Genomic DNA, 57,671 nt, shown 5'->3' with positions numbered 1-57,671 from the left:
GGCAATCCTTTGCAATAGGTAGTAGTAGACATTGATTCGACCTTTCAATGTGGTTATTTCTCTGTTAATTCTAGGTAAATCTATATATTCTAGCAACAGTTGTCAACCCTAAATCCTGAGTCAACCTCTTTGGGGAATTCAAAATCCAAGATCAACTAAGTTTAGTAATTCGCTACTCATAAATTTAGAACGGGACTGACGGGGCTCGAACCCGCAACTTCCGCCGTGACAGGGCGGTGCTCTAACCAATTGAACTACAGTCCCTTGTTTGGCAACTTTGCTATTATCACTATTTTTTTTCTAATTGTCAAGTGTTTTGGAGTTGGGAATTAGGAATTATTTTTATTCCGTCTCTTTGAGGTGCGAATTGTTCGTTAAACAGACCGTGATAATACGACCTGTGGCTCTGATTCCAGATGTTGCAGTATTCTGGCTTGCATTTGTTTATACTGCTGCTTCAATAGCTGTTTGCTCAATTGAGGTTGACAAGCGGGTGGTAGACTATGACTCTGTTGCACCCAGGTTTTCAACATTTGTCGCTGAGTTGGCTCAATGCGGCTGCTGAGAACCTTGATACAGGAATGTGGTGCTTCCAGGGTAAAGAAAATCAAAGGATATTGTTCATTTTCAGCTAGGAGACTTACCATACTAAGATTTTGGGGATTTTGCATATCTAAGTAGCACGGTAGCCACTTAGGAACGAATTGCCGATTGTAGAGTACAGTTACCCACAACAGCATTGGGTGAGGGGATGTCACAAAGACAAACTGGTTGTAACGGGTAGAAACTGCATAGTTTTTGATTTCTTGTTTAGACAACATTAACCATATCGCTGTTATCGCTCCTTGTGGGGTGTCTAGAAGCTGGGGAAAAACAATTTCTTGAATTGGTTTATTTTCGGGCCACAAAAGTTGTCGATAGCTTTGTTCGAGTGTGATTGGTGATGCAGAATTTAAGGGACGGCTAAGAATGGAGTTTGAGGCTAAGTTTGTAGGTAAATCAGGCTGTTCTACACTGTCTAAAACTTGTAAAATTTCAGCGATATTTTGGGGGCGATCGCTTGCTTTTTTAGCCAGACAAGCCATAATTAAACTATTTAGCTTTTGAGGTATTTTCAGACTGGGTTTAACATCTGCGATCGTTTTTGGTGCTTCAAAATGATGTGCTTTATACCAAGCGCCAAAGTAATCAGTTTCTGTTTCCCAAGGTTTTTTGCCTGTCAGCATTTCAAACATCATCACACCCAGGCTATAAATATCAGAGCGACTATCTAGTTTTTCCCCATCTAACTGTTCTGGAGAACAGTAGGGTAAAGTGCCATTAAATCCGCTACTTGTACTAGCTGTTGATGCATAATTCAAAAATCTAGCAATACCAAAATCGAGAATTTTAACTAACTGACCCAATATTGGATCGGGAATAACTAATATATTGGCAGGTTTGATATCTCGATGAACCAAAGGACAAATTTTACCATCAATGTTAATACCTTGATGGGCACACTGTAAGCCCAAACAAATTTGGCGAGAGAGAGTCAAAAACATCGGCAAAGGTAACGGAATTAAATCCTTTAAACTCTTGCCACTTAGATATTCCATGACGTAGTATGGTTTTCCTTTCTCATTCACACCATAATCATACGCCCGCACTATATGTACGCTCTTTTGACTCAAGGCTGCACTCATTAAAGCTTCACGAGCAAAGTCTTGTTGCATCTTGGCATTAACAACACTTTGAGTCAAAAACTTAATCGCAACTGGTATACCTCCTAACAAAACATCATTTGCTAAAAAAACTTCACCCATGCCACCGCTACCAATTAATTGTTTGAGTTGATAACGATTGGCAAGGAAGCCCGTACTACTTGAAGATGTAAATAAGCTCTGATTCACTTTGTTCACTTGTAATACTGAGTCCATTTAAAGTTAGCAATAAATACATAAAAATATTATTCGGGAATGGTGGCAAGCCTTTTGATTTTGATAGCGGACTTTCAAGGATGTATTAGGATTTTCAAAAACATCTCCAAGAATTTATTCATCCAATTTTTTAAACCTTCTTTATCAGCTTTTTGATGTATAGCTAAGTTTCGTAAGATGTCTAACTTCAGCTTTTCGTACTCTGTTTTGAGAATATTTTTAGCTTGATTAGGTAAAATTAGTTCATTTGACTGCTGACTCATATCTAACCAATCTACAAGTTGTTGGCGCTGTTGAGCTGTGAGGTTTAAAGTTGTGACATGAGAGCAATGAGTTGGATCTTCTAGGGGGAAAAATAGCAGATGATAGTAGCCTACTTCTGCTAAACTACGTGCTACATTTTTCCCTTTATTATCTTTTAGATCCAGAAAATAAGGTAGCCATTTAGTCGTAGAAGGTTGGGCATCATATAGTACTGTTACCCATAGCAGCATCGGGTATACACTCATTTTGCTAATAAATTCAGTACCATGTATTTTATCCAAAAATTTTGCAATCTCTTGTTTGGGTAACATTGCCCAAAAAGTTGGTATAGGTCTTTGAGGAGTTTGTAGTAAATGGGGAAATCCAATGGACGCAATTGGTTTATTTTTAGGCCAATTTTTCTGTAAACACTCTTTTTCTGATAATAAAGTTGCGGGTACTAATTGAACTGGAAACGAAATTTTAATAACGTCAGTGCTACTGCTAGGAATAGCATCATTAAGTTGAGCATTAACTTTTTCTAAACCTTCTAATATTTGGCTGATATTTTGAGGGCGATCGCTTACTTCTTTAGCTAAACAACTCATCAATATTTTTTCTAATATTTCCGGGATTTTAACTTCTGGATTTACTTCTTCAACTGTCGGTGGCATTTGAAAGCGATGGGCTTGATACCAAGTACCAAAGGAGTTACTTTTTGTTTTAAATGGATGTTTCCCTGTCAGCATCTCAAACATTAGTACTCCCAAACTGTAAATATCAGAGCGGACATCTAGTAGTTTGCGCCCTTCCATGTGTTCTGGAGAACAGTAAGGTAAACTGCCAATAAAAGAGTCTGTTAAGGTCATCCCACTTCGCTCTGTTAAAAACTTGGCAATACCAAAATCTAGGATTTTAACAATTTCTCCTTTTTTACTATCTTCAGTAAGAAATATATTTTCTGGTTTAATATCTCTATGAACAATCGGATAAATCTCTCCTTTAAGGCTGATACCTTGATGAGCACATTGTAAGCCTAAACAAATTTGATAACAAATCTCTAAAAACTTCGATATTGTTAAGGGCTGAATTTTTAGAATTTGTTTGAGATTTTTTCCTTGCAGGTATTCCATTACATAAAATGGAGTTTTATCTTCAGTAACGCCATAACTTAAAATGCGAACAATATGTTTACTTTTCCGACCCAATTGAGCGCCAATAAAAATCTCTCTGGCAAAGCGTTGGGACATTTGTTGGTTTGCCAAACTAAGTGATAGGATTTTCACTGCGATCGGCATACCACCTTTAGCAGTATCTTCCGCTAGATAAACTCTACCCATACCCCCTTTGCCAATCAAATCTCTGATTAAATAGCGATTGTTTAAAAATTGTCCGATGTAATCGTCTAATTCTGCTTTTTGCCCTACCATACTCTCAATTTTATTTTCTGGCATAAAAATCATTTATAAAAAATGTTATTGGCAAAATACTTTAATAAGTCTAGCTAATTATTAAATTTAAATCTAAAAAATATCCAAATTTTGAGAAATTTAATTATATGCTATAAATATACTTAAGCTGTCTGCAAAAACTACTAAACATTGTGTAACATATTTATTAAGGATTACGGTTGAGAAATTACACGTAAACTATAAATAAGCTAGATAAAGTTACCTAGTATATTCAGTGAATACACAGGAATAATCCGAAATAACTATATAGAGGTCAAGCCGCATCGTACTTTGACCTCTATATAGTTAAAGATTAAGATTTGGGAGTAAACGACGTAATAATCTAATTAGCGGAGTTTCAATTTTAATTTTAAAGGCTAGTATCTGGGTGCGTTGTAGTGAGTTAAAATTGTTATCACTGACGAGAATTAATGATTGCTGACCATCGGGTAGTTTTGGGCCAAGAGTTAAGCCTTCGATGTTGTCTAGGAGTACATCTAGTTTTCTCAAATCTAACAGCAGTTTTTTCTTAACTGGTTTAATATTTTTGAGATTAACTGCTAAAAGGCTATCAATATTATGAATATCATCGGCTTCTTCTAAAGAAACCTGAAACAGAGAAATAGCAAATCCTAAACCAGTAAAAGACCGTTCTAAACTTAAGAAGTGTCCTTGATTATCGAGAGCAAGTAAATCAGGTAATCCACTAGCGAATTTGCCAATCAGATTCAAAAATGGTGTAACTGGTTCAGTTTGGTAAAGAAATTCCTTTTCTGGCTGGTTGTTGAGCAAGTTGTATTGCAAAATTCGGCAAGGACTACTGATATTAGGTTTAGCTGCGACACCATCTTGAATTAGAGCATTTTCGGTGGCTGTGAATAGATGCTTTTTATCAGGTGTAATTGTGAGGCTTTCAAAAGCCAAATTGTTACGGATACCTTGTTGACTAGTTTTATCTGGCAAAAATTTGTTTGGGATGGGGAGTGTAACAATTTCTTTGCCAGAAGATAGCGAGAATTCTTTAATAAAAGGATTAATTAATTTTGCAGCGTCGCCTTCAGAAGAAATAAATACACTTGCTTTATTGGTTAATGCAATACCTTCTGTATCAGTTTCACCAGGGCGAAATGTTTGACCATTTTCATTTAATAATGTGGTAACGCTGACTGGCATAATTCCACCTTTTTGTAATGAACCTTTACTCAAGTCGATTTTTAAGGTGTAGAAACGAGCAGCAGCTTTTTGTCCGCGATCGTCGGAGATAGCGTAATAAAGGTTATTTTTGGCATTATATGTAATTCCCGATAAACCTCCAACTTCGGTTTTTTGAAAGATTAGACCGTTTGGTAAGGTAGCTTCTCCAATAAATTCTATGTTACTAACTTCAACGCCATTTGACGGTAAGTTTGTGAATATGAAGCTAATAATTAAAATCGGGATTAAAAAGTAAAGAATTCGTGGGAATACGAAGATTTTTTTAATTAGCTGCATAGATTCTTTTTTGTTAAATAAATATGCGTTATAAACCAATATGGTTCAGTTAAGGGTTGTTGGTGTAGATAATTGGTCTTTGAAGACGCGATAAATCGCCGTCTCTACATGATGGTTTGCATTGCGTTACAAATGCCCAATTGTGCGTCCCTATAAATAATACCAATGAAAAAACAATGTTAGATGACAGATATCAGCCTGATAACTTTTATAAAATCAGGCTTTAATTAATTTTTAATTTGAAAAGCTTTAGAACATAGGAAATTACTTAAGCTAGTCGTAAATCATATTCATTTTGGAAAAAGTTGACAAGCCAATCTTTGACTTTGAGGGTGGCGCGGCAGTCATCTTCATTGTAACGTTGGATTATTTCTAGTAAGGTGCGATCGCCTGTTTCTAACCATTGATCGTACCAGTAAATACACTTAGCACCACTAGCGTCTTTATCACGCCATTCAAATCCCATCCAACGAGCGATCGCTTTCAAGGCATAACTTTCTACGGGCAATGCTACACTTTGGGTTAATTGTTCATACACATCCACAAATCGATTCAGTACGGGACGCACTAAGGAGTTTGGAGTGCCATAAAGTTTTGCCAACCGTTTGACTGTATCAAACTCGTAAACACAAAAATGATAAATTGGCGCTTCGGGATATTGCCAAACCAAATCTAAAAATTGCTGCCAAACTAATTCTTCGTCTTCTGGTTTGTCTGCTAAAAAGGAATAAAACTGTTCTGTATTAGCTTGTCTATCAACGACTAAAACCCCTAAAAGATAATCTAAATCTAAGTCTGGCTGGGCCTCAATATCAAAATAAAGCTCTATAGGCGCTGTGAATGTAATATCTTTTGTCGGTAGCGGGTAAGGTAAGATTAACGGTCGTTTTTCTAATGCGGATTGAGCTTGTACTACCAATTTGGGCGCTACTTCGCTGTCAAAACCAAGTAGGTTTTCTAAGTTGCCGGGACTAGTGTTAGCGAGAGATTCTAGTGTGATAATGTCTAAGGCTTGAAGTTGAGTGTAGCGAATGGGTGTTACACCTGGTAATAATGAAAGATGTTTTTCAGATTGTGCGATCGCATAACATTCACTATACCAATGGCAAAAATTACACTTTTGCCGAGAAATAAACACCTCTGGCGGATTCGGTAACTCTAAAACTTGAATAAATTCCTCCAGAATCTGCTGCATTCGTGGCATCCATTTAAACAGATCCACTGCATAACTTGTATTTTTGCTTCGCAATATGAGTGAAGCTGTTTCAGGTGGAACTCCCTGCACTATTGCCAACACTTGAGCATGAAATGCAGCGACAACCTGATATTCTTGCTTTGGGCGCTTACCCAGTTCAATACTAGCCGGGACGTAGATCCAATCTCCAAAATTTGATTGTCCCGGTTGTTTCACGAGTAAATCTGGACGACTTAGGAGGGTGTCGGCTTCCGAATAAGTTGTTAACAGCACTCCTTTATAGATGTACTCAACCCCACGCTGCATCAATTCTAAAGTTGCTTTCTCTCCCTTTTCCCAGTTTCCATAAGAATAATCTGGTTGGTGATAAGTCCTGTGTGCTAAAGCACTCAACTGATGAGCGATTTTATCCTGTTGCAGTTTCCGTAGCAACTCATTAGGAGCATCGCGCTGCCTTTTGTCACCGTGGATATCTAGAAAAGGTCGGCGTTTACAACGTTGGTATTGCAGTAGGAGTTCAGCATTAATTAGCATCCTTTTAAGTTAACAAGAATTAGCACACTCTGGGAGTAACTCTGACAATTAAAGTCTGGAAGTGGCATCGCGTCCACGCTTAATTTGCTGTTTATTTTATACTGTCAACAGCTAGCTATTAGCGTAAACAGCATAAACGTTTGCTTTTCTCCCAAATTACAACTGAGAGAGAGTGCTCAACCACAGTTTGTCCATTATTACAAGGGTACATGATAAAACAACATGAGCCGTGTCTCATCTGTGAGCGTGTCACACTCTGGAGAAACGGTCAGAATCCCTACTTTATCCACGAATTCGAGCATTCAATCTTTGTGATTGGCGATCATCAATTTCATCGCGGATACTCCCTCATCCTTCTGAAAAAACATATTAGAGAGTTGCATGAACTTCCCCTACCCATCCAATCCGCCCTATTTCAAGAGGTGATGCTGGCAGGAAAAGCTATTGTTAACGCTTTTAATCCGTGGAAAATGAATTATGCCTGTTATGGAAATAGCGATCCACATATTCATTGGCATCTCTTCCCCCGTTACGAGTCCGATCCAGATGGCAAGGTTAATCCGTGGCATCATGTATCAGAGTTCAAACACCATTTGATTACTTCTCAAACAGCCCAGAATTTAGCACATAAAGTCAAAAAGCATTTATCGTTACTGATTTGAGATGAAATTTAGCAGCGAGGGCTTAAATTAATTTCCTTACTCTCACCACAAAGTACAAATACTTCTGAATATCAATATCCCTTGTGAATTATGACTAGTATTTCTGCATCACCAATCAAGCTGCATCGAGAGCAATTTCCCGCTTTAGCAAACAAGACTTATTTTAATTATGGGGGACAAGGGCCGATGCCCCAAAGGGCAATGGATGCGATCGCTCAAACTCAAGCTTATGTTCAGGAAATAGGCCCCTTTGGCAATGAGGCGTATAGCTGGATAGCGCCTCAGACTCAAGCTGCTAGAGTTGCGATCGCTTCTGAGTTTCATGCACCATTTGAAACAATTACTCTCACCCAAAATGTCACTGTTGGCTGTAATATCGCCATGTGGGGCATCGAATGGCGGGCTGGCGACCATCTGCTGCTATCAGACTGCGAACATCCCGGCGTAATTGCTACATCTCAAGAAATCTCGCGCAGGTTCGCAGTGGAAGTTACCACTTGTCCCCTAAAAGCGACTTTAAATGAGGGCGATCCTGTAAAAATTATTGCCCAGCACTTACGCCCCAATACCCGTCTTGTGATATTGAGTCATGTTTTCTGGAATACTGGTCAAGTTTTACCTCTTGATAAAATTGCCGAAGTATGCAGAAATAATCATTCTTTTTTACTGATAGATGCTGCCCAATCTGCTGGTTTATTGCCTTTAAATTTAACTGAATTGGGAGTAGATTTTTATGCTTTTACTGGTCACAAATGGTTATGTGGCCCTGCCGGTGCTGGTGGCTTGTATGTCCGCCCAGAAGCACGAGAAAGCCTGAAACCTACGTTTATTGGCTTGAATGGCATTGTTGTAGATAGTCAATCTCAGCCTGTGGATTGGCTTCCAGATGGGCGACGATACGAAGTGTCTACATTAGCTTATCCGTTGTATCTTGGGTTAAAGGAAGCGATCGCAATTCATCAGCAATGGGGAACATCACAGGAACGTTACGAACAAATTTGCCATAACAGTGAGTACCTCTGGCGACAATTAACAGCATTATCCAATATTAAATGTTTGCGAACTTCCCCACCTGAAAGCGGTATAGTCTCCTTCCAACTTACAAATAGTCAGCCCCAAGCTAATCTCAAATTAGTGCAATTTTTAGAATCACAAAGAATATTAACTCGGACAATTGCCGATCCTAGCTGTATACGCGCCACCGTTCATTACTTTACTTTAGAATCGGAAATCGACTTATTAGTTGAGGCGATTCAAAGCTTTTGCAAAAATAGTTAAAAATTAGGAGTTATAATAAGTTGTCTCTCTGGGAATTATTATTTTAATTCCCTATATTAAATATGTCAAATGAAGAGTTACATTATCGATGACTTCGCTTTACTCGGTTTAGGAAATTCTACTTCTTTGATTACGAACGTGCAAGTCGTGTTGTGGGGTAAAGAAGTATATATTGATTGTGTATACGAACCTGATGAGCGTTTGCCCTATCGTTTTGTTTTTTACGATTGTCGGGAAATAAAATGGAATTTGCTCTTTCCCGAAGATGCCTGTGACGCAGAAGCAGATATATTTGATTTTTTATTAGGTAAAGAAAATTACTCTCATCCTGCACTCTTTCATACAGATATTTTTGATATTACTATTTTGTATGGAAGCTTTAAGCTGGAAAAAAATTGGTGAGCATATCTAAATCTCTAGAAAATCCTAAAATACTTAATTGCGCTGCTTTGCATAACTTAAAGCAGTGATTAGATAACTACTAACTCCTAACTTAAAAAATGGAACGCCCAATTTTATACTTAGCCATAACTAACCACGGCTTTGGTCATGCTACCCGCACCGCATCTGTAGCCGCAACAATTCAAAAATTATGTCCAGAAGTTCTGCTAATTGTGGTGAGTACTGCCCCACGCTGGCTGCTAGAGTGCTATATAGAAGGCGATTTTATCTATCGTCCCCGTGCATTTGATTTGGGTGTAGTGCAAACAGATAGTTTGACGATGGATAAAGTAGCGACTTTAGAAAAGTTGCTCGATATTAAAAAGCATCAAAATTCGCTGATTACCTCAGAAGTGAATTTTATCCGCCAAAATCGCGTTAATCTTATCTTGGCAGATATTCCCTTCCTTGCTCCTGGGTTTGCCAAAGCTGCAAATATTCCTTGCTGGATGATGAGTAACTTTGGCTGGGACTTTATCTACCGGAATTGGGGAGGCGAATTTACCCCAGTTGCAGATTGGATTAGTGATTGGTATTCAAAGTGCGATCGCTTGTTTCGTCTCCCTTTCCACGAACCAATGCCAGCTTTTAATCATATCACAGATGTGGGCTTAACAGGCGGTTCCCCCCGTTACTCTGCTGATGATTTATGCTCTCTTTGGGGAATAACTGTACCAGTCGAAAAAACTATTTTGTTGACCTTTGGCGGCTTGGGTTTACAGCAAATTCCTTATGATAACCTGGCGCGATTTCCAGATTGGCAATTTATCGTATTCGATCAATCTGCCCCTGATTTACCTAATTTAGTGAAAATTAATGACCGCAAATACCGCCCTGTAGATTTTATGCCTATTTGTGGGCGAGTCGTCTCTAAACCTGGTTACGGCACTTTTTCTGAAGCCACAATATTAGGATTACCAATTGTCACTATACCGCGTCAAGACTTTGCCGAAGCAACTTTTATAGTAGAAGGCATAACTAATTATAATCAGCATCAAATTATCACCCCATTTGAGTTTTTTCAAGGAACTTGGAATTTTCTGCATGAGTTACCCCAACCACCAAAGCAATCTCAACCAATTGCTAAGGATGGTAATGAAGCGATCGCTAAAGCTGTGATCAATTATTTACAGACAAAATAAAGTTATTCAAAGTAACATCAATTAATAATGGAATCTTCAAGCATAGATAAAGAAACTTTAGAATTAGCCTGACTGCTGGAATCGCCTTTGTTGCATTTTTACATCAAGTAACAGTTTATTTCATTCCTGAGCTACAAAAACTATGAATACCAACCAAAACGATACAACATCCGCTAAAAAGAGTTTACATCTGCCAGAGCCAGATCCAGTAAATATTACAGCTTTATCTCACAATCTGCCTAATACACCTATCATCCCCAATTTTGTCAAAGAGTCTGTAAATGCGGTGTTAAGCCTCTTTACGAGAAAACATACTCAATCTAACGATCAACCATCAGCAGAACAACAAGCAAAACAAGCAGATTGAACTCCTAATTAGCTTTTACTCTCATCAATAATTACTGTTTTAAATGACTCACTACCAAAAGTTACTAAAAATTTCCACCACTGGCAAATCTTTTTACAACATCACTACACAAATTGCAGCCGCAGTTGCCGAATCGGGAGTTGAAACTGGTCTTTGTACTTTATTTTTGCGCCATACTTCAGCCAGTTTAGTTATCCAAGAAAATGCCGATCCTGATGTTCTTGTGGATCTAGCTAATTTTATGGCGAAACTCGTGCCAGAATCAGGCAAATACATTCATGATGCAGAAGGTTCAGATGATATGCCAGCACATATCCGTACTGCACTCACTCACACTTCTGAACATATCCCCATTAATCGCGGCCACTTAGTACTGGGAACTTGGCAGGGAATTTATATTTGGGAACACCGCCAACGCAGTCATTCTAGAGAATTGGTTATTCACATCTCTGGATAGCCGATTCTCAAGTTTTATTTAGGGTATAGTTTTGTGGAGTTTAAAAACTCTCGTTATATCGCCTACCTTTTGGGTATAATCTCCCAGACTTGCGGTGATATGCAGTCAATAAATTTCGCCGTGATACCTTTCTCATCAAAAGTCTTAATGCCAAATTAACCAGATATACATTAAATAATTCATGAAAATTTGTAAACTCAAAAGTTAAGTTTATTTGTGATTATTTAATAATCTATTTATGTCGATGTACACTAATGTTTAGTGTAAGCTGTCTGGGCCATTTCTATTACTATGAAGCAAGAACTAACACCAACTAATACTTTTCAAGTTATTGATGAAATCCTTGCCCAGCAGTCTGCTAAATTATTGTCACTTAGTCCTCAAAAAACATTAATTACCAGTTTTGCAGAATTGGGAAATTTGATTAGGGAAGAAACCACTGACATTGAAATTATCACAACCCTTCAACAAACTCTCGAAAGCATAGTCAGTACTCAATTGCAAAACTTCCCGGAAAACATCTTCTGGGATTTTGATTTTCTGGTAAGTAGTATGCTTAGACAGGCTTTAACCGCAGATGAGGGCGCTATTCCTTTCTTAAAAGTTTTTGGAGAAAAGATGGTTTGTTTGACAGAGATGTTCGGAAGTAAAACGGAAATACGCTTCCGTTATGTGCATGATTTTATATATGGATTTGACTGGGCAAGATGGGTACAAAAAGAGCCACAAAATCGCGCGCACGTAGAACCTTTTAGTCTCGTTTTTTTTGATTATTTACTAGCTAAAGGCAAGGAACTTTTACAACGTATTAAGCATGGTCAGGTCGTATCTTATAAACTGTGTGAGACGGGCTACCGCAACCCCTTCACCTTTTCTCGTGAACCAGAAGATGAATACCGTTTGCTAACTTATCTGGCCGAGGAACAACTTATTCCAGTAGCGGCATGGGACTGGAATGCTAGCCCTGTATGGAACAAACCTTACCAAGAAATGCGCCAGCAATTAGCATTAAAATTAAATATTCAACCACAGAGACGCTGATTAGCAATTAAAATTGCTGAAGAAAATAATTATGAAAATTGCTGATTTAATTACTTGGTTTGAAGCATGGGCGAATCCTGCTTGGTGTGAAAGCTGGGATAATTGTGGCTGGCAGATTGAACCAGGAATTTTGCAGGAAAAAACACGGGTTTTGGTGTGTTTGACACCAACTTTGGCGGTAATGCAGGAAGCGATCGCAGAAAATGCTAATCTAATATTTGCCCATCACCCCTTGATTTTTAATCCTCTCAAATCTTTACGCACTGGTGAAGCGATCGCCGAAATGGTACGGTTAGCCTTTACCCACAATATTGGTGTTTACACTGCTCATACGAATTTTGACCAAGTGCAAGATGGGACTGCTGACGTTTTAGCTCAAATTTTAGAACTCAAAGAAGTTACTCCCATAGTACCTACACAAGCCGGATTAGGATATGGTCGTGTTGGTTCGCTAGAGCCATTTCTAACCTTACAAGAATTACTCGCAACCATTCAAACCCGACTTACTCCCCCTAATTTGATTTTTTCCCCAACTGCGGATTTACAGCAAACAATATCACGAGTTGCTGTTTTGGGTGGTTCGGGGGCTAGTTACATTTCAGCCGTCGCTAAAACTGCTGCCCAAGCTTACCTAACTTCTGACTGTAAATTTCATCAGTTTCAAGAAAGCCGCGATCGCAACCTTATTTTAATCGATGCCGGACATTACGCTACCGAACGTCCAGCTTGCGATCGCTTGGTGCAAAAATTCCAGTCATTAAACTTAGACTGGGTACAATTAAGTCAAAAAGATGAAGATTTCCGGCAGTTTTTTGCTTGATTGTTGATGCTTGTTGAAAAAAATTGTTGTATTCTAATTTTGTTAAAACATTTAGTTTTTCAACCTTGATGCTGAAAATTCCGATGCTCTTTTATCTCTGTATATTACAAAACGGAGTATCGAAAACTCATATTGTGATATAAATCACTGGTTAAACGTAATAGTAATCACATAGTATTAATGTTTCATATCAATTAGCAACAGAAGAAAATGTTCCACACTATAGCTAATAATTTGCTCACTCTGCCCTAATTAAGATGATTCGCACAATTATCGCATCTGCTTTCCAAACTGGATATCTTAGTGTTGAATCTGAGGGTTTACTCCAGCAGGTGCTAGCCACTAAATGCTATCAGTTAGACGATTTGCCAGAACTCGCAGCCCTATATGATGCAGTTCGCGCCGGAAAAATTAAACGAGAAGCATCCTCCTCGAACGTGCTTATAGAATTTCCTTTACCAAATAAATCCTCCTGATACTTCTAGAGTAGAATTTTCTCATGGTCTTTCCCTCTACCTCTTCCCTTTTTTCAGAAAAAAACCTGAAAAACTCAAAACTATTTGGGTGTTGTGGTTGAAAAACATCAAGGTCAGCAAGAGAATGAGTTAAGATCAGATACAAGTGGGTAAAAGTAAAGCCAAGTCCCCGGACTTCCCAGTAATGCCAATGATTAAAAGTAGGCAAGTTAAACAACCGCAATCAACGATTGTTTTGGAGTATTCTTTATTACATAATGGTAAGAATGACTCACCAACAAATATGAACCTGGTAAGGACAGGTACTGAATTGTTTGACTTCTATAGAAGCAGACATTCCCTAGAATGAGCCGGAGAGAGATTGAGTTCATTGCTAGAGTAGGTGGTTTATAACCCAACACTATCCTGATATTTTGACAAATAGAAGCAAATCTTGGGATTGGGTTATGAAGCGTACTTATTTTGAACAGTGAAATTAACCTCTTAAAGGTGTAATGTAATGGGGTAGAACCCAGATTTTGACAGGTTTAACTACGTTGTTTAAAAAGGCAGAAACAGTACATGCTACACCGCAAGATTTATCAACTGTGTTGCGATGGGCGCGAGGTATGTGTTTTCTTGCGGGACCAGCAACGCTGGATTGAACGCGCCCGCATCATAGACATAGAGGGAGATTTAGTGACCCTACGCTATGAAACAGAAGAAGAGGACGAAGTTTGTTCTTGGGAAGAAATGGTTCGCCTCGAGAGCATTGGTGCTGTAACGCAAAAATTGGCTTCAGTACCACGCGGTAATGTCGAACCTCTGATGACTGAAGATTGTCCCGAAGCAGAGCGTATCCACAACCGTTACACTGACTCGAATCCAGAATAAATAATTAGTGCTGAGTGCTGAGTGCCGAGTGCTGAGTCACAAATCCTAACTCAGGACTGATGACTCAGGACTCAGGACTAGATAGACGTTCAAAGGCAGGACAGTAACCTTCGAGAGTTACCTTGAAGTTATATAACGGCGAAGCTGGGTTCCAACACCTCTGCCCCCTTTGGTGTCGGCAATTACCACAACAGTCTACATCTGTCCATGTATAGCGATCGCTATTTTGATTGAGCAATTCTCGTTGAGACAATCCCCTTAACACTAGTTCTTCCCCTTGCCAACGAGCCTCAATTAAACCAGTATCGGCAAATTGCCGCCAACGCGTATCAGCAGTAATCACATTGGGTAGGGTAATTGTGATTACTGTTCCTAACTCTGTCAGTTCGCCTTCGTAGTTAGTCTCTGGTGCTGCCGGTTGTAAAAATGTATCACCGATGGGCAGTTCTACCAAGGTATCAGCCGCCGGCGAATGTACATGATAGCGGTTTTGCAACTCTTCTAAGCTCGTCAAGTCTGCCAAGTAAGCAGGAGAACCGTGCACAAAAATGACGTGCTGCGGTCGTAAATTATGAATTAGCTGGGTAGTACCAGGGCCATCACTGTGTTGAGCTAAGAGATAGGTTTCCACAGTAGTGGGCGCTAAATATTCTTTGTTAAGTTTTATATCAATTTTTTCTGGTAGCAGAATCAGCCAAGGGCCGGTATCTAGTTGGCAATGTTCACCTAAATCAGATGTCGAGTCAGTGAGGACAATACAAGGTGATTTGCCGACACTGGAACGATGTTCTGGTTGTAAACGACGCACGCGGGGACGTACCCGTTCGTCCCAAAATAAAGGTTGATGGCGGGCGAAGTTTTGCACCGATGGGGGGAGATGTGGTAGCAGTTCGAGGTATGCATCACATCCAGTGGCGACAGCACCATCTACCCAGATATCTAAATCTCGTCCGGTGAAGTGGTGATGCGATCGCAAGAGCATTAATAATTCTTGACCCAATCCTAACGCCGGGGTGGGAAGGATTACAGAACAATGGTCAGCGATCGCTCGATTAATTCGCTCGGCTAGTTGATTTTCTTGGTTGCGGCGGTGCGGATGACGGGATGTGCCATAACTACCTTCAATGATTAGTACATCCAAGTTCAAGCCCCGCAGTTCCTCTAAACGCAAACCTTCTACCAACCGGGAATTCGATAAGAAAAAGTCACCTGTATACAGTAGCTTGTAAATACGCTGCTGGGTGGTGTATGTCAGCAGAATTGCGACTGCCCCTGGTAGATGCCCGGCGGGAAATAATTCTGCCACCAAACCATCTTGGAATTCCACAGGCGATCGCAACGGCAAGGCATGAAAAAATTGGGAGATTTTCTCAGGATCTTCGTCCAGCCAATTTAGCGGCAATAATTTACTAGTCACCTCGCTACCATAGATCGGTAACTTGGGAAAAGCTTTATGCAGTTCTAGTAAGCCTTTAGCATGATCTGGGTGGGCGTGACTAATCAAAACTAAATCTGCTGGTAAGGGCGAACTAGTTCCACGTCCTGACTTAGTAAGCCCCTTACCCAGCAAGGAAATATCCTCCAAACCACAGTCTAAGAGGATGCGGTGTGGCCCCATTTTCACCAATAAACACACGCCCTCATTGTCATGCTGGACACTATAGGGCAAACATTCTAATTCACTACCCGTTTCCGCACCATCTACGCGAGAGGATGCCGACAGATTATCCCTCATGCTTTCCTCCCCTCAAACCTCATCATCATGGACATATCCCAAAATCCAAAAATTAGACAAATTTTGGTTTTGTGATTTAGGGGTAAGTTTTATCGTGCGCCCCTACACCCTGAAAATACAGATTTTTGATTGGGGAGGAGGCCTTCACCGAACCCGCACTTGTTCGGAAAGGTGGACTAACAAGAAACCATTAAACTTGTAGCTCAAGGATGTTTCTTGTTTATTTTCCCTTTGCAAGTTCTAAGCGCTCTTAGCCAACTTATCCTACGGGAAGTCGCCCAAGCGTCTACAAACTTATCTCAATGTGCGGAGCCATTGCCATGATAGTTATCTGAATCATAGAATCCATTTTTCGTGCCAAAAAATAAGCACGAAAGCGTAAATATAACTGTTAATCCAGCTAGAATCAGCTTTACATCCATTTGTCTGCTGCCCTTTAATCAAATACTTTCCTATATTAATTTAGTGCTTCCGCAATCAAACGGAATCACTAGAAAATCTTTACTATGCTTATATGGATTGGGCAATAGGTAAATTTACCACAATCAGTAAGATTGTAGAACCTTTCGGTCAAGCTGTCTATCTATCTAGATGTAAAGCAATGATTATTTTTTCAATTTTCGGTAGCTTCAGTTTCAAACTGCACTTGGCGGTACAAATTGGCGACGGCTATTTCTACATCCACCGATTCTAGTCGTAATATCTCATCCAAATTATACTCCGACAGCACCCATTTCCCCTTTTCGCTGCGCCGAAACACTTCCACACCCGGTTGAGCTACTTGTACTAAGACATATTAGACCTCTTGCAAAAAAGTTTTGTGGTATAGTTGTGGGTTAAACACATTTTCTAAAACTTAACTTGCATTTAGAAGCTCATAGTTATAAATTCCAGCAATTAAGTGACAGCGCAATACAAAACGTTGTCTGCGATTACGGTAGCGTTGACTGAAAATCCGAAATACCTTAAATCGTCGGTTGACGTGTTCAACAACAACTCGACGGCGAGCTAAATCACGGTTAAACCGTTTATCTTCTTTGGTTAACTTGCCTCCTCTCGGCTTCTTTCTGGGTAAAAGGCTATTGGAATGAAATTTAGCAATTCCTTGGTAGCCACTATCTTCTAGACTCTGTGTATCAGGATGAAAACGTACTTTGCTTTCCACAAATAGTTTGAAGTCGTGTCTACGACCTGAATCATTGACAACACAACGTACTTGTGAGGTCTCAAGATCAATTACAAATTGAGATTTGAGAGTATGCTGTCCCTTTTTGCCACTATGGAAACGTTTCTGACCGCATTTCGGACGTTCAATGGGACTCTCGGTTACATCCATCACAACCGTTTTTGGTTTCTGTGACGGTATCAACAAGGACTTTTTTCCTTCTAAACGGAATCTCCCAGAACTAACCAGCACGCTTTCAATGCGATGTACTGTACGGCAAACAGTTGATTCCGATACTTGCCAATCTTGAGCTATATGGAAGTAAGTTCGGTATTCTCGCCAATACTGCAAGCAAATTAAAACCTGGTCTTCCAAATCTAGTTTCTTTGGACAACCTCGAGTTCGCTTAGGACTGACACTATCTTGCATAATTTTCACCATCTCATCAAACGTGCGTCTTTGCACTCCAACTAGACGTTTGAATTCGCGGTTAGATAACTTTTTTGTTTGCTCGTACTGCATTGCACCATTGATTCAAGCGACAAAATACCCCATCTTACCATAAAATAATTTTGCAAGAGGTCTAATCAGCTATTTCAGACTTGTGTGTACACCTTAGCCTTTCCAAGGGGAGGGTTAGGGAGGGGTATTTTTGTAATTCATTAACTTGCAATCTGCTGTAATGAATTGCCTCTACAATAATTCAGTAATGCCGAGATTGGTACGTTTAACCTACTTCTACAAAAATTATTTCTTAGCAATTATCCACACTGCATGAATAATCCCCGGAATGTAACCAAACAGCGTCAAAAGTATATTAATCCAAAAGTCTATACCAAAACCTACTTGTAAAAAAACTCCCAAAGGCGGCAGGAAAATGGCACACAAAATCCGAACTAAATCCATTTAAACCTCCTATTTATCTCAGAAAAGACAGCTTGTTGGCGAACCGATTCACCACTGTTCAAGCATATTTATACCTTTCAAACATAACATTCCCTCTCTTCATCTAGATCCCGGTTTAGATACGGTAAACCACACTCAAGATTAGCCACCGCTAATTTTGGCTTTGTAACCTAGCTTCGTCAAAATCTCGACAATTTTTTGTTTGTGTTCGCCCTGAATTTCAATTTCGTTGTCTTTAAGTGTCCCACCTGTCCCACACTGGGTTTTCAACTGCTTCACTAAATCTGCTAATGTTTCGGGTTTGGCTTGAAATCCGCTAATCACTGTGACAGTTTTGCCTTTGCGTCCTTTCCGGGAAGCTTGTACTTTCAGATTTTGTTGTTGTGGGGGCAGTTCTGGAATTGGCCTTTCTGTGGCGGCGGAGTTATCGTTGCCAAATTCGCGGTAGACAAAACTTTTATCAGAAGATTGAGAATTTGAAGAAGGCATAAAATGAATGTTTAAGAAAATTTCAAAGGCAGTGGAAACTTCTATGCAACCATTCTGCTATAATATCAATTTATAGGCTAGCATTAGACATCCATACATCATAACCAAACTGACGTAATCCTTGAACTAATCTTTCCTTCTGGGAAAAATAGATTCAAATGGTTGAACTGATTTAGATAAATGGCTCTTTCTATATCTATAATTTAACCCAATCTTACCTAAACCATTTCAAACTCTAATTGATGACTCTCAAGAAAATCATGGGTAAAATGATCCACCACATTTGTATCAGCTAGTTCCAAATTATAAAAATCCACAGCTTCATGGTCAAAATGCGGCCCAGCGTGCCAAGTACCCTGATGTAGCTTGATAAAACAATTCCCCGGAATGTGGAAAGCAGCAATCTCTTCTAATGCTGGTTTATTCACATCATTATCAGGAGGACAAACTGCAATTAACCAATCCTTTCCTTCCAAAGAACCCAGACATTGAGTGCATTGGATATGGCGAGTAATTTTATGGAACTTTCGCCCTATTTTCTCCAACCGCATAATATAAAATCGTGGAATCCCGTTTTGCAGGTTTAGTTGGGCATCTTCCCCATCGTAAGTTTTGCCATCAAGACTTGCAAAAATCACCTGTCCATAACGCCGAAAGTTTTCAGAAGTCACACATTGCACTTGCAATTGCTGTACTGTCTTTGATGTACTCATATCAAATCATTAAGAGAGATTATTTAGGCTTATTTTCGCGCAAAATGACTGAATTTTACACAGTCATGATGGTGATTTTCTAAGTTTAAATGCCCTAAATTATGAAGAATAACCTCAACTAGCGAGATAACTACGTACTTGTTCCTTTTGGCGGCGGAGGAGACTGAGAGCTTTTTGTTCTATTTGGCGCACCCGTTCTCGACTAATACCCATGCGATCGCCAATCTGTGCTAAAGAAAGTTCATACCCATCAGTTAGACCAAAGCGCAAGGTTAATATTTCTCGCTGCTGGGGAGACAACTTTGCCAATAAGTCTTGTAAGTCTTGGTGGAGAGATTCTTCAACGGCATAATCTTCGGGAGAAGGGCCATCATCTTCCAGTATGTCCTGTAATTCTGTATCTTGTTGTTCACCAACTCGTGCTTCTAAAGAGAAAGGTTGACGGGCCAAGTACAAACACTCTCGAACTTGGCTAGCTGTCAAAGATAAAGCAGTGGCAATTTCAGCAGTAGTAGGGACGCGACCCAACTGTTGAGATAACTCTCGCTGCACTCGTTTAATTTTGTTCAGTTTCTCAAAGACGTGGATAGGTAAACGAATTGTACGTCCTTGTTGAGCGATCGCTCGTGTGATTCCTTGACGAATCCACCAGTAAGCATAAGTAGAAAACTTGTAACCAAGGGCGGGATCAAATTTATCCACTCCTCGCTCTAAACCTAAAGTACCTTCTTGAATCAAATCCATAAATTCCAGGTTGCGGTGCTGGTATTTCTTCGCTACAGCTACCACCAATCGGAGATTAGCCTGAATCATTTTCTGCTTGGCTTGGTGCCCTAAATTTAGTTGTTGCTCTAGCACTTCCACACTTAACTCCATCCGATCTGCCAATTCTTGCGGCGTGGGTTCGTGGTTTAATTTCACAGCCAATTCTTCCTTAGCAGCCAGTAAATTCATCATCTGCTGCACTTGTTGAGCAAAAATAACCTCTTGTTCACGAGTCAACAAATCTACACGCCCGATCTCTTGCAGATAACTACGCACAATATCATCTGTAGCTCGAGGCTTTTTATCTGCGGCTAAACTTTTTTTCTTCGTTTTTTGAACTTCGGTATGTGGAGATGTTAAGTTGCTCATGGTTATTTGCTCCTCTGTAACCTCATCAATTTATTGGTATCAAGTCTAGATATTCAGACCTACAGCCATTTCACACTGCTAATCAATAGATATCTTGCAACAGTGTCTAATACCCCATCCCTTAATTCCCTCCCCGCAACCGGGTAGGGGAGACAAAGCGTAACTTTGGCGGGGTGGGGTTCTTATTTGTAATTTATGCAAGAGGTCTAATCAGTTTACAACACTGATGAATTCTGGTCTATGATACATTACAAGTTAATTGTTGGAGATAATAAACCCAAAATCAACCCACCCCTTAATAATAACATCATCATCAGTCACAAATCAATTACCTAAAGTATAATTAGCATACCCTTTGAAGTAATTAGACTCTTTTATCCTTAATTTTCGGATATTTTAAAACACAATTACATTTAGTCTAATTATCAAAATGCAGTTACTTTAAAAAGTAAAATATACTGAGTAAAGATTTGATTATCTAACAAATAACTTATTAATATAACTATCAAAATATCACAAAAAGTTCATTTAATAAATAAACTATTGCAGAGATTTAGCACTGCTTCATTTTGGCTCATATCTCTATTAGATATCTAGGATAACAAAGACGTAGGTAGATATCTGTGACAATTGCACTTGTGTCATACTGCACGCAGACATATCCATTAGATGCGGTATTGTCAATCTAAATTACTCCGACAGACATTTTGTAGACTAAAAGTACTATAGAGTGGTAACATTAGCACCAATCATAATACTTGGCAAGACGGCGACACCTGCGATCGCCACTAAATATCTTAAATTAGCGCAAAAAACTAGACTACTTTTTTTTGGCTAAGGTATTGATATCAAAACTTAGTAACTGTCACACTAATACCAGAATCCAGCTTAGGAACCTTGAGATACTCAATTGGCTCAGTACTTTGAGTCTTTGCTGGTTCGTGACATTGCTTAAAAAAAGCACCTGGGTCATTGATAAACTCAAGCGGGTTAATTTTTTGGCATCCTTGCTCCTGCATTAGCGAAATTGATCCAGCCGTTTGTTTTGGATTATTAGTCTGTCCGACAAAATTACTCCATGTAGTGTTAATCGTAGCTGGTTCCGTCAATAAAACTCCAGCCTGATTGCGATCGCCTATTGTCATCGGAACATTCTCTTGGTTAGCATAGGCACTCTGGCTGAAAGTGAGTGCGCTAATCACAATGACTAAGATAATAGAAGAGGATTTCATAATTTAATCTCTCAACATTTAATGTCAGTTTAATAATTACAATTGCCTAGACACAGAAACCAAGAGATAGCAGCCTAGCCTAAGTACTTCAGGTTAACACAGGTAGTAATAAATATAGCTAAACTTCATTAAAAATACAGTTAAATCTAGTAAAATACGGCGCAAGTTTGCCCGTCTTGAACAAGTTGCTTGAACTACTTGTCTGGTTAATTGAGATAGTAGCTGTATTTCTGCTGTACTATACTAGACGTTTATCTTTAATGCATGTTAGCATATAGATACATACGTAAGACAATGTGTAATATGCTTAAATATAAATATTAAAAGGCGTATTTTGCCTCTATTGCAGAGTACAAACAAGGCGATCGCAAATTTACGGGTAAATTTAAAATACTGAGATATAAACCCAAGGACAAGCACGTTGTAGTTTTCACATCTTAAACCACATAAAAAAGTCTTTCACCAGTCTGGGCAAATTAAACTGATTACGAGTCCTTACAGGTGCAATACTCAAATCATACAATTTTATGATTCCCAGTTCCGTATTCTTTCCGGAATTGATCGTTATTCAGAGTAATAATTAATTGTTACTAAAAATTTTGAAGCAGTTTACGTAAAGATCCATCCATTCTTTGTAGTTATCTCTTTTCACTGTACAAAGCTTATCTCTAAAGTGCTTTCATTGCTTATAGATAGGCTGGCACAATTGTTCTATTCCTTACCTGAAGGAATTAACTCCTCTTGTCTTTTCCAAATCAGCAAACCGACACGAACATATTAGTATTTTGTATGAATTTTTTGTAAAGTTATCAAATTCAGTGTTCTTACACAATATGATAGTAATTGTTAGTCAACTAATCAATACTTGCATTGGTAGTAACATAAAACTAAGTTAACCAAAACCAAGCTCCAAAATGGAAAGCCACTAAATCAGGTAAAAATTGTGAGTTATCCTGTTTTTGCTCTCATGAGAATATTAATCTAAGCTAAAATTGCAACTTGTAAAACTATTAGTCAACTTCAGATATTAAACAACCTCAGCAAAAAGGCATTAGCTGAAAATCAACACAAATATTACTATCGCAAAGTAGACTACAGCGCTACTGTGGGCAAAATACCCAGAAAAAACTGCTGTAAGTAAATAGTCTTTTTATAAAACTTTGTATATATTATGACAATGGAATCTTTACCAAACTTTGAAGAAGTAAATATTCAGAAATACTTAGAAGTTCTTCAACGGCGCTGGCTGCCTCTAGTTGGAATTTTCGCCATATCTGTTAGCCTTGGATGCTTGTATGCATTTTCACTAAAACCTTCATACAAGGCAGAAGGAAGTTTGATGATTAAAACAAATCGCTCTTCCTCACTCACAGGCTTATCGGATGACATAGGACGACTAGAAGCTTTAAATGTGAATGACAATCCCCTGGAAACTCAGGTGAGAGTTATTGGATCAAATCCAGTAATTGAGAAAACAATTAATTCCCTGAACCTCAAAGATAGTCGAGGCAAATTGCTCTCGATTCCCGACTTAGCAAAACAACTAAAAATAGAAGGAATCAAAGGTACTGATGTTGTACAACTTTCTTATAAAGGCGGCAATCCAGAACTAGCGGCCAAAATCGTCAATGAAGTTATTGATAGTTACATCGATCTAAATATCAAGGCTAATCAGAATGAAGCGCGGACAGCTAAACAGGTTCTCGTAACGGAAGTACCAAAAGCTGAGGAAGTTGTCAGAAGAGCCGAATCAAAACTGCGGTTATTTAAAGAAACGAATAAAGTTGTTGTCCTGGAACAAGAAGCAGCCGCAGCAGTCGATACAATTTCTAAGTTAGGAAATCAAATTTCTCAAGCTTTAGCTCAACTAGATGATGTCAAGGGTCGTCTACAACAGTTAAGCAGTGAAGCTCAGGTAGATTCACGTCAAGGTGTAATCGAATCTGAATTGAGTCAAGCGCCTGGAGTACAGAAAGTGCTTGCCCAACTCCAAGAAACAGAAAGCCAACTGGCGCTAGAGCGTACCCGTTTTTCACCTGAACACCCTACAATTACTAACTTAGAAGAAAAAGTCGCAGCTCTTAACAACTTGTTAAAAGAGCGGACAGGACAAGTAGCGGGTAAAGCGCAGATTACACAGGGAAGTTTACAGGTTGGACAACTACGGCAAAGCCTAATTGCAGATATTACTCGCGCTCAGGCAGAACGTGTTGGTCTGGAGAGGCAAATTGCCACACTCAAACAACAGCAAGATGCCTACATCAGACGAGCAAATAATTTGCCCAGGTTAGAACAGAGTCAACGAGAGCTAGAACGGAAACTGCAAGCAGCTCAAACGACTTACGAAACACTTTTAAAGAAACGCCAAGAGATTGATATTGCACAGAACCAAAAGATTCCTAATGCTCGTGTCATTTCCTATGCTTTAACCCCTGATAAAGCAGAAGGACCCCGCAAAATGCTGTTTATTGTTGGTGGAGCAGGAATTGGTTTCTTCTTAGGTATCATTGTTGCCTTTACTTTAGACTTGATAGACCGCTCAGTGAAGACCGTCAAAGAAGCCAAAGAAGTCTTGAGATACAGTGTTTTGGGAGTAATTCCTACACAAGGTAGAAATGGTAAAGATCATTCTTCTATAGCAGGACTTGATAGACCTATTCCCAAAATCATTGGTAGAGATATTCCTTACTTCCCTGTTGGTAATGCATATCAAATACTACAAGTGAACTTGAAGTTCCTTTGTTCGGATAAACCACTCAAAAGCATTGTAATTACAAGTTCCGTTGCCAAAGAAGGAAAGTCTGACGTATCTGCAAATTTAGCTGTGACTATGGCTCAGTCCGGGCGTAGGGTGTTGTTGGTGGATGCAGATATGCGTCATCCCATACAGCATCATATCTGGGGACTAACAAATACACTTGGACTAAGTAATGTCATTATTGGTCAAGCTTCTTTAGATACGGTTGTGCAAGAAGTGATGCCTAATTTGGAAGTTCTTACTTCTGGAGTTTTACCTCCCAATCCAGTAGCAATGCTAGATTCTCAACGCATGGCGACATTAATTAGTAACTTTGGGAGAGATTACGATCTTGTAATTTTTGATACTCCTCCGTTGTCAGGAATAGCAGATGCTGCTGTTTTAAGTACCTTGACTGACGGTATCTTATTAGTCGTGCGTCCTGGAGTGGTTGACTTAAACAGTGCGTATTCAGCTAAAGAGTTCTTAACTCAGTCAGGTCAGAAGGTATTAGGGATAGTCATCAATGGTGTGAATACTAAAAATGAATCTAATAATTATTTTTATGACACCAAAAAACGACAAATTGAACAAGATTTGGTATCTAGCAGCTTAACTAAATTTCGCCAAGAGCGTTAAGTTCTCTTAGAAATTGTGAAAGCAACCATCACTACAACCATCTAAATTAACATTTTTGACTGTAGGAATAATGGATAAAAATACAATAAAAACATCTTGTTTAATTAATAATTACAACTATGCCAAATTTCTCTCTGAGGCAATTGATAGCGCTTTAAATCAGACAGTGAAATTTGATGAGATTATTATTGTTGATGACGCATCCACAGATAACTCTGTGGAAGTCATCAATAAATTTACTCAATTAGCTAATGTTAAATCTATCTTGAAAGAAAAAAATCAAGGACAATTATCATCCTTTAATGAAGGTTTTTTAGCTGCTACTGGTGACATTATATTTTTTTTAGATGCCGATGATAGTTATGAACCTGAGTATTTAGAAACTGCCCTAAAATTTTATAATAGACGTAGTGAATGTGATTTTCTCTTTTGTGCGTATAAAAAAATTGGAGCATTAGAAGGAATATTTCAAGACGATTCAGTAGATTTAGATTTGGGTTATTCAGTAATTAGAACTTTATATAATGGTGAATGGATTGGTTCTATAACTTCAACATTATCAATACGTAGAGAGATAGTCAGAAAAATTTTACCTATTCCAAATATAGAAGATTGGCGTGTCAGGGCTGATGACTGTCTGGTATGGGGAGCTTCTTTGGTGGGAGCTAAAAAATTTTATATGTCTAAACCTTTAGTGATGTATAGAATACATGATAATAATCAGTATCATAATAAGAATTTTTTAGACATAGATAAAAACTATGAATACAAGAGATTCTGGAAACGCAATTCCCTATTTAATTCCATTCTACAAAAAAACAATTTTAGCTCACCTTTATTCTTAGCTTTTACATCTCTCAATGAGTTAAAAACAATACCCTGTCCCAAATATCAAGATTTTCTTACGTATTTGAAAATAATATTTTTGTTTGAACATAGTTTGTTTTGGAAAATCAAGGGCATCGTTTTATTATTTAGCTATTTTTTGAAAACTTTGATGACTGGCAAATTAAAAATCTTAAAAGAATCTAAATTACTGGATAAATAAATTTTATTTTGTATTTGCAAAGATTAAAAACTGCACGATATTTATAGAGAAAGTTATATTATTAATTCATCAAAATAATGTTAAATAAATTAAAATTTAAAAATTTATCACAATTTAAATCTCGTTCTGGGTTGCGTGCAATTATTGCCAATACAGGTTGGTTATTTGCTGACCGCATTCTACGTATGGGCGCAAGCTTGGTTGTAGGAGTATGGGTAGCACGTTATTTAGGAGTACAACAGTATGGTCTATTTAACTATGCTTTAGCTTTTGTTGCCTTATTTAGCCCAATTTTTACTCTCGGACTAGACGACGTAGTAGTTCGTCATCTTGTTCGTCAATCATCAGACAAAGAGGAAATTTTAGGAACTACTTTTTGGCTAAAATTTCTGGGTGGAATTGCTTCTGTTTCATTGGCAGTTAGCACCATGTTTTTCTTAGGTGAGCGTGAAACACTAAAGATATGGCTAGTTGCAATTTTAGGAATAGCAGGAATTTTTAGGGCATCTGATACTATTGAACTGTGGTTTCAGTCACAGGTACAGTCAAAATACACTGTAATCGCCAAAAACACGGCATTTTTGCTAAATACTGTCATCAAAATCGCGCTAATTTTAACAAAAGCACCATTGCTAGCTTTTGCTTTGGTAACATTAGCAGAATTTGCGATGAGTGCAATTGGCTTGCTGATTGTTTACCAAATAAAAGGTTCTTCATTGTGGTTATGGCGTTGGAGTTTTGCGGCTGCCAAAACTCTTATGAAAGAGAGTTTACCTCTAATTTTTTCGGGGTTCGCCATCATGATTTTTATGAGAATAGATCAGGTGATGTTAGGTCAAATGATTGGAGATAGTGAGGTTGGAGTTTATTCTGCTGCTGTGCGTATTTCTGAAATTTGGTATTTTATTCCAGGGGCTATTGTTTCTTCTGTTGCTCCGGCAATTTATGCAGCAAAGGAAAAATCAGAAAGTCTTTATTATCAGCGAATAGGACAATTACTCAGTCTAATGACATGTATATCTTTAGCAATTGCTCTTCCAATGTCTTTCCTGTCTGACAAGATAATTATGGTGATGTTTGGAAGTGGATATGCAGAAGCAGGAGCAATATTAGCAGTTCATATTTGGACTTCTTTGTTTGTATTTATGGGTCTTGCAACATCACCTTGGTTTATTGCTGAAGGTTTGAACCACGTTTCTTTAGGTAAGACTTTATTTGGGGCGATACTAAACATTATTCTCAATTTAGTACTTATTCCTAAATATGCGGGACTTGGGGCTGCGATCGCAACAATAATTTCTCAAGCTGCTGCTGCGTTTATATGCAATGCGTTTGATTCAAGGACACAAAAACTTTTTAAAATTCAAGTGCGATCGCTTACTCATTTTTACAAATACTGATCGTTTATTATTTAACCTTTATATGATGCAAACACCAGTAACTTTTATTATTTTTAAACGCCCTCAAACAACAGAGAAAGTTTTTGAGTCTATTCGCCAAGCCAAGCCAACAAAACTTTTTGTAATTGCAGATGGCCCCCGCACTGACCGCGAAAGTGAGGCAGAAAAGTGTGAAGCAACTAGGGCAATCATTGAGAGAGTTGATTGGGACTGTGAAGTAATCAAGAATTATTCCGATCTCAACTTAGGTTGTGCAAAACGGGTATCAAGCGGTTTAGATTGGGTATTTAATAATGTTGAAGAGACAATTATTTTGGAAGATGATTGTATCCCTCACCCAACTTTTTTCAGGTTTAGTGAAGAACTGCTGGAAAAATATAGAAATGATACCAGAATTGCCACAATCTCTGCTCAAAATCTTCAACTTGGACGAAAACGTACAAATTACAGTTACTATTTTTCTCGCTACAACCACTGCTGGGGTTGGGCAAGTTGGAGACGTGCTTGGCAACATTATGATTTGACCATCAAACTCTGGAAAGAGGTGCAAGCAGAAAACCTTTTACGTGACATTCTTATAGACCCAAAAGCAGTAAATTATTGGCAACGAATATTTCAATCTGTTTATAACAATCCTACAGGTATAACCTGGGATTATCAATGGACATTTGCTTGTTGGATGCAGGGAAGTTTAAGCATTATTCCGAATGTCAATTTAATATCTAATGTTGGTGTTGGTGCAGATGCAACTCATTTCACTTCTAATCAAGAATTTTCGTTCATCAATATGTCGATGCAAGCAATGGAATTTCCCTTAAAGCATCCACCATTTATTGTCAGGAATGTAGAAGCAGACAATTTTACACAGAAAACAGTCTATAAAGCAACTGCATTAGATATTTTTAAAGAGGAATTGAAGAAAAAATTGAATTATTCAACGATAAAAAAATAGATAAATTAAATTTCATAAATGAAAATAAAATTAACAGAAAAAATCCTAACTATCTTGCTATTACTCATTGCTGTAGGGGCATTAACAATACATCCTGCACAAGAAGTTTCCATGTCTACCCTTGGAGGTGATAAGCTAGATATTTTGTTCAATATAGTTTCATATTTAATCCTATTTTATTTCTTAATCTTATACTGGAAAGGTTTTCTTTATGTAATTACTAAAAGTCCATTACAGTTTTTTTTACTAGCAATAGTTATATTTTCTCTTTTATGGTCAGAAGACTTAAGTTCTAGTCTTACTTACTTAAGAGGTCTAATCCGAATATATTTTCTTGCTATCTATTTAGCAATGCGTTATTCCATTAAGGAACAAATGAGGCTGATAGCTTGGGCGCTTGGCGTAGCTGCATCATTATCTATACTATTTTCTGCATTTGTACCAGGTTATATTCACGAATCATCTGAATTAGTAGGTATGTGGAGTGGAATTTATGGTCATAAAAATGAATTAGGTTACATGATGGCTTGGAGTGCAGGAGTTTTTTTACACCTTGCTCTTAGTGGTCATCGATATCGCTGGTTGATGTGGGCATTATGTGGGATATCTGTATGTCTAATTATCCTCTCACGTTCAACAACATCTTTAACGATTCTATTGACTATGATATTGCTTTTACCTTTTTACAGATCGTTGAAAAAAACTAATTATAAATTACAAGTTATTATGATTACTTCAACTTTAATGGTACTCATGGTTTCTTCAATATTACTTCTCAATAATGCCGAAACTGTAGTTGGTACCTCTGGTAAAGACCTCACCTTCAATGGACGTTCTGACCTCTGGGAACTAGTGATTTCCAAGATTTTGGAAAGACCTTGGCTAGGTTATGGATTTTCGGGATTTTGGACTAGTAATGCTGCATCTAAACTAAGAGCTACTTATGATTGGGCAAGTAATGCCCACAATGGTTTTTTAGAACTATTGTTAGAATTGGGATTTTTAGGTTTTTTAACTTTTGCAGCAGGGTTCGTCAGGTTTTTTGTAATGGCACTGACTCGAGTTATTTCTGTTGCTAAAAAACCGGAAGATTATTGGCCAATGCAGATGCTACTTATTATTGTCATAGTTAATTTTTCAGAAGCAAGATTATTAACTCCTAGCTGGAATTGGTTAATGTATGTCACTACGTCCTTATCTTTAACTGTTGAATATCAACGAAATCATAAAAATATTTTAGCCAATTAGTTTTTATGGCAGTCAGAAATAGTTTTAGTCATCAAGAAGTTAATAACAATGAAAATTTTACATATTAGTACCCATGATATTAGTGGAGGTGCAGCGAGGGCTGCATATCGTTTACACACAGGTTTACAGGATATAGGGCTACAGTCACAAATGTTAGTCCAGGAAAAATATAGTAATGATAAAACAGTAATTGCACCTAACATTAGACTATTTCAAGGCATTGCTAAGGCAAAGTTAACAGTTGAAAGCTTACCATTAAAGCTTTATCGTCAAAAGAAAAATACTCCATTTTTTACTCAATGGTTGCCAGATAGAGTTGTTTCTAAAGTTGCTCAGATTAATCCAGACATAATCAATTTGCATTGGATTAGCGCCGGTTTTATGCAAATAGAAACTTTCCCTAAACTGAAGCGTCCTCTAGTTTGGACTCTTCATGATATGTGGGGGTTCACTGGAGGATGTCACGTTACAGGAGAATGCGATCGCTACAAAGTATCCTGCGGAGCTTGCCCTCAACTCAACAGTGCTAATGAATGGGATCTATCCCGTTGGGTATGGCAGCGCAAAATAAAAGCTTGGAAAAATTTAAATTTAACTTTGGTTTCACCAAGTTCTTGGTTAGCAGAGTGCGCTCGTTCCAGTTCTTTGTTCCAGAATTTGCGAATCGAGGTAATTCCCCACGGACTGGATACTCAAAGATATCGACCGATTAATCAGTATTTTGCACGAGAAGCACTCAATCTACCGCAAGATAAAAAGCTGATACTCTTTGGAGCTATAGAAGCAACTAGCGATAAAAATAAAGGATTTCATTTGTTGCAACCAGCTTTAAAAGAATTGAGTAAATCTGGCTGGAAGGATGACTTGGAAGTTGTGATTTTTGGAGCATCTCAACCCGAAAATCCACCTGATTTAGGCTTCAAAACCCACTATTTGGGACACTTACACGATGCCATATCTTTAGCAACTGTTTACTCAGCTGCTGATGTGATGCTTGTACCATCTCTTCAAGAATCTTTTGGACAAACAGCTTCAGAATCATTCGCTTGTGGTACTCCAGTTGTGGCTTTTAATTCTACTGGCTTAAAAGATATTGTCGATCATCAGCAGAACGGCTATTTGGCTAAACCTTATGAAGTTGAGGATTTTGCCAAAGGAATTATCTGGATACTTGAAAATGAACAGAGGTTGCAAAAACTCTCATTTTATGCGCGCGATAAAGCCGAGCAAAAATTCACTCTGGAACTTCAAGCACGTCGTTATTCAGCCTTGTTTCAAGAAATATTGATCGCGGCAAAGAAATCTTCATTGAGTAATTAACCTAGTAAATCAATACTTCATAATATGTCTATACCTATAGCTTTTATAATTTGTACAGAGCCTGGTCGTTTAGAAGGTCAATCTTTGATGCTTGCAGAAAGTATTCGTAAGTTCTGCGGCGAATTGAAAAATACACCTATATATAGTTTTCATCCTAGAGTAGGTGAACCGATTTTAAAGCAAACCCAACAATCCTTTGAAGCATTGCAGGTGATTCATCAACAAATCCCGATAAATCAAGAATTTCATGAATATTATTTAGCTAATAAACCCTTAGTTTGTGCCTATGCAGAACAAAATATTGATGCAGAAATATTAGTTTTTTTAGACAGTGACAAATGCTTTTTTTCTGAGCCAACAGAGTTTTTACTGCCAGTAGATTGTAATGTACGGGTACGTCCTGAGTATGGTCAAGGAATTGGCTCTACAGGTCTGCAGGACCCTCAAGAATGGTATTGGCAAAAACTATATGAAGTATTAGGAGTAAAGCGTGAGGTATTTGTTGACACGCCAATTGGTAATAAAAGGATCAGAGCCTACTGGAATTCTGGTTTAGTGGCTGTAAGAAGGAGTGCGGGTATATTTACAACTTGGAAAGAGAACTTTGAAAAAGTAATGCGTTTGGATATTACACCTCCCCAGGGTATTTATTTTGTTGAACAGTCTGTTTTGTCTGTAACTTTATGTGCGTTGGAAGAAAACGTCGAACATTTTCCTGCTAATTATAGTTATCCATTACCTTTACATAATCGTTTATCAAAAGAACTACAAATTAAAAATTGGGATGATATTATATCTATTCATTATTTCAATTTGTTTTTTTATCACGATTGGAATGCACAAATAAAAAGATTGCAAAAGCTCAATATAAATTCAGAAAAATATCGATGGTTATGTCAAGAGGTTGTCAGACTTAATATGCCTCGTGTATCAGTTTGGCATCGATATACGTTAGCAATTAGAAAAATGGAACAAAAACTAAAAAGTTTTAATTTAGATATTAACTTCAGTGGTTGGATAGAAAAAAGGCTGAAGTTTTAAATTGATATAACAATACACGAAGGTACAAATTTGATGTTTTAAATTATGAATGACATATCAATTTATTGTCTGTATTAATTTTTTGTAGATTTTTTATGAGGAAAATAAGATGAAACAAGCAAATTTAGCCGTAATTATGACCTGCTTTAACAGGCGGAATACAACTCTCGCCTGTCTGAATGCTTTATATCAGCAAAAAAATCATTGTGATGTTTATTTAACTGATGATGGGAGTTCTGATGGAACTACAGAGGCTGTTAAAGCAGAATATCCAGAAGTAAAAATTCTTCAGGGTAATGGCAATTTATTTTGGGTGGGAGGAATGCATCTCGCCTTTGGTGAAGCTATAAAACATCAATATGATTATTATCTGTGGTTGAATGATGACACATTTTTAGAAGCCAATGCTGTGAGTAAATTATTACAGACTCATCAAAGTTTGGCTGAACAAGGTTATCCAGAATCAATTGTAGTTGGTTCAACGAAAGATTCAATTACAGGAAAAGCAACCTATGGAGGAGCAGTAAAATCCAAAAAGTGGTATTCTAACAAGTTTGAATTTTTAGAACCAAGTTCCGCTATCCAAAAATGCGATGCTATGTATGGTAACTGCGTGCTAATTCCTAAAAGTGTTGTTGCAAAGGTTGGGAATATTGATACAGCTTTTGTTCATAGTTTAGGAGATTTAGATTATGCCCTGAGAGCGGGTAAATTGGGTTGTAAAGTATGGGTAGCTCCTGGCTATATTGGGACTTGTACTAAAAATTCTATCCGTAATAGTTGGGCAGATACCAATTTAAATATATTAGAACGTTTGAAAAAGGTATTACACATTAAAGGATTTCCATTAAAATCATGGACTGTATTTTGTAGCAGACACTCTGGGTCATTTTGGATATTTTACTGGTTCTTACCCTATGTCAGAGCAGTTGTTGGTTACAAGGATTTGGCAACTTCTCCTACATTTTCTGAGGATATTAGTCAAACTAACTCAGAAGTTTAATACTTGCAAGATACTCATTCGTGAATGATAGTTGGATAAGTTAAAACTATCTTAATAGTTTGACAAATATAGTTTCAATTTATAAACTAATTAGCAATTATTTTATGGGTAAACGCTTACTAATTGTTTCAACCCTCGATTCAAGTCAACCATTTGGTGCATTTACTAGACCTTTTTATCTAGGACAATATCTTACTAAATACTTTGATGTTTTTCAGCTAGGTTTAGATTGTTCCTCTGTCAATTATGCACCTTCTTTTTCTGTTGGCTCAAGAAGCTTGAAATCATATATTCAAGCTATAGAAAAGTGCATCGACGAATTTTCTCCAGATATCGTGTATGCTCAAGAAACACTACCTGGATTGGCTGCTTTAGTTTCACTAAAGCTTAGGAAACGCAGTAGTTCCTCTCTTGTACTAGATTTTCATACATTTTCGCCTTATGAATACTGGATGCGCTTGTTTTCAGTTGCCAATCCTTTCAAAGAGCTTGCACAATGTATTAAGACATATATTGCTCAGGGAATTTTAATATTCTCTGGCAGTCCAATTATTGCAGCAGGTGAGTCAATTCCTAAGCTAATTTCCCAATGGTATGGTAAAACTCCACAGCAAATTTATTCTATCGGCAATGGAGTGACTGAAGACTTACTCAATACTGAAGTTTTTCCAGATAAAAACCCCTATAAAGAATTTAAACCTGCTAAAATAGTGGTTATTATTGCTCCCAAAACATTTCAGTTTCCAACTAATGATATGTCTGTCTCAATGGCTATTGAGGTCGCTAAATCCCTTGAAAGTCATCAAGAAAAAGTACATTTTGTTGTCATTGGTAGGGATAGTAGTAATATTTCAGAACCAATACCTTCTAACATTTCTTTTTTAGGGTTTTTACCTACAAGAGAAGATTTTGTCGCCCATCTGAAATATGCAGATATTGCTTTGCTGCCATTCTCAAAACAAGCAGTAGCAGGTGGCGCTCGGAATAAAGCATTAGATTATTTCGCTAGCAGAAAATTGGTTGTCTCAACACCAGAAGGCTTGCGAGGTTTAGAAGAATTTCGCAACTTAGAACATCTGTTAGTAACAGGATACTCTAGCGAAGAAGTAGCTAACACAGTACTGGATGCTGCTTCAAATATTGATAAATACCAATCACTTGTAGATACGGCATATACCTTAATTACAGAAAAGTATTCCTGGAATGCAAGAGCGCATAATATCGCGGAAATCCTCATGAAAACAAGTGCTTTTTAGTTAGATTAAGATAATCCTTTTTAACTAAAAAAACTTAGCTGTTTCAATATTTCAGTACTTCAATATTGAAATATTGCTAATTAATTTTACAATACTCACCTTTTACCTGAGATAACATCTCATATTTATCAAAAGAAAAACAAGATATGAAGAAGCGATTTTCTTATAAACTTATTGGTGCTCAAGTAGATGCACTCTCGATTCTCGACTTAAATTTATTGATTGAAGAATCTATCGATCGGGATGAGAAATGGATTATTGCTAATCATAATTTACATAGTCTTTATCTCTTCCATAACGATCCAAAAATGCAAGCTTTTTATTCTAAGGCAGAATATACCCATATTGATAGTATGCCTCTAGTGTTTATTGGAAAGCTGTTGGGTTTTCCAATTAAACGGGAACAAAGAGTAACCTATGCTGACTGGGTATGGCCTCTGATGGCAGAAGCTGCTAGTAAAGGCTGGCGTGTATTCTATTTAGGTTCAAAGCCAGGAGTTGCTGAAGATGCAGCAAGTATTTTATGCGAGAAATTTCCTGGTTTAGAGATTGCTTGCTCTCATGGCTATATTGATATAGATAAAAATAGTCAAGAAAATCTCGCCACTGTAGCTGCAATTAATGCTTACAAACCCCATATATTAATGGTGGGGATGGGTATGCCACGCCAAGAGTATTGGATTTACGAAAATCTTGAACATATTCATACCAACACTATTTTGACTAGTGGAGCCTGTATGGACTATATAGCAGGAGCAATACCTACTCCTCCTCGCTGGATGGGAAAGGTAGGGTTGGAATGGTTGTATCGTTTGTTTTCTGAACCAAAAAGACTTTGGAGACGTTACTTAGTTGAGCCTTGGTTTGTTGGTACATTATTTTTACAAGAAATTTGGAGTATCTCAAGTAAACGGAAGAAAAATAACCTGCTGGTATTTCTAAGTACGAAATTTCAAAAGTTCGTAGCTTGAAGAGTCTCTCAAGGTTTTAGCAGTAGGTCGTTCAATTGGTGACTTTGTTGGGTTTCGCTTACGCTCAACCCAACCTACTATTCTCTTAACCCAAGCGTATTGATTCTTATTCAACTTTCATAATCGTTAATAGCGAAAAATATCTCCACCTATTTTGCTTAGGTGGAGTATTAACTTGCTTCCTGGAAAGCCTGGGCTATAGCATTGCGGGCTGGTTTAGGTTGCAGGTTTTCATCGAAGGGAAGCGGACGTAGAAATTTCCAGAGACTTGGATTGTTTCTAAAGGTTTTTCTTGGCATCCACTCGGGAAGACGTATCCAGGTATGACGGTCGGTAAGCCCCCATGTAATTACAGTATCGACTTTAGCCGCAAAGCATAGATCAAGATATCGCTTGTAACTGTCGGCTACCATTTGGTCTAGGCTTTTGATGCTGTTGGGTAGTGGGGTATCAATGATAATATCTAATTCTGTGATTATTGGTTTAACTTCAAGATCGTTCAGCCGTTTTAAGACGGAATTAAATCCTTTTTCGTCAAAAGAATATGCAGTAGAAAACCATAGATGTGATTGGATACCTGCACCGTCAATTTTAACGCCACTATTCTTCAGATATTCGACCATTTTTAAGAAACGCTCTGATTTCCATGTGGTACTTTCGATGCCAAAATCGTTGAGGTAAAATTTCTTGCTGCTATCAACTGAAGCGGCAATTAAAAACAAGTCTCGAATTAATTCTGGTTTTACCCCTTTACGCAAACCGTAGGTAGCATCATCAGTTTCGTTTTCACTATCAGCAATAATTTCATTGGCAATATCCCAAGACTTTAAAACCTTGCTGTTGCGATAGTGCCCCATGACTCCTTTAACATGGCGTTCGATCATCTTAAGTGTAGGGGGATAAGGAAGCCAGTCTGGTTTTCCCATGTGCCAGAAAAGGGTGTGCCCGTGCAATTCTATATTATGCTTTTGGCAGAAATCTGCGATCGCATCTGCTGATTCAAAGGTAAATTTCCCTGGCTGTGGTTCAGTGGCGTTCCATTTTAATTCCCCATTCGGTGTCACAATCGAACATTCACGAGCCATCAGGTTAGCGTAATCTTTATCTGTTTGCAAAAATTCATTAGAAATTGCTGCGCCATAACGCTTTCCTTTAGCGGCAGCTAATTCCCGAAGTGGAGAATTTAAATTGTTACTTGTATAGTTTTTTGCAATACTATCTGTGACCCAATCTTCTTTTTCGTTATCCTTTTGTAAAAACCCCATAGTTAATAAAGCAGAAAGGGTTGTGTATCCTGCTCTTTTTAAAAATTTTCTCCGATAATGCATAAATGCTATTTAATAAAAACACATAACATTATTATATTACAGAATAAATTTTGATACTTTTTGAGGTGTAGTGATGATTCTCACAGTCATTACAGTCGAAAATCCAAAATAAAGTATATTCTATTTACATCAATTAAATGTGTTTTTATATACCAGCAGTAAACATGATTATCTAATATATAACGCTCGTTTAGATATAAATACAAAAGCTGTCAAAAAAGCTTCCAATAACGGGTTAGTTGCATTAGTAATTGCAGCTATTGCTATTACAGATGGAATTATTGTTTATGGGATTTCTCAATTTGGGTTAGTTGGTTAAACAGAGAAATCTAAGCTAGTAGAAACCAGGCTCAAAAGTCAAATAGTGTCTGCATTAGGACAACTAGAACCGGAAGCAGAGGTATTAACTTGTTTGCGCCCTTGGTATTGGATGGCGATCGCCACACTTAAACACGTACATTAAAGTATCAATGGCGGGACAGATCATAAAAATTTATACGCGAGTGGCAGAAAAAATTAGTACTTCTGGCATTGCAGACTTAGCGCAAACAGACCAGATGATGGCAGTAGCAGAAGTTTATCAAACCAATATCGGTAAAGTTAAATTAACGTGTGCCTCGGTTGGAGACTCACGTTAAAAGTATTGATCGCCTCTACATAACTTTGGTAAGGCGATGCAATGGCATTGTTAGGCTACACAATGGTTTTGCTGAAGGTTGAGTTAAAATTGCACGTCAATACAAACGCTAAACTGCAAGAACGTACTTTTGCGAAGAAGCAACTGTCACAATGTTTAAACAAGCCTATTAATTTCAAAAATGTCTGCTAAACACAAAGATAGTAGAAGTCCTATCCAATCTCGTGATTGGCCAATTGAGCAATTACCTGGACTGAGCCACGAGGAACAATCTCAACTGCAAAATTGTGGGATTAACAGCACAGTAGCGCTAGTCAAACAAGGGAAAACTCTGGAGGAAAGACTAGCGTTAGCAAATAAACTACAGATTCATCTTCAGTATGTAAATAAATGGATGGCTTTAGCTGACTTGGCACGTATTCCCAGTGTCGGGACACAATATTGTGGTTTATTACTCCATGCAGGTATTGGTTCTGTAGTGCAGCTAGCTCAAACTCCCACTCACAGATTGCACCAACAAATTATGCGCTTTCAGGTAGCAACAATGCAGCGCCGAGATTTGTGTCCAGCAATTGAGCTAGTACAACAATGGAGTCAGCAAGCGAAAACAGTGCTGAGTGCTGAGTGAGGGAGATGAGGGAGATGAGGAGATAAACAAAACTCCTAACTCTTAACTCAGCACGGGCTAAACCTTAGCTATCCGCTAACAGCACTCCTAACGCCCAATTCCCAATTCCCTACTCTTTAGCTAAAACACCATTAAGAAAGATATCAGCGAGTCCTTCGGCCATTTCCTGCATTTGTTGGGGAGAGGCATCAGGTTCGATGAGGGTGTTGTTGGAAAAACCTGCGATCGCAAACATTCCTAAGAAAACTTTAGCAACTAGCTTTGCGTCCCCTTGGCGATAAATACCTCTATCCATTGCTGTTTGAAAGAATGCTTCGCCCACATCAGTCATTTTGGTAATGACTTCTAATTGAATGCGATCGCGTAAATCGGGGTGAAACTGCACCTCCATAAAACAAACACGCATTAAGTCGGCATTTTTTTGGAAATTCCACATCCGACGGCGCATCACCTGAGCGACGGCTTTATAGCTGCCCATTTCACTTAATTCTGTGAGCAAATCTGTAAGAATCTCTACCCAGCCACTCGTGGCTACTTCCACTAAAATTGCTTTTTTATTGGGAAAATGACGAAATAGAGTACCTTCAGCGATACCAGCCGCTTGTGCTAAGTCGCGGGTGGTAGTACCATCAAATCCCTGAGAGGCAAACAACCGTTGCGCTGCCTGTAAAATCCGGGTGCGCGTCTGAATCTCTGAAGGCGGGGAAGAATTAAAAACTCGCATAACAGTTATGGTTAGATATCCGTAACAGGACTTGTAGCATTATTGTCTAATGTCAAGTACAAAGAGCCACTGAAAGCTTAATACAAGATTAACGCTCTTTTGCTATGTATCCTGTTATTTAGGTAATGTTACTTTATCTTAATTTTCGCTTATGAACCAGAGCAGTCGGTCAATTTTAGATTTTATACTTCCTCGTGAGCGCGGCTCGACTGAGCGATCGCAAAATATCTTAGTCGAACGATTGGGGATTTTGGATTACTCAGATCGAATATCTGTCAGATTACGGCGGTTGTTTGTCACTTTGTTGACTTTAATCATCTTCTCGTGGGGATTGTTGCCAGAAGTCGCTCTAGCTCAAACTCAGACAGCACCTCCTCCTCAAGAAACTAAAACTCAAACCCAGCCCATTAAAACCTCAATCCAACCTTATCTCGATCGAGTTATCAAGCAGTTAACGGAGTTTCGCCTCGACAATGGTTTAAAATTCATTGTCTTGGAACGGCATCAAGCACCCGTGGTTTCTTTTCTTACTTATGCGAATGTCGGTGGCGTGGATGAGACAGATGGTAAAACTGGTGTAGCTCACTTTCTGGAACATTTGGCGTTTAAAGGCACAACGCGCATTGGTACACAAGATTACAAAAAAGAAAAACCGCTATTAGATAGCTTAGAGCAGTTGAATGCCCAAATTAAAACTGCGAAAGCCGATGGCAAAAAAGCTGAAGTTACTCGGTTACAAACTGAGTTTGAGCAAGTAGAATCGCAAGCAGCCAAGCTAGTCAAGCAAAACGAATTGGGGCAAATTGTCGAACAAGCGGGAGGTGTGGGTTTAAATGCCAATACTTCAACCGAAGCCACTCGTTATTTTTACAGCTTTCCTGCCAATAAGCTAGAACTTTGGATGTCGTTGGAGTCGGAGCGATTTCTCGATCCGGTAATTCGTCGTGAGTTTTATAAAGAGAAAGATGTAATTTTAGAGGAACGACGGATGCGGGTGGAGAATTCACCCATTGGACTGATGGTGGAAAAGTTTGTCGATACTGCTTACAAAACCCATCCCTACAAACGTCCGGTGATTGGTTATGACGAAGATATCCGCAATCTGACACCAGAAGATGTCCAAAAGTTTTTTGATACTCACTACGTACCAAGTAATTTGACCATTGCTATTGTTGGAGATATCAATCCGGTTGAGGTGAAAAAACTCGCGCAAACTTATTTTGGCCGCTTTCAAGCCAAAACCAAAGCTGTTGAACAAATTCCGGTGGAACCGCCACAACAACAAACACGGGAAGTTACTTTACAGTTACCTTCTCAACCTTGGTATTTAGAAGGTTATCATCGTCCGGCGATTACTCATCCAGATAATGCAGTCTATGAAATCATTGGCAGTTTATTAAGTGATGGGCGCACGTCGCGGTTATATAAGTCTTTGGTAGAAAAGCAGCGTTTGGCGCTAAATGCTCAAGGTTACAGTGGATTTCCTGGAGATAAGTACCCAAACTTGATGTTTTTCTATGCTCTCACGGCTCCGGGTCATACAGTTGATGAGTTGGCGGTGGCTTTACGTCAAGAAATTGACAAGTTAAAAACTGAGCCTGTAGCAATGGCTGATTTGGAACGGGTGAAAACCCAAGCACGGGCGAGTTTGTTACGTACTCTCGATTCCAATATGGGGATGGCTCAACAGTTGTTGGAATATGAGGTGAAAACTGGCTCTTGGCGGAATTTGTTTAAGCAGTTGGATGATATTTCGGCGGTGACGACGGCTGATATTGAGCGGGTGGCAAAGGAAACTTTTACGCCACAAAATCGCACGATTGGGAAGTTGTTGTCGAAAGAAGCATGAGAAACGAACCGCAAAGGACGCAAAGGGCGCAAAGGAAGAGAGATATGCAGAGGTTTAAGGTGAAGGGGAAAAGGCAAAGTTGGAAGGGGTTTGTTTATGCTTTGGTTGCTGTTTTTACGTGTTTACTTTTAACTTGTAATTTTTCTCTGGCAGCGACGGCTGAGGCGAAGCATTATACGGAGTTGCAGTTACCACCGCTACCTGAGATTAAGTTACCTAAGTATGAGCGGTTTGTGCTGCAAAATGGTCTGGTTGTGTATTTGATGGAGGATCACGAGTTACCGTTGGTGAATGGGACGGCGTTTGTACGGACAGGGAATCGCTTGGAACCAATGGAGAAAGTTGGGTTGGCTGGTTTTACAGGCGCGGTGATGCGAACTGGAGGAACTAAGCAACATTCGCCTGATGAACTCAATGAGATATTGGAACAACGGGCGGCATCTGTGGAAGTTGGTATTGGTGAAGCTTCTGGTAGTGCTAGCTTTGATGCCCTCAGTGAAGATTTAGAAACGGTGTTTGGGCTGTTTACTGAGGTGGTGCGATCGCCTGTATTTGCTCAAGAAAAGCTAGACTTAGCGAAAACTCAAGCCAAAGGTGGCATTGCCCGTCGTAATGACAGTCCAGATGGGATTGCTAGTCGAGAATTTAAAAAATTGATCTATGGCAAAGATAGCCCATACTCTCGCACCATAGAGTATGCAACGGTAGATAAGGTTGAGCGTGAGGATTTGCTCAAGTTTTATCAGCAATATTTCCACCCCAATAATATAATTTTGGGGATTGTGGGGGATTTTGATAGTAAGAAAATGCGATCGCTCATTCAAGCTAAGTTTGGCGATTGGCAGCGTAACCCAGGTATTGCTAAACCCACATTACCAAAGGTTTTGGCAGCTAATGCAGGTGGAGTGTTTTTTGTCAATCAGCCACAACTGACCCAAAGTAGTGTACTTCTAGGACATTTGGGCGGACGGTTCGATAGTCCTGATTATGCGGCGCTGGATGTATTAAATGGAGTGTTAAATGGATTTGGTGGACGCTTATTTAATGAATTGCGATCGCGTCAAGGTTTAGCTTACTCTGTCTATGGGCAGTGGAGTCCCCGCTACGATTATCCTGGAATGTTTATCGCTGGTGGACAAACGCGATCGGATGCTACCGTCCAGTTTGTCAAAGCCTTACAAGCTGAAATCAAGCGCACCCAAACTCAAAGAGTGACTGCAAAAGAACTCGCTTATGCCAAAGAGTCTACACTCAACTCCTTTGTGTTCAACTTTCAAGACCCCAGCCAAACCTTATCGCGGTTGATGCGATACGAATATTACGGCTATCCTGCTGATTTTCTCTTTCGCTATCAAAAAGCTGTCGCCGCTACCACAGCAGCCGATGTCCAACGGGTAGCACGAGAATACCTCAAGCCTGAAAAGATTGTGACTCTAGTAGTGGGGAATCAAACCGCCATTCAACCACCATTGACACAGCTAGCTAAACAGGTGACACCAATAGATGTAACGATTCCTGGTTCGCGGCCACAGGCGAAGAATTAATAGCGTAGATAGGTAGACACTCAATAGCCAAATAAAATCGTCAGGCTTATACCCCCGACTTCTTAGACAGTCGGGGATCTTGTTGTTAAAATAATTTTCTTCATTATCGGGAAATGAGCGAGGACAAATTGGAGTAACAAATAGAAACTAAATCAGGAACCAAAACCTCTGGGAACTCCAGAGGTTTTTTCTTTACTTTTTCAGCGCGATCGCTCCAGTATACACTTCTCTAAAGGGCTTCTTCAAGCAAGCGATGTCGGATCTGAGAATCTAGCGATGAAGCAGCAAAAATTGTCGCAGCGGATTAGTTAACTAGAGTAAGCTAAATTTAGGTTTCAACTACTGGGAGTGGAGATGATGTTGTTGGAATTAAAGCGCATCCATGTTCCACCAGGACAAAGAGTGCTACTGCGAGATGTAACCTGGCAAGAATTGGAAACAATTCTAGAAGATTTAGGGGAACACCGGGCAGCACGAATTGCTTATGACAGGGGAATACTGGAGATTATGGCACCACTGCCAGAACATGAATATGATAAAGAAATTATTAGTGATTTAGTCAAAGCACTTCTAGAAGAATTAGACATTGAGTTTAGATGCCTTGGTTCTACCACTTTCAAAAACCAAGCAATCGCTCAAGGTATAGAACCAGATCAATGTTTCTATATAAAAAATGAATCTAAGATTCGCGGTAAGAAGCGGCTAGATTTAGCAGTAGATCCTCCTCCAGATTTAGCTCTAGAAGTTGATATTACTTCTCGGACTCATCCTAATATTTATGAAGCCCTAAAAGTGCCTGAGCTTTGGCGTTGTGTTCGAGGAAAGCTCAAAATTAATGTTTTGCAAGACGGACATTATGTAGAATCTCAACAAAGCCTAAATTTTCCTCTATTCTCACTAATTGAAGCAATTCCCCAATATCTGGAGCAAAGTGCAACAGCAGGTAGAAATGCAACGCTCAAAGCTTTTCGCCTTTGGATAAAAAGACAAATGCAACAGCAATAACTTATGCTGTCACCAGAATTCACAACATACAGCAGATTTCAAGTTAGTGAAGCACACAAGCTAATTTTCCAACTAGTGGTCTGTCCCATTAAATATGATATGTGAACTCATTCTTAACTTTTCTTTCTTTGCGCTCTTTGCGTCCTTTGCGGTTCGTTTCTCAAGCCCCTCAAAATAAATTGGACAGACCACTAGGTATAAAGAAATATAGTTAATATAAACCCAAAATCAAGAGGTAGAGACGTGATTTATCGCGTATTGAAAGACCAATAATCACACTTCTGACTCCTGAATTCTGACTCCTGAATTATGCTGTATAACTATTGCCAACCTTAGCATTAGCGGATACATTGTACTTCTTTTAAATCATTACTATCGCATTTTAATCTATGTTTGTTAAACCCAAAATATTTTTATCATGGCTGGCATTATTACTCAGTTTTGCAAGTCTATTTCTTAGTGCTTGGATTATTCTTCCTGCTCCAAATATGTTTTTGCTGACGCTAGCAGTAGGAGCGCCAGAAGTCAGTCCTTGGTTATTCTTATTAAATTTTAGCTTTTTTTTGCTGTCTTTATTCTATATCCGTCGCCGTAATTTACAGGGTTTAGTTTACATTTTCAGTTTAATCGGATTGTTAATTTGTGGATGGGTACTAGTGAATATCCCACTAACTCAAATGCAGATGGATAGAGCAATGAAACAAGGGTTGGGAGCGAATTATCTAGAGCAAATTCCAATCCAAGTAAGTGCTAAAATGCAAAGCCATCCTTTTAACTTAGTTAATTTCTTTCGGGGTATTGCATTAGGTAAAACACGTCATCAAAAAGATATTCTCTTTGCGTCTCCTGGGGGAGTGCCTTTAAAAATGGAAGTTTACCAACCCCCAGAGATCGGGAAATATCCAGCAGTGGTAGTAATTTATGGTGGAGCTTGGCAATATGGCAATACTCATGCCAATTCTGAGTTTAATCAATATATTGCCAATCATGGATATACGGTATTTGCGATCGCCTATCGACACGCACCCCAATATCAGTTTCCATCTCAGTTAGATGATGTGCGTACAGCCCTGAATTTTATTCGCAAACATGCAGCTGAATATGAAGCGGATTCAGAACGTATGGTACTTTTAGGACGTTCTGCGGGAGCGCATCTAGCAATGTTAGCGGCTTATCAACCCGATGCACCACCGATTCGTGCCGTGGTGAACTATTACGGGCCTGTTAATTTAACTCAAGGATACAAAACACCACCAAATCCCGATCCGATAAATTCTCGCGCTGTTTTAAAAGCATTTCTTGGTGGTTCTTTAGAAGAATTGCCTAATCGGTATGAAATTGCTTCACCGATAAATTACCTAACGCACCCTTTACCGCCAACTTTATTAATTTACGGTAGTCGTGACCATTTAGTGGAAGCGAAATATGGTAGACAGATGTATGAGCGTTTACATAACTCTGGTAACACTGCGGTTTTTCTAGAAATTCCTTGGGCAGAACACGCTTTTGATGCTGTTTTCAATGGTGTGAGCAATCAATTAGCGTTGTATCACACTGAGAGGTTTTTGGCTTGGGTGTTGTTCAAGCAATGATTTTATTAACATACAGCAGCAGTCAGAGCATAAATATTCATTAATAGAGTTCAAAGCCTCATTAACGGAGTTGAAAGACTCAACGAGGTTTACTCAGCATTCCTCACTCAGCACTCCTGACTCAGCACTACTTCTGAGGCCAGCGCCAGTTATAGCGATTCCATTCATACATTCCTTGAATTTCATACTCAGCGCCGTTGAAGAAGCGGACGACGCAATTAGTAGAGGAATCATTGCTGCATCTACGCCCGTCGTAGACATCGCTAATTTCCTCGACCTTAATCACCATACAAGGAAACCATTCTCGCTTACAAGGCCCATCCTGTTGCACCCATTCCCATAGTGCATTGGAAACTTCAATGCGATCGCCTACTCTTAACTTTAGTGCGTCTTCAAAATAAGAGTACTTATCAAAATGATATGACTCAACCCGATTTAGCCACTGTAAACCATACCGTTGGCGAATAAATTGTACTGTTCCAGAGTCGTTTTCTAGCAACCAGTCGTTGAGTAATTGTACTTTCCAAATGCGAGCGCGTTGTTCTTCATCCTTAACAAACTGTAAAAATACTTCTAACTCCTCTGGAGTAAGTTCGTCTAAGGGATTAGCAATATTTGACATCCCAGAGGTAGAATTTCCCTGAATTTGCTCGACCATTTGCAGTAATATCTGTTTCTGCGTGTCAGTGAGAGGACAGCTTGCGGCATCACAACTATTAAAGGCTGCAAGCATAGCTGTTTCGATCTCATCTGGAGTCATAAGTTCATAGCAATTGAGGGGTTATTCTCCTAATTATTACAAATGTTAAATTAAAGTCTCCAATCACGCTGTAGTTAAATCTGGAGATAATTAAACTTAAGACGCTTAATATTCAGGGAAGTCAGAAGTCAGGAGAAAAACTTGATTTTGTCTCTTGTCTTCTGAGTTCTTGGTATCAATTTGATATTTTCTAATGTTGACTTACTTATCACTTAGTTAGGAAAATTGCCATGACTCAAACTCAGCATCCCACAAAACTCCTGACTTTTGAGGAATTTCTGGCCTATGACGATCGCACTGATACCCGATATGAATTAGTTGATGGAGAACTAGTAGAGATCCCAACCGAAAGCCAGGAAAATTGTGATATTGCCAAATTTCTGCTGTTCGAGTTGGCAAAGCGTTTTCCTATTACGTTGCTGGCTTACAAGGACATTGAAGTTGAAGTCAGTGGGCGACGAGCAACCTGTCGTCTACCCGATCTGGTGGTGGACAGTATGAAGATACAGTCTTGAAGGGTACGGCGACTATTGCATCAGATATAGTACCCAATTGGGAATTGATCGTGGAGCAGGTATTTGCAGTGGCGAATCAATCAGGGAAGTAGAGAAAAGCGAGTAAGGGTATGTTGTAAGCTGAAGTTATAAGTTAAATAATTATTGAATTAAGTCACGGGGTCTTTTATGCGGTTGCGCTCACTCACGGTCGTTTTTATTTCTTGTCTCGTCACCTTTCTATCGTGGGTGATTATTCCCCCAGCTGTAGCCCTGACACAGATTAAACTATTTGATGTCTCTTATAAAGATTGTCCAGCAGAACTAGCACAAGGGGCTGTTATCAGTAGTGGTAGCGCGGCTGCTAATTGTTTTATTGTCATTGGCAAAGCAGAAAATGGCACTAATAAAACAGTCTATGACGCAGATATTTTTGGACGTATCTATGATGCCAATAATGACTCGGTGATGCAAAACCGCACTCGCTTAGGTTCTATTACCGAGGTGCCACCAGGAATTAGCGATTTTGAATTGAGAATTTCTGTACCTGCTAATCAGCCGACTCCGTTGCAGCTGAAGCAGTTTAAGGCTGCCGGGTTTAGCGGCCAAGTGCGTAGGTAATAAATTTTAACTTTTCCTGCTATAAATCCCGCACTTTATCCAAAGATTATGTGTCGGGATCTATAGCAAGCTATGTGTATCAGATGGATTGCAGTCCACCACCGACTATTTGAAGCAGTATAATAGCTAACATTGCAGAAAAATCGATACCGCCCAAAGGCGGAATGATGGAGCGGAACAGATTTAGATAAGGATCGGTGATCTGGCTCAAAGTCGTAAATGGTTGGTTGTACCAGTTGATTGTTGGGAACCAGGTCAATACAACCCGAATAATTAGCAAAACAGTATAAATCTGGATGAAAGAAGCCAGGGTGTTGATCAGAAGGTACATGGATTTTTTGGTTTCCTAATAAGTGTCAAACGCGGTCTTATCTTTTAATTTTAATTTAGTCCATGTCATGGTGTTTGCAGATTACACATTTATCACACTTGACACTTTCACCACGCCTGAACAAACTCAGGAGTCTTTAGTGAGAGAGCGGTCATTACTTGGTTGGGGTGAACCGCTATTAACATTCCCTAGTTGCTTCTGCACTTCATCAATTGTGGCATTTAGCTGGGCAATTTTATCTTCTAGCGATCGCCTGGCCGTTTCTATGGCAATGCTTTCACTTTCTGAGGCTTTCATCTGACGACGCTTTGCTGCTATTTTTTTCGCTTCAGCTTGGCTATCTGTCAGCTCTGTTTCCTCTTCTACTAGCAATTGAGGATCGCGTCGAGAAGCAATTAGGGCCCCGATAACACCGCCAAATACGCCACCAACAAATGCCCCTGCTATAAAACCACTGCCAAAACCATCTCGCTGACTCATATCTTTACCGCCTTCAACAAACCTTGCAACTTTTACAGTAGTTATGCTATTTTCCTGCCCTAGCTGCATACTAGCTTAAGTCCCAAAGATGCGATCGCCCGCATCTCCCAATCCCGGTACAATATATCCCTTGTTGTTCAATTTTTCATCAATAGTAGCGGTGTAAATTATTAAACCTGGATAAGCTTCACTCAATTTTTGTAAAGCTGGTGGAGCTGCTACTACACAAACAATCCGCGTCAGGGCTGGGTCAGCACCCCGTTGTGTCAATTCTGCCATTGCTGCCATGATTGACCCTCCGGTTGCCAACATTGGATCGGTAACTAATACTCGTGTTTGGGGGTCAAATTTTTCTGGTAACTTGTTCAGATAACAATGAGGTTGCAGTGTCTCTTCGTCTCGTGCCAAGCCCAGGTGGTAAATCGATGCTAAAGGTAATAAAGTCTGCGCTCCCTCTAGTAATCCTAGCCCAGCCCGCAGAATCGGCACTACTGCCATAGGCACTTGCGGATCAATTACCGTTGCTGGACAGGTATCTAAGGGACTCTGTACTGCTATTTCTTGAGTCGGCAACCAGTCTCGTGCAGCTTCATAAGTCAGCCATCTTCCCAACTCAGTCATGGCACTGCGGAACAATACTGAAGGCGTGCTTGCATCACGGGCAACTGCTAGCCAGTGCTTTATTAGAGGATGGGGTGGAACGTAAACGCGCAATTGTAGCGTCATAGCCAGAAATAGGCGCCTTTTTATTGTATAAGAACTGAAACACCATAATACTCTTTCCTGCATCCGGCTGACAGCTTAAAATTAGCAATCTCAATCTTATTGATAAAGTTTTTTATTAGTAGTTGACATTAATTCTTAATTAAGGCTATATTCTTATACAGTGTTCTCCTCTCTTTTAAGGATCGGCAGACGGGATTAACCAGCAGTAGCAGGTTCGTCCCTCTTTTTTTTGATTGGTCATTGGGGATTGGCATGGGGGAGAATAACTAATGACTAATACTTCGGCTTCGCTCAGTACAAGTGACTAATGACTAAAATGCAAGATATTGACGCAATCGTAATTGGGTCTGGGATTGGCGGATTAGTAACAGCGACTCAGTTAGCGGCGAAGGGAGCGAAAGTGTTGGTACTGGAACGTTATTTGATTCCAGGTGGTAGCGCTGGTTATTTTGAACGCCAAGGTTATCGATTTGATGTTGGCGCGTCAATGATTTTTGGGCTGGGACAGAACGGTACTACAAACTTACTCACCCGTGCATTATCAAGTGTAAATGTCAGCCAAGAAGCGATCGCAGATCCAGTGCAAATTCACTATCACCTACCCCAAGGTTTAGACCTAAAGGTTGACCGGATTTATGAAAAATTTTTGCAAAATCTTACTGCTCATTTTCGCCATGAAGAACAAGGGATTCGTCGCTTTTATGACGAATGCCAAAAAGTATTCAAGTGTCTCAACAGCATGGATTTGCTCTCACTGGAAGAACCTCGATATTTACTGCGGGTATTTTTCCAACATCCTTTGGCGTGTCTCGGTTTAGCCAAATATCTACCCCAAAATGCCGGAGATGTGGCGCGGCGTTACATCAAAGACCCGCAATTATTGAAATTTATCGATATGGAATGTTATTGCTGGTCGGTGGTTCCATCAGATATGACACCAATGATTAATGCTGGAATGGTCTTTTCTGACAGGCATTATGGCGGAGTCAACTATCCTAAAGGTGGAGTAGGACAAATTGCTCAAAAACTCGTGGAAGGTCTAGAGAAGGCTGAAGGTAGGATTCAGTACCAAGCCAGGGTGACGAAAATTCTCACAGAACAGGGAAAAGCGGTAGGTGTACAACTCGCTAATGGTAAAGTATATCAGGCTAAACGCATAGTTTCTAATGCTACACGCTGGGATACATTTGAACAATTGCTACCAGCAACAGAAATGCCACATAATGAGAAAAAATGGCAACAAAATTATCAAAAATCTCCCAGCTTCTTGAGTTTGCATATAGGGGTAAGGGAGTCAGTTTTACCTGCGGGGACAGAGTGCCACCATATTTTGCTGGAAGATTGGGAAAAGATGACAGCAGCAGAAGGCACAGTTTTTGTTTCGATTCCCACATTGCTTGACCCAGATTTAGCACCAAATGGATATCACATCATTCATGCCTTCACACCTCACTGGATTGATGATTGGCAAGAACTTTCTCCGAGTGAGTACGAAGCGAAGAAAGAAGAGGCGGCTTGGCGAATTATTGACCGCCTAGAGAAAATTTTTCCCGGTTTAGATGCCGGATTGGATTATTTAGAAGTGGGGACACCGCGCACCCATCGCCGCTTTTTGGGTCGTGAAGATGGCACTTATGGGCCAATTCCCCGGCGTAAGTTGTGGGGATTATTGAATATGCCCTTTAATCGCACAGCTATTTCAGGACTTTATTGTGTAGGGGATAGTACTTTTCCGGGTCAAGGTTTGAATGCAGTCGCTTTTTCTGGGTTTGCTTGCGCCCATCGCATTGCCGTAGATTTAGGATTGTAAAAAGATAACTAAATCTATGTTTACCTAAGTTTTACGTACTGTCTCAATTTCCTCTAATATTTTCTGCATCTGTGCCAGATTTGTTTGATTGATGCCGATGATAGTAACCTTTATAATCCAATACTGAACCATATTGCTTTAAGATAATCGCTGGGCATTAATTTACAAAACTTTTTATATTTGTGCTTTAATGGTGGGCGGCTTTTGTTCGTTCAAGAACCTTCCTCACACACAAAGCGATCGCTGATGCTACTCACACACAAAGAAAACATTGTAAAATTTAGCTGGCTTCTACCCAGTTTCTTAAGCTTGCTCCTGTTTGGCTCCACTGTCAAAGCTAATGCTGCGATGCCTGCGGCGGGCGTAGCCATCGCAAATTGGCATTTTGATAGTAATCGCAATCATCTGGACTTCACCACAGATGAGAATGTTCAACCGAAGGTACAACTACTTACCAACCCAACTCGTCTAGTAATTGATTTACCTGGAGTTAGACTAGGATATCCACAGACTAGTCAAAGAGTGGGGTTAGTAATTAAAGACATTCGTATCGAGCAGTTTAATGCAGAGACTACCCGCATGGTAGTTACTTTAGCGCCTGGTTACACCTTTGATTTAGCACAAGTGCAACTGCAAGAGGAATCCCGTAATCATTGGTCTGTACAGTTACCCAAACCAGTACCATTGGCTGCAACCCAGCCGAAATATTTAGAAATCACTCCGAGTCTTTCTCCAGCAGTCATAGATAATAGCACTCTGTTCGCTGGTGTCGTTCCGATGCATTCACCGATGAAAGCGCTGGAACCTCAAATTAAAGCCTTGATGAGTCGCTACAGCTTTCTGAAAACAGGAATGTTTTTTCTGGATTTGGATACTGGGGATTATTTGGATATTGGAGGCGATCGCGTTTTCCCCGCAGCTAGTACAATCAAACTACCAATTCTCATCGCCTTTTTCCAGGATTTAGATGCTGGTAAAGTCACCCTTCAGGAAAACCTGACTATGCGGCGTGACTTAGTTACCAATGGTTCTGGAAGTATGCAGTATGAACGAGTTGGGAAGAAATACACAGCCTTGGAAACCATCACTAAGATGATTACCATTAGTGATAATACTGCCACTAACATGATTATCGATCGCTTAGGTGGAGCGGCGAAACTAAATCAGCGTTTCCGTAGTTGGGGACTGAAAGACACAGTAATTCGCCATCTTTTAGCTGACTTGAGAGGAACCAACACCACAAGTTCTCAAGATATGGCGCGGGTGCTGGCTTTAGTTGTGAACAACAAGCTAGTTTCTTTACAGAGTCGAGAACAAGCCTTAGATATTCTGCGCCACACCACAATTCATACACTGTTACCCGCCGGTTTGGGTAAAGGTGCTGTCATCGCCAACAAAACCGGAGATATCGGCTTTCTCATCGGCGATGCGGGATTTGTTACTATGCCCAATGGTAAGCGCTACTTGGCGGCTATCTTCGTCACCCGCCCCTATAAGGACAGCAGAGGGAGAGACTTTATTCGTCAAGTTTCCCACCTTGTTTACGATTACCTGAATCAGACAAATCCAGTCGCTGCGATTGGTTCGTCTAACAGTGCTACAAAATAGCAGTTCTCAATTGGGTTAGTCATACGTATCAACTTAAGGTGAAAACGTTTACCGAAGAAAGGCAGAGGGCAGAGGGCAGAAGGCAGAAGGGATTTATCATTAGCCATTTACGGCATAAATGCCCTGTGAGATGTCTTCAGGCATCGTTTCCTCTGCCTTGGGTAACAGAACCTTGAAAACTGAATATTTCGCCCTAGCGTTACTACAAATCAGACAACGCTAGAGTGACTCACAATTCGTCTAGGTTTTTCCTGAGAGACTCTAGATCCTCATCTACGTATTTTTCATTTTTTACAGGCTTAGGTACTGATGTTGGATTCAAAAGCTCTGCTCTCAGCACCCGCAAGCACTCATCTACATCTTCCTCAGTGTCGATCTGAGAAAGTTGATATTCAAGCCCAAAATCATTTTCTATTTCTATTGGCTTGGATACAGGTGTTGTCTGCATCGCTTGTTCCCAGACATCCCATCTATCTTTGGGTTTTTCGAGTTCCTGGATTAGTGTTTTTGCATCTGGCGGAATCGATGACTTCACAAGGCTGCACAAAACCCTAGTAGTCTGATTCTGGAAATCATAGACAACATCAAATACCTTGAACTTGCGCCAATAATCAGGTTTGTGCGTCTCATCTATTGGCAAAACGAGAGTTTCACCAATTCGGGGAAGCCATTTACAGTTTGAAAACTCAGCCACCATTTTAGTGACTGAATCAATACTCCAAACAATGCGTAATTTAAATTCTTGAGGATTAGGTGTCAAAAAAGGTGCGTTGCTTTTCATTGGTCATCCCCAAGCTTTGAACAGTCATCATCTGGTGATTTATTTTCAGCAAAGGCACGATGACTTTCGCAAGCATCGATTTTAGCTCGTCTAGCAGCATCATCAAACGACCGAACCAAAGGTGTATTGATCGCATCATTGAGCAAAGCAAAAATTATGAATATAGCTGAAATTATCACCAATAGGGACACAAAGGGACTGACTTGATTTTTGGAGGTCTTTTCGTCAAGCTCAGGCTTTTCCTGATTCGTCATAAAATTTCACGATTGGAATAGGACTATACCTAGAAAACCCAAAACCAACTCACGTCTAACCACTTGCCCTTAAAATTTTTCATCAGCCACGAGCCTTTATCGAAGAAAGGCAGAGGGCAGAGGGCAGAAGGGATTTATATCAAGTTTTGGCGACTATTTGTAATAAAACCTCTCAACTAATTGTGATTTTACTTGCGGCTTTAGTAGCCTTTTCCCTAGCCTCTTTGACATTCATACCTTTCGCCAAAGCTACGCCCATTCGCCGATATGGATGAGCATTAGGTTTACCAAATAATTTAATATCTACATCTTTTTCTGACAAAGCATCAGCTACACCACTAAAAGTAATAGAATCAGATTTTTCGTAAGCTAAAATTACCGCACTTGCTGAAGCTCCTAACTGTTGTATATGAGGAATTGGCAAGTTTAAAATAGCCCGTAAATGTAATTCAAATTCATTGAGATTTTGTGAGATTAATGTCACCATTCCCGTATCGTGCGGTCTGGGAGAAAGCTCAGAAAAAATCACTTCATCTTTGGTAATGAAAAATTCAACACCAAAAATCCCGGCTCCTCCTAAAGCATCAGTGACTTTTATCGCTATTTCTTGAGCTTTTAATATTTTATCTTCAACAATTTCTGCGGGTTGCCACGATTCTTGATAATCGCCTCGTTCTTGGCGATGACCAATGGGAGAGCAGAAAATTGTCGGTGCATTCCACTGTTTAATTGTCAGTAAAGTTATCTCAATTTCAAAGTTAATAAATTCTTCTACAATCACCTTTTGACTGTCTCCTCTAGAATTAGCGATCGCATAATTCCAAGCCTTCTCAACCTGATTGTTATCGGTAACAACAGACTGACCTTTACCAGAGGATGACATCACAGGTTTAACAACATTAGGAAAGCCAATTTTATCAGAAATTTTAATTAATTCTTCTAAAGTAACTGCATAACCATATTTAGCCGTTCTAATGCCCAATTCTTGATGTGCCAGTTCCCGAATTCTGTCGCGGTTCATTGTATAGTTAGTAGCAGCCGCCGTCGGAATAACTGTAATCCCTCGCTGTTCAAATTCCAGAAGTTTTTCTGTTCTAATTGCTTCAATTTCTGGTATAATAATATCTGGCTGATGTTTTTTCACTACAGCTTCTAAATCATCAGCACTGAGCATAGAAATCACTTCATAAGCATCAGCAACCTGCATCGCCGGAGCATTGGTGTAGCGGTCAACAGCAATCACATAATTACCAAGACGTTGAGCAGCGATCGCAAATTCTTTACCTAGTTCTCCTGAACCCAGCAACATCAATTTTTTGGGTAGCTTAATATTCATTAATTTATCTAGTCAATTGCAATTTAATCATCTTATAATTTTTTGTGTTTTCATTACCAACTTCTCAAGAATTAAATATAGCTCCGCGTAGCTCTAAATCTTGACGTTGTAGATGATTTAAACCAGTACCGACACCAAGCTGACACTTATCTACTAGAGTCTCTAACCAAATAGTCTCGTTCAGAGTTGCACCGCGTAAATTTGCATTTCTCAAGTCGGCTTTCGTAAAATTTACAAATAAAAGGTCTGCATCGATTAAACTACTACCTTGTAGATTTGCTTCTGATAAGTTTCCTCGAATGAAGTTTACGCCATCTAAAATTAAACCAGATAAATCGGCTCCGATAAGATTAGGGAACTTTAGCTGACTTGGATATTTAAAAAACCGCATCATACAGATAATATTTGCTTCATTTAGTCGTATTTTAGTTAAAAACTCATAACGAGCTATGCCCAGTTGTTTCAGAATTTGTAGACGTTGAGGGGGAGTTTTTTCTAAAAAATTGATGGCTGTATAGCGTAAGTCTTGAATAGGGGTATTTAACATTATTCTTAAAATTTAACGATGTCAGATCCCCGACTTCTTTAAGAAGTCGGGGATCTAATTTAACTAATTTAACGCCCTGCTAATAATGCTTTCGTAGCAGATTCACCGACTAATCTCACCCGCTTTCTTAACTGGAAATTTAGCAACACTAAAACACTCAAATCAGCTAAGAGTGCCATAAAAATTGTTGTCACCTCAGAGTATTGTATAGCTGCCCAAGGAAAAGTTGAAAATAACCAGACATTAGGATGATTCGACGACGAGATACCGATAAATTCTAAAATCATCGGAGGTAAAAATGTTGCACCACTTAAAGTCCCAATTGCCCAGAAAGAACGCTTAGGAGTTTTCAGCAAAAGTATGAATTGGGCGATGGTAGTGTAAATCATCATTAAGCTGATAGACAAAGCGATCGCTAAAAGTACTTTCAACCTGCCCAGATCGTTACTCAGCCAAGTTTGGCCATCATTCGCATCAAAAACAGATGTAAATGAAATCCAAACTAGCCAGGGGATAGTAACAATTGTCAGATTAATCGCGATCGCCACGAGTGCAGGGCTTTTTTCCGCCCAAATTAGATCCTGCCAAATACTCTTATGGTTAGAAACTCCCTGATGTCGATATCTTGCCCAATCTTGTACATCTTGACGGTGAGGGGAAAGAACGGCAATTAAACTTAAAATCAACACCAAGTTGTACACTGCTAGCAAAAGTAGATTTTCCCAAATCTGCTCATCCCATCTACTATTATTTATACTAATTTGTAGGGTAAATCCCCACATCATCAACTGGCAAAATGCTACTAGTAAATAACTTTGCTTCTTGCTGATTATTGAGGCTTGAGGATTACGGAAGCAGCGCTTAATAGCTTGCCAAATTCCGTAGCTGCACAATCCAAAGTTGAGCAAATGGAAGCCAACAACAATAATAACATTTGTCCCTAATGGTAAATAGAAAAACTGCCAGTTTATTAAGGGAGAACCATTGTATACATGGAACAAGTTAGGAAATAAATAATTTGTGGCATCCCAAGGATTCAATAGTCTAAACCAAACAGTTGCATTATTTAAACTATTGCTATCAGAGGATGCCAGCACCATCGTGATGAACAGAGAAAGGAAAACTGCACCACTACCTAACCAAGGCTGAAAACCGCTAAACCAACGACTAAGTAAGCCAAATAGTAGTGCTGCGCTGTAGAAGAAAATACAGTTAGCTGCAAGAATTGCGTAGAAACTCAAAATGTAACTAAAGGCAATTTGGGCAGAAAACCCAGCCCACAAATGTAAGGGAACTGCTACTAAGACGATGAGATAAATTAAACTCGGAACTCCTAGTAACTTGCCAGTCAAGATAGTTGTTTCTGATTGGGGACTAAGACGGAGAAAATTTAGCGTACCGCGAGTTTCTTCTTTGGCTAAATCATTGATTAGTAAATAAGTTCCTCCAAGCAATAGTGTAAATATAAAAATTACACTCACCGTTACAAATGTATGTTCCCAATGCTCCAGCCACCAGTTATCATCGGGAAATTCTTGTAACTGATACGAAAAAACTATCCATTGCAGTAGTAAGGATATCGCAACTGCGATCGCTACATTAAAAAACTTTAGCCTTCCTTTGAGTTCCCGCAATAGTTGCGGATTCCAATCGCCGATTTTATCTATTAAATTGAGCATAGTATGAAAAAATCTCCAAAAATGGGGAGTGATATTTATTGACGTATCAAGATGCTTGTTTGTGACCTAATTTTAAGAAAATACTTTCTAAGTCTTCTTGCGTACAGTGAAAATCAGTCAGGGGAATACCTGCTTTGATTAGCGATCGCAATAACTCAGCACTATCTTCATCTTTACCCGAAAAATTCACCCGCACACTATTTTTTCCTGGTATCACCTCCCACTCTTGTACCAAAGGATGACATTTAAGTTCGCTCAAAAGTGTCTCTAAGTTCCCCAGAGTTGATAACACAATTTGCTGATGAGCAAGACGTTGGTAAAGTTGCTGTAGGGAAGTACTTTCTACCAAAAAGCCAAGTTCCATAATTCCTACAGAAGTACAGAGTTCCGCTAAATCACTGAGGACGTGAGAAGAAATGATTACAGTCATCCCAGCTTCTTGCAAAGCCTTAATGATTTCACGAAAGTGCATTCTAGCAATGGGATCAAGCCCAGAAACAGGCTCATCTAGTAGTAGTAAAATCGGTTCGTGGATAATGGTTCGCGCTAAACTTAAGCGCTGTTTCATCCCCCGCGACAGAGTAGAAATTTGACTATTGCGTTTATTTCCAAGTTGGATTAGTTCTAAAACTTCATGTAAACGTTGAGTGCGGCGTGGTTCTCGCAAACGATACAAACGCGCAAAATAATCTAGGTAGTCCCAGACTGTCAAATCCTCATACAGTGGATAGTCATCGGGTAAGTAGCCTAAACGACGTTTGAGCTTGGGATTACTCTTATCACGGAGTAAGCGATCGCCATTAATATAAATCTCACCCGTAGTTGGTTCCTCAGCAGTCGCCAACATACGGATGAGAGTTGTTTTACCCGCGCCATTGGGCCCAATCAGTCCATATACTTCCCCCGCCTGGATTTCTAAATCAACATCATTGACAGCAACGTGTCGGTCAAATTGCTTAGTTAGTCCACGGGTGCAAATTGCTAATTCTTTTACCATCGCTGCTGGGGTGCGGCTTGTGATTTATAGCTAACCTAACTTTTTTTACAACTTTTGTCAGGCTGGTTTCAGAAATTGAAACTGGTTTTGTTTAAAGCTGCTTTGAGTTATGGGCATTATTTACACCAGTTCATTAAAGATTTAAATAATACCAATATTTAACTTTGAGTACGGGGAATACTAAAGCTAGAAATCTCTAGGTCTTCTCAGTTAATCAGGTGTAAAAATTATGGATTTTGATTCGATTATGAAGATGCCTGTTATCGGGCAAACTATTGCTCATGGTATTGAAGGAGGTAGAGACTGGGGGCAAACGTATCTCGACGATTTACGCTGGTGTGGTGATAGTGAGCGCTTTAGTCCTCAAATATTCAAGCACTAAAGTGCTTACTACAAACCTATTAAAACTTTTGCGATAGACCACTAGGGCGTGTTTTCAAACTATTTATTTAGCCTCCTAACTTTTTAGATCCCCCTAAATCCCCCTTAAAAAGGGGGACTTTAACAGACTCTTCGCCCCCCTTTTTAAGGGGGGTTGGGGGGATCTAAGACTTTGAAAAC

At 39.3% G+C, this 57,671-nt stretch carries 56 protein-coding genes, 1 tRNA gene and 1 pseudogene (1 of these 58 running past the window's edge); 32 read left to right on the top strand and 26 right to left on the bottom strand.

All coding sequences use genetic code 11. The features are described 5' to 3' along the window. The 6 genes from HWQ37_RS33355 to HWQ37_RS33330 all read right to left on the bottom strand — a co-directional run. Positions 1-32, bottom strand: the beginning of a protein-coding gene (locus HWQ37_RS33355) for a hypothetical protein (RefSeq protein WP_292755508.1). It extends 457 nt beyond the left edge of the window; only the first 32 of its 489 coding nucleotides appear in the window; its start codon is at positions 30-32; the stop codon falls past the left edge of the window. A 158-nt stretch (positions 33-190) separates the two neighbouring features. Beyond that, positions 191-264, bottom strand: a tRNA-Asp gene (locus HWQ37_RS33350). A 110-nt stretch (positions 265-374) separates the two neighbouring features. Continuing rightward, complete coding sequence (locus HWQ37_RS33345; protein WP_292755506.1) at positions 375-1,892, bottom strand: serine/threonine protein kinase; 1,518 nt, start codon at positions 1,890-1,892, stop codon at positions 375-377. A 101-nt stretch (positions 1,893-1,993) separates the two neighbouring features. Then, on the bottom strand, positions 1,994-3,616 hold the full coding sequence (locus HWQ37_RS33340; RefSeq protein ID WP_292755504.1) for a serine/threonine protein kinase: 1,623 nt from the start codon (positions 3,614-3,616) through the stop codon (positions 1,994-1,996). A gap of 303 nt (positions 3,617-3,919) precedes the next feature. After that, positions 3,920-5,104, bottom strand: coding sequence for an esterase-like activity of phytase family protein (locus HWQ37_RS33335; RefSeq protein WP_292755502.1), 1,185 nt, complete (start codon positions 5,102-5,104; stop codon positions 3,920-3,922). A 268-nt stretch (positions 5,105-5,372) separates the two neighbouring features. Beyond that, positions 5,373-6,833, bottom strand: a complete 1,461-nt coding sequence (locus tag HWQ37_RS33330) for a TM0106 family RecB-like putative nuclease (protein WP_292755500.1) — start codon at positions 6,831-6,833, stop codon at positions 5,373-5,375. A gap of 209 nt (positions 6,834-7,042) precedes the next feature. On the opposite strand from HWQ37_RS33330, the gene HWQ37_RS33325 reads away from it, so the two are divergent. The 10 genes from HWQ37_RS33325 (at position 7,043) to HWQ37_RS33280 (ending at position 14,390) form a co-directional block, all read left to right on the top strand. After that, a complete protein-coding gene (locus HWQ37_RS33325; protein ID WP_292755498.1) occupies positions 7,043-7,495 on the top strand; it encodes an HIT family protein in 453 nt (150 codons plus the stop codon). A gap of 90 nt (positions 7,496-7,585) precedes the next feature. Beyond that, positions 7,586-8,773, top strand: a complete 1,188-nt coding sequence (locus HWQ37_RS33320; RefSeq protein ID WP_292755496.1) for an aminotransferase class V-fold PLP-dependent enzyme — start codon at positions 7,586-7,588, stop codon at positions 8,771-8,773. 69 nt (positions 8,774-8,842) lie between these two features. Continuing rightward, positions 8,843-9,175, top strand: a complete 333-nt coding sequence (locus HWQ37_RS33315; protein ID WP_292755495.1) for a hypothetical protein — start codon at positions 8,843-8,845, stop codon at positions 9,173-9,175. Positions 9,176-9,273: 98 nt separating this feature from the next. Then, a complete protein-coding gene (locus HWQ37_RS33310; RefSeq protein ID WP_292755493.1) occupies positions 9,274-10,356 on the top strand; it encodes a glycosyltransferase family protein in 1,083 nt (360 codons plus the stop codon). Positions 10,357-10,498: 142 nt separating this feature from the next. Continuing rightward, the gene (locus HWQ37_RS33305) at positions 10,499-10,723 is read left to right on the top strand and encodes a hypothetical protein (RefSeq protein ID WP_292755491.1); all 225 of its coding nucleotides are present in this window, start codon (positions 10,499-10,501) and stop codon (positions 10,721-10,723) included. A 43-nt stretch (positions 10,724-10,766) separates the two neighbouring features. Next, positions 10,767-11,180 carry a secondary thiamine-phosphate synthase enzyme YjbQ gene (locus HWQ37_RS33300; RefSeq protein ID WP_292755489.1) on the top strand — a complete coding sequence of 138 codons (414 nt, stop codon included), beginning with the start codon at positions 10,767-10,769 and terminating at the stop codon, positions 11,178-11,180. A gap of 291 nt (positions 11,181-11,471) precedes the next feature. Then, positions 11,472-12,221 (top strand): hypothetical protein, encoded by a 750-nt coding sequence (locus HWQ37_RS33295; RefSeq protein WP_292755487.1) that lies wholly within the window; start codon positions 11,472-11,474, stop codon positions 12,219-12,221. A gap of 31 nt (positions 12,222-12,252) precedes the next feature. Continuing rightward, positions 12,253-13,041, top strand: coding sequence for a Nif3-like dinuclear metal center hexameric protein (locus HWQ37_RS33290; protein WP_292755485.1), 789 nt, complete (start codon positions 12,253-12,255; stop codon positions 13,039-13,041). Between the two features lie 257 nt (positions 13,042-13,298). Further along, the gene (locus tag HWQ37_RS33285) at positions 13,299-13,517 is read left to right on the top strand and encodes a hypothetical protein (RefSeq protein WP_292755483.1); all 219 of its coding nucleotides are present in this window, start codon (positions 13,299-13,301) and stop codon (positions 13,515-13,517) included. A gap of 561 nt (positions 13,518-14,078) precedes the next feature. Next, entirely contained in the window at positions 14,079-14,390 is a 312-nt protein-coding gene (locus HWQ37_RS33280) for a DUF6679 family protein (RefSeq protein ID WP_012408115.1), read from the top strand. Positions 14,391-14,454: 64 nt separating this feature from the next. Here HWQ37_RS33280 and HWQ37_RS33275 read toward each other — a convergent pair whose 3' ends face one another. The 8 genes and pseudogenes from HWQ37_RS33275 to HWQ37_RS33240 form a co-directional block, all read right to left on the bottom strand. Further along, entirely contained in the window at positions 14,455-16,125 is a 1,671-nt protein-coding gene (locus HWQ37_RS33275; RefSeq protein ID WP_292755481.1) for an MBL fold metallo-hydrolase, read from the bottom strand. Positions 16,126-16,738: 613 nt separating this feature from the next. After that, a pseudogene (locus tag HWQ37_RS33270) lies at positions 16,739-16,921 on the bottom strand (Uma2 family endonuclease); the annotation flags it as partial. Positions 16,922-16,981: 60 nt separating this feature from the next. Beyond that, complete coding sequence (locus tag HWQ37_RS33265; protein WP_292755479.1) at positions 16,982-17,812, bottom strand: IS5 family transposase; 831 nt, start codon at positions 17,810-17,812, stop codon at positions 16,982-16,984. Positions 17,813-18,037: 225 nt separating this feature from the next. Further along, complete coding sequence (locus HWQ37_RS33260; RefSeq protein WP_179065728.1) at positions 18,038-18,196, bottom strand: YqaE/Pmp3 family membrane protein; 159 nt, start codon at positions 18,194-18,196, stop codon at positions 18,038-18,040. Between the two features lie 141 nt (positions 18,197-18,337). Continuing rightward, complete coding sequence (locus HWQ37_RS33255) at positions 18,338-18,685, bottom strand: translation initiation factor (protein WP_292755476.1); 348 nt, start codon at positions 18,683-18,685, stop codon at positions 18,338-18,340. Between the two features lie 218 nt (positions 18,686-18,903). Next, entirely contained in the window at positions 18,904-19,398 is a 495-nt protein-coding gene (locus tag HWQ37_RS33250; protein ID WP_292755474.1) for an ureidoglycolate lyase, read from the bottom strand. Positions 19,399-19,512: 114 nt separating this feature from the next. Next, the gene (locus HWQ37_RS33245; RefSeq protein ID WP_292755472.1) at positions 19,513-20,532 is read right to left on the bottom strand and encodes an RpoD/SigA family RNA polymerase sigma factor; all 1,020 of its coding nucleotides are present in this window, start codon (positions 20,530-20,532) and stop codon (positions 19,513-19,515) included. Between the two features lie 848 nt (positions 20,533-21,380). After that, a complete protein-coding gene (locus tag HWQ37_RS33240; protein WP_292755470.1) occupies positions 21,381-21,764 on the bottom strand; it encodes a hypothetical protein in 384 nt (127 codons plus the stop codon). A gap of 1,171 nt (positions 21,765-22,935) precedes the next feature. Here HWQ37_RS33240 and HWQ37_RS33235 point away from each other — a divergent pair. The 10 genes from HWQ37_RS33235 (at position 22,936) to HWQ37_RS33190 (ending at position 35,379) form a co-directional block, all read left to right on the top strand. After that, positions 22,936-25,140: a GumC family protein gene (locus HWQ37_RS33235; RefSeq protein ID WP_292755469.1), complete on the top strand. Its 2,205-nt coding sequence runs from the start codon at positions 22,936-22,938 to the stop codon at positions 25,138-25,140. A 70-nt stretch (positions 25,141-25,210) separates the two neighbouring features. Beyond that, on the top strand, positions 25,211-26,188 hold the full coding sequence (locus HWQ37_RS33230; RefSeq protein ID WP_292755467.1) for a glycosyltransferase family 2 protein: 978 nt from the start codon (positions 25,211-25,213) through the stop codon (positions 26,186-26,188). Positions 26,189-26,265: 77 nt separating this feature from the next. Continuing rightward, positions 26,266-27,588 (top strand): flippase, encoded by a 1,323-nt coding sequence (locus HWQ37_RS33225; protein WP_292755465.1) that lies wholly within the window; start codon positions 26,266-26,268, stop codon positions 27,586-27,588. 25 nt (positions 27,589-27,613) lie between these two features. Continuing rightward, positions 27,614-28,540, top strand: coding sequence for a glycosyltransferase family 2 protein (locus tag HWQ37_RS33220; protein WP_292755516.1), 927 nt, complete (start codon positions 27,614-27,616; stop codon positions 28,538-28,540). Between the two features lie 18 nt (positions 28,541-28,558). Further along, positions 28,559-29,788, top strand: coding sequence for an O-antigen ligase family protein (locus HWQ37_RS33215; RefSeq protein ID WP_292755463.1), 1,230 nt, complete (start codon positions 28,559-28,561; stop codon positions 29,786-29,788). Between the two features lie 48 nt (positions 29,789-29,836). Continuing rightward, positions 29,837-31,108, top strand: coding sequence for a glycosyltransferase family 4 protein (locus HWQ37_RS33210; protein WP_292755461.1), 1,272 nt, complete (start codon positions 29,837-29,839; stop codon positions 31,106-31,108). Positions 31,109-31,132: 24 nt separating this feature from the next. Then, positions 31,133-32,149, top strand: coding sequence for a hypothetical protein (locus HWQ37_RS33205; RefSeq protein ID WP_292755459.1), 1,017 nt, complete (start codon positions 31,133-31,135; stop codon positions 32,147-32,149). Between the two features lie 109 nt (positions 32,150-32,258). Next, the gene (locus tag HWQ37_RS33200) at positions 32,259-33,152 is read left to right on the top strand and encodes a glycosyltransferase family 2 protein (protein WP_292755457.1); all 894 of its coding nucleotides are present in this window, start codon (positions 32,259-32,261) and stop codon (positions 33,150-33,152) included. 104 nt (positions 33,153-33,256) lie between these two features. Next, positions 33,257-34,408, top strand: a complete 1,152-nt coding sequence (locus HWQ37_RS33195) for a glycosyltransferase family 4 protein (protein ID WP_292755455.1) — start codon at positions 33,257-33,259, stop codon at positions 34,406-34,408. 146 nt (positions 34,409-34,554) lie between these two features. After that, positions 34,555-35,379 carry a WecB/TagA/CpsF family glycosyltransferase gene (locus tag HWQ37_RS33190; protein WP_292755453.1) on the top strand — a complete coding sequence of 275 codons (825 nt, stop codon included), beginning with the start codon at positions 34,555-34,557 and terminating at the stop codon, positions 35,377-35,379. Between the two features lie 170 nt (positions 35,380-35,549). On the opposite strand, the gene HWQ37_RS33185 is transcribed toward HWQ37_RS33190, so the two are convergent. After that, the gene (locus HWQ37_RS33185) at positions 35,550-36,707 is read right to left on the bottom strand and encodes an endo-1,4-beta-xylanase (RefSeq protein WP_292755451.1); all 1,158 of its coding nucleotides are present in this window, start codon (positions 36,705-36,707) and stop codon (positions 35,550-35,552) included. Positions 36,708-36,846: 139 nt separating this feature from the next. On the opposite strand from HWQ37_RS33185, the gene HWQ37_RS33180 reads away from it, so the two are divergent. The 3 genes from HWQ37_RS33180 to HWQ37_RS33170 all read left to right on the top strand — a co-directional run bounded on the left by HWQ37_RS33180 (position 36,847) and on the right by HWQ37_RS33170 (position 37,972). After that, positions 36,847-37,026 (top strand): hypothetical protein, encoded by a 180-nt coding sequence (locus tag HWQ37_RS33180; protein WP_292755449.1) that lies wholly within the window; start codon positions 36,847-36,849, stop codon positions 37,024-37,026. A 151-nt stretch (positions 37,027-37,177) separates the two neighbouring features. Further along, the gene (locus tag HWQ37_RS33175) at positions 37,178-37,345 is read left to right on the top strand and encodes a hypothetical protein (RefSeq protein ID WP_292755447.1); all 168 of its coding nucleotides are present in this window, start codon (positions 37,178-37,180) and stop codon (positions 37,343-37,345) included. A gap of 180 nt (positions 37,346-37,525) precedes the next feature. After that, positions 37,526-37,972, top strand: a complete 447-nt coding sequence (locus HWQ37_RS33170; protein WP_292755446.1) for a DUF4332 domain-containing protein — start codon at positions 37,526-37,528, stop codon at positions 37,970-37,972. Positions 37,973-38,081: 109 nt separating this feature from the next. Here the strand turns inward: HWQ37_RS33170 and HWQ37_RS33165 are convergent, their stop codons facing one another. Further along, entirely contained in the window at positions 38,082-38,696 is a 615-nt protein-coding gene (locus HWQ37_RS33165; RefSeq protein ID WP_292755444.1) for a TetR/AcrR family transcriptional regulator, read from the bottom strand. 151 nt (positions 38,697-38,847) lie between these two features. On the opposite strand from HWQ37_RS33165, the gene HWQ37_RS33160 reads away from it, so the two are divergent. The 4 genes from HWQ37_RS33160 (at position 38,848) to HWQ37_RS33145 (ending at position 44,686) form a co-directional block, all read left to right on the top strand. Further along, positions 38,848-40,545: a M16 family metallopeptidase gene (locus HWQ37_RS33160; protein ID WP_292755442.1), complete on the top strand. Its 1,698-nt coding sequence runs from the start codon at positions 38,848-38,850 to the stop codon at positions 40,543-40,545. 44 nt (positions 40,546-40,589) lie between these two features. Beyond that, a complete protein-coding gene (locus HWQ37_RS33155) occupies positions 40,590-42,089 on the top strand; it encodes a M16 family metallopeptidase (protein ID WP_292755441.1) in 1,500 nt (499 codons plus the stop codon). 357 nt (positions 42,090-42,446) lie between these two features. Continuing rightward, complete coding sequence (locus HWQ37_RS33150) at positions 42,447-43,094, top strand: Uma2 family endonuclease (RefSeq protein WP_292755514.1); 648 nt, start codon at positions 42,447-42,449, stop codon at positions 43,092-43,094. Between the two features lie 389 nt (positions 43,095-43,483). Next, complete coding sequence (locus HWQ37_RS33145; RefSeq protein ID WP_292755439.1) at positions 43,484-44,686, top strand: alpha/beta hydrolase; 1,203 nt, start codon at positions 43,484-43,486, stop codon at positions 44,684-44,686. A gap of 127 nt (positions 44,687-44,813) precedes the next feature. Here HWQ37_RS33145 and HWQ37_RS33140 read toward each other — a convergent pair whose 3' ends face one another. Beyond that, a complete protein-coding gene (locus HWQ37_RS33140; RefSeq protein ID WP_292755437.1) occupies positions 44,814-45,446 on the bottom strand; it encodes a hypothetical protein in 633 nt (210 codons plus the stop codon). A 230-nt stretch (positions 45,447-45,676) separates the two neighbouring features. Between HWQ37_RS33140 and HWQ37_RS33135 the strand changes: the two genes are divergently transcribed. Both HWQ37_RS33135 and HWQ37_RS33130 read left to right on the top strand, forming a co-directional pair. Next, on the top strand, positions 45,677-45,961 hold the full coding sequence (locus HWQ37_RS33135; RefSeq protein WP_292755435.1) for a Uma2 family endonuclease: 285 nt from the start codon (positions 45,677-45,679) through the stop codon (positions 45,959-45,961). A gap of 168 nt (positions 45,962-46,129) precedes the next feature. Further along, the gene (locus HWQ37_RS33130) at positions 46,130-46,561 is read left to right on the top strand and encodes a biotin carboxylase (protein WP_292755433.1); all 432 of its coding nucleotides are present in this window, start codon (positions 46,130-46,132) and stop codon (positions 46,559-46,561) included. A 79-nt stretch (positions 46,562-46,640) separates the two neighbouring features. Here the strand turns inward: HWQ37_RS33130 and HWQ37_RS33125 are convergent, their stop codons facing one another. The 3 genes from HWQ37_RS33125 to upp form a co-directional block, all read right to left on the bottom strand. Next, entirely contained in the window at positions 46,641-46,892 is a 252-nt protein-coding gene (locus HWQ37_RS33125; protein ID WP_292755431.1) for a YggT family protein, read from the bottom strand. A 126-nt stretch (positions 46,893-47,018) separates the two neighbouring features. Continuing rightward, positions 47,019-47,372, bottom strand: a complete 354-nt coding sequence (locus HWQ37_RS33120) for a ssl2009 family thylakoid membrane protein (RefSeq protein ID WP_292755512.1) — start codon at positions 47,370-47,372, stop codon at positions 47,019-47,021. A 75-nt stretch (positions 47,373-47,447) separates the two neighbouring features. Beyond that, the gene (upp, locus tag HWQ37_RS33115) at positions 47,448-48,098 is read right to left on the bottom strand and encodes a uracil phosphoribosyltransferase (RefSeq protein WP_292755429.1); all 651 of its coding nucleotides are present in this window, start codon (positions 48,096-48,098) and stop codon (positions 47,448-47,450) included. A gap of 307 nt (positions 48,099-48,405) precedes the next feature. Here upp and crtH point away from each other — a divergent pair, with 307 nt between their 5' ends. After that, positions 48,406-49,908, top strand: a complete 1,503-nt coding sequence (gene crtH / locus HWQ37_RS33110) for a carotenoid isomerase (protein WP_292755427.1) — start codon at positions 48,406-48,408, stop codon at positions 49,906-49,908. A gap of 246 nt (positions 49,909-50,154) precedes the next feature. After that, complete coding sequence (locus tag HWQ37_RS33105; protein ID WP_292755510.1) at positions 50,155-51,516, top strand: serine hydrolase; 1,362 nt, start codon at positions 50,155-50,157, stop codon at positions 51,514-51,516. 229 nt (positions 51,517-51,745) lie between these two features. Here the strand turns inward: HWQ37_RS33105 and HWQ37_RS33100 are convergent, their stop codons facing one another. The 6 genes from HWQ37_RS33100 to HWQ37_RS33075 form a co-directional block, all read right to left on the bottom strand. Continuing rightward, the gene (locus tag HWQ37_RS33100) at positions 51,746-52,297 is read right to left on the bottom strand and encodes a hypothetical protein (RefSeq protein ID WP_292755425.1); all 552 of its coding nucleotides are present in this window, start codon (positions 52,295-52,297) and stop codon (positions 51,746-51,748) included. Then, positions 52,294-52,551, bottom strand: a complete 258-nt coding sequence (locus HWQ37_RS33095; RefSeq protein ID WP_292755423.1) for a hypothetical protein — start codon at positions 52,549-52,551, stop codon at positions 52,294-52,296. The genes HWQ37_RS33100 and HWQ37_RS33095 overlap by 4 nt, the downstream gene beginning before the upstream one ends. Positions 52,552-52,723: 172 nt before the next feature. Next, positions 52,724-53,887 (bottom strand): formate-dependent phosphoribosylglycinamide formyltransferase, encoded by a 1,164-nt coding sequence (gene purT / locus HWQ37_RS33090; protein WP_292755421.1) that lies wholly within the window; start codon positions 53,885-53,887, stop codon positions 52,724-52,726. Between the two features lie 64 nt (positions 53,888-53,951). Further along, positions 53,952-54,434, bottom strand: a complete 483-nt coding sequence (locus tag HWQ37_RS33085; RefSeq protein ID WP_292755419.1) for a pentapeptide repeat-containing protein — start codon at positions 54,432-54,434, stop codon at positions 53,952-53,954. Between the two features lie 68 nt (positions 54,435-54,502). Continuing rightward, positions 54,503-56,113, bottom strand: a complete 1,611-nt coding sequence (locus HWQ37_RS33080; protein ID WP_292755418.1) for an ABC transporter permease subunit — start codon at positions 56,111-56,113, stop codon at positions 54,503-54,505. A 46-nt stretch (positions 56,114-56,159) separates the two neighbouring features. After that, complete coding sequence (locus HWQ37_RS33075; RefSeq protein WP_292755416.1) at positions 56,160-57,110, bottom strand: ABC transporter ATP-binding protein; 951 nt, start codon at positions 57,108-57,110, stop codon at positions 56,160-56,162. 229 nt (positions 57,111-57,339) lie between these two features. Between HWQ37_RS33075 and HWQ37_RS33070 the strand changes: the two genes are divergently transcribed. Then, positions 57,340-57,492, top strand: coding sequence for a hypothetical protein (locus HWQ37_RS33070; protein ID WP_292755414.1), 153 nt, complete (start codon positions 57,340-57,342; stop codon positions 57,490-57,492). Positions 57,493-57,671: the final 179 nt, after the last annotated feature.

It is taken from the genome of Nostoc sp. NMS4 (assembly GCF_017115095.1).
Taxonomy (GTDB): domain Bacteria; phylum Cyanobacteriota; class Cyanobacteriia; order Cyanobacteriales; family Nostocaceae; genus Nostoc.
The sequence above is the reverse complement of the archived record's forward strand: the minus strand, read 5'-3'. Positions and strand labels throughout refer to the sequence as shown.

Bases quoted from the DNA above. Each gene is read 5' to 3' on its own strand.
- HWQ37_RS33340 (WP_292755504.1), bottom strand. From the start codon at position 3,616: ATGCCAGAAAATAAAATTGAGAGTATGGTAGGGCAAAAAGCAGAATTA.
- HWQ37_RS33335 (WP_292755502.1), bottom strand. From the start codon at position 5,104: ATGCAGCTAATTAAAAAAATCTTCGTATTCCCACGAATTCTTTACTTT.
- HWQ37_RS33330 (WP_292755500.1), bottom strand. From the start codon at position 6,833: ATGCTAATTAATGCTGAACTCCTACTGCAATACCAACGTTGTAAACGC.
- HWQ37_RS33325 (WP_292755498.1), top strand. From the start codon at position 7,043: ATGATAAAACAACATGAGCCGTGTCTCATCTGTGAGCGTGTCACACTC.
- HWQ37_RS33320 (WP_292755496.1), top strand. From the start codon at position 7,586: ATGACTAGTATTTCTGCATCACCAATCAAGCTGCATCGAGAGCAATTT.
- HWQ37_RS33315 (WP_292755495.1), top strand. From the start codon at position 8,843: ATGAAGAGTTACATTATCGATGACTTCGCTTTACTCGGTTTAGGAAAT.
- HWQ37_RS33310 (WP_292755493.1), top strand. From the start codon at position 9,274: ATGGAACGCCCAATTTTATACTTAGCCATAACTAACCACGGCTTTGGT.
- HWQ37_RS33305 (WP_292755491.1), top strand. From the start codon at position 10,499: ATGAATACCAACCAAAACGATACAACATCCGCTAAAAAGAGTTTACAT.
- HWQ37_RS33300 (WP_292755489.1), top strand. From the start codon at position 10,767: ATGACTCACTACCAAAAGTTACTAAAAATTTCCACCACTGGCAAATCT.
- HWQ37_RS33295 (WP_292755487.1), top strand. From the start codon at position 11,472: ATGAAGCAAGAACTAACACCAACTAATACTTTTCAAGTTATTGATGAA.
- HWQ37_RS33290 (WP_292755485.1), top strand. From the start codon at position 12,253: ATGAAAATTGCTGATTTAATTACTTGGTTTGAAGCATGGGCGAATCCT.
- HWQ37_RS33285 (WP_292755483.1), top strand. From the start codon at position 13,299: ATGATTCGCACAATTATCGCATCTGCTTTCCAAACTGGATATCTTAGT.
- HWQ37_RS33280 (WP_012408115.1), top strand. From the start codon at position 14,079: ATGCTACACCGCAAGATTTATCAACTGTGTTGCGATGGGCGCGAGGTA.
- HWQ37_RS33275 (WP_292755481.1), bottom strand. From the start codon at position 16,125: ATGAGGGATAATCTGTCGGCATCCTCTCGCGTAGATGGTGCGGAAACG.
- HWQ37_RS33265 (WP_292755479.1), bottom strand. From the start codon at position 17,812: ATGCAGTACGAGCAAACAAAAAAGTTATCTAACCGCGAATTCAAACGT.
- HWQ37_RS33260 (WP_179065728.1), bottom strand. From the start codon at position 18,196: ATGGATTTAGTTCGGATTTTGTGTGCCATTTTCCTGCCGCCTTTGGGA.
- HWQ37_RS33255 (WP_292755476.1), bottom strand. From the start codon at position 18,685: ATGCCTTCTTCAAATTCTCAATCTTCTGATAAAAGTTTTGTCTACCGC.
- HWQ37_RS33250 (WP_292755474.1), bottom strand. From the start codon at position 19,398: ATGAGTACATCAAAGACAGTACAGCAATTGCAAGTGCAATGTGTGACT.
- HWQ37_RS33245 (WP_292755472.1), bottom strand. From the start codon at position 20,532: ATGAGCAACTTAACATCTCCACATACCGAAGTTCAAAAAACGAAGAAA.
- HWQ37_RS33240 (WP_292755470.1), bottom strand. From the start codon at position 21,764: ATGAAATCCTCTTCTATTATCTTAGTCATTGTGATTAGCGCACTCACT.
- HWQ37_RS33235 (WP_292755469.1), top strand. From the start codon at position 22,936: ATGACAATGGAATCTTTACCAAACTTTGAAGAAGTAAATATTCAGAAA.
- HWQ37_RS33230 (WP_292755467.1), top strand. From the start codon at position 25,211: ATGGATAAAAATACAATAAAAACATCTTGTTTAATTAATAATTACAAC.
- HWQ37_RS33225 (WP_292755465.1), top strand. From the start codon at position 26,266: ATGTTAAATAAATTAAAATTTAAAAATTTATCACAATTTAAATCTCGT.
- HWQ37_RS33220 (WP_292755516.1), top strand. From the start codon at position 27,614: ATGCAAACACCAGTAACTTTTATTATTTTTAAACGCCCTCAAACAACA.
- HWQ37_RS33215 (WP_292755463.1), top strand. From the start codon at position 28,559: ATGAAAATAAAATTAACAGAAAAAATCCTAACTATCTTGCTATTACTC.
- HWQ37_RS33210 (WP_292755461.1), top strand. From the start codon at position 29,837: ATGAAAATTTTACATATTAGTACCCATGATATTAGTGGAGGTGCAGCG.
- HWQ37_RS33205 (WP_292755459.1), top strand. From the start codon at position 31,133: ATGTCTATACCTATAGCTTTTATAATTTGTACAGAGCCTGGTCGTTTA.
- HWQ37_RS33200 (WP_292755457.1), top strand. From the start codon at position 32,259: ATGAAACAAGCAAATTTAGCCGTAATTATGACCTGCTTTAACAGGCGG.
- HWQ37_RS33195 (WP_292755455.1), top strand. From the start codon at position 33,257: ATGGGTAAACGCTTACTAATTGTTTCAACCCTCGATTCAAGTCAACCA.
- HWQ37_RS33190 (WP_292755453.1), top strand. From the start codon at position 34,555: ATGAAGAAGCGATTTTCTTATAAACTTATTGGTGCTCAAGTAGATGCA.
- HWQ37_RS33185 (WP_292755451.1), bottom strand. From the start codon at position 36,707: ATGCATTATCGGAGAAAATTTTTAAAAAGAGCAGGATACACAACCCTT.
- HWQ37_RS33175 (WP_292755447.1), top strand. From the start codon at position 37,178: ATGGCGGGACAGATCATAAAAATTTATACGCGAGTGGCAGAAAAAATT.
- HWQ37_RS33170 (WP_292755446.1), top strand. From the start codon at position 37,526: ATGTCTGCTAAACACAAAGATAGTAGAAGTCCTATCCAATCTCGTGAT.
- HWQ37_RS33165 (WP_292755444.1), bottom strand. From the start codon at position 38,696: ATGCGAGTTTTTAATTCTTCCCCGCCTTCAGAGATTCAGACGCGCACC.
- HWQ37_RS33160 (WP_292755442.1), top strand. From the start codon at position 38,848: ATGAACCAGAGCAGTCGGTCAATTTTAGATTTTATACTTCCTCGTGAG.
- HWQ37_RS33155 (WP_292755441.1), top strand. From the start codon at position 40,590: ATGCAGAGGTTTAAGGTGAAGGGGAAAAGGCAAAGTTGGAAGGGGTTT.
- HWQ37_RS33150 (WP_292755514.1), top strand. From the start codon at position 42,447: ATGTTGTTGGAATTAAAGCGCATCCATGTTCCACCAGGACAAAGAGTG.
- HWQ37_RS33145 (WP_292755439.1), top strand. From the start codon at position 43,484: ATGTTTGTTAAACCCAAAATATTTTTATCATGGCTGGCATTATTACTC.
- HWQ37_RS33140 (WP_292755437.1), bottom strand. From the start codon at position 45,446: ATGACTCCAGATGAGATCGAAACAGCTATGCTTGCAGCCTTTAATAGT.
- HWQ37_RS33135 (WP_292755435.1), top strand. From the start codon at position 45,677: ATGACTCAAACTCAGCATCCCACAAAACTCCTGACTTTTGAGGAATTT.
- HWQ37_RS33130 (WP_292755433.1), top strand. From the start codon at position 46,130: ATGCGGTTGCGCTCACTCACGGTCGTTTTTATTTCTTGTCTCGTCACC.
- HWQ37_RS33125 (WP_292755431.1), bottom strand. From the start codon at position 46,892: ATGTACCTTCTGATCAACACCCTGGCTTCTTTCATCCAGATTTATACT.
- HWQ37_RS33120 (WP_292755512.1), bottom strand. From the start codon at position 47,372: ATGAGTCAGCGAGATGGTTTTGGCAGTGGTTTTATAGCAGGGGCATTT.
- upp (WP_292755429.1), bottom strand. From the start codon at position 48,098: ATGACGCTACAATTGCGCGTTTACGTTCCACCCCATCCTCTAATAAAG.
- crtH (WP_292755427.1), top strand. From the start codon at position 48,406: ATGACTAAAATGCAAGATATTGACGCAATCGTAATTGGGTCTGGGATT.
- HWQ37_RS33105 (WP_292755510.1), top strand. From the start codon at position 50,155: ATGCTACTCACACACAAAGAAAACATTGTAAAATTTAGCTGGCTTCTA.
- HWQ37_RS33100 (WP_292755425.1), bottom strand. From the start codon at position 52,297: ATGAAAAGCAACGCACCTTTTTTGACACCTAATCCTCAAGAATTTAAA.
- HWQ37_RS33095 (WP_292755423.1), bottom strand. From the start codon at position 52,551: ATGACGAATCAGGAAAAGCCTGAGCTTGACGAAAAGACCTCCAAAAAT.
- purT (WP_292755421.1), bottom strand. From the start codon at position 53,887: ATGAATATTAAGCTACCCAAAAAATTGATGTTGCTGGGTTCAGGAGAA.
- HWQ37_RS33085 (WP_292755419.1), bottom strand. From the start codon at position 54,434: ATGTTAAATACCCCTATTCAAGACTTACGCTATACAGCCATCAATTTT.
- HWQ37_RS33080 (WP_292755418.1), bottom strand. From the start codon at position 56,113: ATGCTCAATTTAATAGATAAAATCGGCGATTGGAATCCGCAACTATTG.
- HWQ37_RS33075 (WP_292755416.1), bottom strand. From the start codon at position 57,110: ATGGTAAAAGAATTAGCAATTTGCACCCGTGGACTAACTAAGCAATTT.
- HWQ37_RS33070 (WP_292755414.1), top strand. From the start codon at position 57,340: ATGGATTTTGATTCGATTATGAAGATGCCTGTTATCGGGCAAACTATT.